The sequence below is a fragment of the Nocardia cerradoensis NBRC 101014 genome (assembly GCF_000308535.1).
In the GTDB taxonomy this organism is placed as follows: Bacteria; Actinomycetota; Actinomycetes; order Mycobacteriales; family Mycobacteriaceae; genus Nocardia; species Nocardia cerradoensis.
In genome coordinates this window covers 1-55,637 of sequence record NZ_BAFW01000130.1, presented here as the reverse complement: position 1 = coordinate 55,637, position 55,637 = coordinate 1, and the positions used below count along the sequence as shown (strand labels likewise).

Annotated in this window: 51 protein-coding genes; 38 read left to right on the top strand and 13 right to left on the bottom strand. The window is 63.1% G+C overall.

The annotated features are described in order from the left end of the window. The 6 genes from ON23_RS13790 to ON23_RS13755 form a co-directional block, all read left to right on the top strand. Positions 1-399: MFS transporter (locus ON23_RS13790; protein WP_039778574.1), on the top strand; the 399-nt coding region annotated here is incomplete at its 5' end. A gap of 408 nt (positions 400-807) precedes the next feature. Next, entirely contained in the window at positions 808-1,602 is a 795-nt protein-coding gene (locus ON23_RS13785; RefSeq protein WP_039778573.1) for an SDR family NAD(P)-dependent oxidoreductase, read from the top strand. Positions 1,603-1,986: 384 nt separating this feature from the next. Further along, positions 1,987-2,403 carry a VOC family protein gene (locus ON23_RS13775; RefSeq protein ID WP_039778572.1) on the top strand — a complete coding sequence of 139 codons (417 nt, stop codon included), beginning with the start codon at positions 1,987-1,989 and terminating at the stop codon, positions 2,401-2,403. Between the two features lie 84 nt (positions 2,404-2,487). Further along, positions 2,488-3,537: a hypothetical protein gene (locus ON23_RS13770; RefSeq protein WP_223273920.1), complete on the top strand. Its 1,050-nt coding sequence runs from the start codon at positions 2,488-2,490 to the stop codon at positions 3,535-3,537. A gap of 317 nt (positions 3,538-3,854) precedes the next feature. Then, positions 3,855-4,301, top strand: a complete 447-nt coding sequence (locus ON23_RS13765) for a MaoC family dehydratase (protein WP_245555944.1) — start codon at positions 3,855-3,857, stop codon at positions 4,299-4,301. Positions 4,302-4,551: 250 nt separating this feature from the next. Continuing rightward, positions 4,552-5,343 (top strand): SDR family oxidoreductase, encoded by a 792-nt coding sequence (locus ON23_RS13755; protein ID WP_039778595.1) that lies wholly within the window; start codon positions 4,552-4,554, stop codon positions 5,341-5,343. Positions 5,344-5,498: 155 nt separating this feature from the next. Here the strand turns inward: ON23_RS13755 and ON23_RS37905 are convergent, their stop codons facing one another. Continuing rightward, positions 5,499-6,035, bottom strand: a complete 537-nt coding sequence (locus ON23_RS37905; protein ID WP_051042669.1) for a thioesterase family protein — start codon at positions 6,033-6,035, stop codon at positions 5,499-5,501. 442 nt (positions 6,036-6,477) lie between these two features. Between ON23_RS37905 and ON23_RS13745 the strand changes: the two genes are divergently transcribed. Then, positions 6,478-7,950 (top strand): FAD-dependent oxidoreductase, encoded by a 1,473-nt coding sequence (locus ON23_RS13745; protein WP_039778569.1) that lies wholly within the window; start codon positions 6,478-6,480, stop codon positions 7,948-7,950. A gap of 64 nt (positions 7,951-8,014) precedes the next feature. Here the strand turns inward: ON23_RS13745 and ON23_RS13740 are convergent, their stop codons facing one another. Then, on the bottom strand, positions 8,015-8,629 hold the full coding sequence (locus ON23_RS13740; protein ID WP_039778568.1) for a TetR/AcrR family transcriptional regulator: 615 nt from the start codon (positions 8,627-8,629) through the stop codon (positions 8,015-8,017). Between the two features lie 205 nt (positions 8,630-8,834). Here ON23_RS13740 and ON23_RS13735 point away from each other — a divergent pair, with 205 nt between their 5' ends. The 23 genes from ON23_RS13735 (at position 8,835) to ON23_RS13625 (ending at position 35,041) form a co-directional block, all read left to right on the top strand. After that, the gene (locus ON23_RS13735; protein ID WP_223273921.1) at positions 8,835-9,635 is read left to right on the top strand and encodes an IclR family transcriptional regulator; all 801 of its coding nucleotides are present in this window, start codon (positions 8,835-8,837) and stop codon (positions 9,633-9,635) included. A 103-nt stretch (positions 9,636-9,738) separates the two neighbouring features. Continuing rightward, the gene (locus tag ON23_RS13730; RefSeq protein ID WP_083903937.1) at positions 9,739-10,953 is read left to right on the top strand and encodes a 3-ketosteroid-9-alpha-monooxygenase, oxygenase component; all 1,215 of its coding nucleotides are present in this window, start codon (positions 9,739-9,741) and stop codon (positions 10,951-10,953) included. 8 nt (positions 10,954-10,961) lie between these two features. Continuing rightward, positions 10,962-13,328: a CaiB/BaiF CoA-transferase family protein gene (locus ON23_RS13725; RefSeq protein ID WP_051042668.1), complete on the top strand. Its 2,367-nt coding sequence runs from the start codon at positions 10,962-10,964 to the stop codon at positions 13,326-13,328. Between the two features lie 47 nt (positions 13,329-13,375). After that, positions 13,376-14,542, top strand: a complete 1,167-nt coding sequence (locus ON23_RS13720; protein ID WP_039778566.1) for a thiolase family protein — start codon at positions 13,376-13,378, stop codon at positions 14,540-14,542. Continuing rightward, positions 14,539-14,976: a Zn-ribbon domain-containing OB-fold protein gene (locus ON23_RS13715; protein WP_039778565.1), complete on the top strand. Its 438-nt coding sequence runs from the start codon at positions 14,539-14,541 to the stop codon at positions 14,974-14,976. The genes ON23_RS13720 and ON23_RS13715 overlap by 4 nt, the downstream gene beginning before the upstream one ends. Further along, positions 14,966-16,435, top strand: a complete 1,470-nt coding sequence (locus ON23_RS13710; RefSeq protein ID WP_039778563.1) for a class I adenylate-forming enzyme family protein — start codon at positions 14,966-14,968, stop codon at positions 16,433-16,435. Before ON23_RS13715 ends, ON23_RS13710 begins: the two co-directional genes overlap by 11 nt. Positions 16,436-16,505: 70 nt before the next feature. Continuing rightward, complete coding sequence (locus ON23_RS13705) at positions 16,506-17,324, top strand: SDR family NAD(P)-dependent oxidoreductase (protein WP_157170222.1); 819 nt, start codon at positions 16,506-16,508, stop codon at positions 17,322-17,324. After that, positions 17,317-18,312, top strand: a complete 996-nt coding sequence (locus ON23_RS13700; RefSeq protein ID WP_039778562.1) for an amidohydrolase family protein — start codon at positions 17,317-17,319, stop codon at positions 18,310-18,312. Before ON23_RS13705 ends, ON23_RS13700 begins: the two co-directional genes overlap by 8 nt. Beyond that, complete coding sequence (locus ON23_RS13695) at positions 18,309-19,205, top strand: SDR family NAD(P)-dependent oxidoreductase (protein ID WP_039778561.1); 897 nt, start codon at positions 18,309-18,311, stop codon at positions 19,203-19,205. Before ON23_RS13700 ends, ON23_RS13695 begins: the two co-directional genes overlap by 4 nt. A gap of 28 nt (positions 19,206-19,233) precedes the next feature. Further along, a complete protein-coding gene (locus tag ON23_RS13690; RefSeq protein ID WP_086006902.1) occupies positions 19,234-20,394 on the top strand; it encodes an amidohydrolase family protein in 1,161 nt (386 codons plus the stop codon). A gap of 4 nt (positions 20,395-20,398) precedes the next feature. After that, entirely contained in the window at positions 20,399-20,644 is a 246-nt protein-coding gene (locus ON23_RS13685) for a hypothetical protein (RefSeq protein WP_039778558.1), read from the top strand. 250 nt (positions 20,645-20,894) lie between these two features. Continuing rightward, positions 20,895-23,240 (top strand): CaiB/BaiF CoA-transferase family protein, encoded by a 2,346-nt coding sequence (locus ON23_RS13680; protein WP_039778557.1) that lies wholly within the window; start codon positions 20,895-20,897, stop codon positions 23,238-23,240. A 28-nt stretch (positions 23,241-23,268) separates the two neighbouring features. Next, positions 23,269-24,174, top strand: coding sequence for an SMP-30/gluconolactonase/LRE family protein (locus ON23_RS13675; protein WP_039778589.1), 906 nt, complete (start codon positions 23,269-23,271; stop codon positions 24,172-24,174). Between the two features lie 69 nt (positions 24,175-24,243). Further along, positions 24,244-25,380, top strand: a complete 1,137-nt coding sequence (locus ON23_RS13670; protein ID WP_039778556.1) for a CaiB/BaiF CoA transferase family protein — start codon at positions 24,244-24,246, stop codon at positions 25,378-25,380. A gap of 34 nt (positions 25,381-25,414) precedes the next feature. Further along, the gene (locus ON23_RS13665; protein ID WP_039778555.1) at positions 25,415-26,314 is read left to right on the top strand and encodes an SDR family NAD(P)-dependent oxidoreductase; all 900 of its coding nucleotides are present in this window, start codon (positions 25,415-25,417) and stop codon (positions 26,312-26,314) included. Between the two features lie 175 nt (positions 26,315-26,489). After that, positions 26,490-27,617, top strand: coding sequence for a cytochrome P450 (locus ON23_RS13660; protein ID WP_223273922.1), 1,128 nt, complete (start codon positions 26,490-26,492; stop codon positions 27,615-27,617). Positions 27,618-27,671: 54 nt separating this feature from the next. Then, positions 27,672-28,799, top strand: a complete 1,128-nt coding sequence (locus ON23_RS13655) for an FAS1-like dehydratase domain-containing protein (RefSeq protein ID WP_039778553.1) — start codon at positions 27,672-27,674, stop codon at positions 28,797-28,799. 15 nt (positions 28,800-28,814) lie between these two features. Next, positions 28,815-29,114: a hypothetical protein gene (locus ON23_RS13650; protein WP_039778552.1), complete on the top strand. Its 300-nt coding sequence runs from the start codon at positions 28,815-28,817 to the stop codon at positions 29,112-29,114. A 36-nt stretch (positions 29,115-29,150) separates the two neighbouring features. Beyond that, the gene (locus tag ON23_RS13645; protein ID WP_245555943.1) at positions 29,151-30,275 is read left to right on the top strand and encodes an NAD(P)H-dependent flavin oxidoreductase; all 1,125 of its coding nucleotides are present in this window, start codon (positions 29,151-29,153) and stop codon (positions 30,273-30,275) included. Positions 30,276-30,291: 16 nt separating this feature from the next. After that, positions 30,292-31,041 (top strand): enoyl-CoA hydratase-related protein, encoded by a 750-nt coding sequence (locus tag ON23_RS13640; protein WP_039778550.1) that lies wholly within the window; start codon positions 30,292-30,294, stop codon positions 31,039-31,041. Between the two features lie 588 nt (positions 31,042-31,629). After that, complete coding sequence (locus ON23_RS13635) at positions 31,630-32,676, top strand: CoA transferase (RefSeq protein WP_245555942.1); 1,047 nt, start codon at positions 31,630-31,632, stop codon at positions 32,674-32,676. Next, positions 32,673-34,025, top strand: coding sequence for an amidohydrolase family protein (locus ON23_RS13630; RefSeq protein WP_223273923.1), 1,353 nt, complete (start codon positions 32,673-32,675; stop codon positions 34,023-34,025). Before ON23_RS13635 ends, ON23_RS13630 begins: the two co-directional genes overlap by 4 nt. Further along, the gene (locus ON23_RS13625) at positions 34,019-35,041 is read left to right on the top strand and encodes an enoyl-CoA hydratase/isomerase family protein (protein WP_223273924.1); all 1,023 of its coding nucleotides are present in this window, start codon (positions 34,019-34,021) and stop codon (positions 35,039-35,041) included. The genes ON23_RS13630 and ON23_RS13625 overlap by 7 nt, the downstream gene beginning before the upstream one ends. Positions 35,042-35,093: 52 nt before the next feature. On the opposite strand, the gene ON23_RS13620 is transcribed toward ON23_RS13625, so the two are convergent. After that, positions 35,094-35,798, bottom strand: a complete 705-nt coding sequence (locus tag ON23_RS13620; protein WP_306307121.1) for a nitroreductase — start codon at positions 35,796-35,798, stop codon at positions 35,094-35,096. A gap of 250 nt (positions 35,799-36,048) precedes the next feature. Here ON23_RS13620 and ON23_RS13615 point away from each other — a divergent pair, with 250 nt between their 5' ends. Beyond that, on the top strand, positions 36,049-36,357 hold the full coding sequence (locus ON23_RS13615; protein ID WP_039778548.1) for a hypothetical protein: 309 nt from the start codon (positions 36,049-36,051) through the stop codon (positions 36,355-36,357). A gap of 12 nt (positions 36,358-36,369) precedes the next feature. Then, positions 36,370-37,131: an enoyl-CoA hydratase/isomerase family protein gene (locus tag ON23_RS13610; protein ID WP_051042665.1), complete on the top strand. Its 762-nt coding sequence runs from the start codon at positions 36,370-36,372 to the stop codon at positions 37,129-37,131. Positions 37,132-37,185: 54 nt separating this feature from the next. Here the strand turns inward: ON23_RS13610 and ON23_RS35940 are convergent, their stop codons facing one another. Continuing rightward, positions 37,186-38,214 (bottom strand): MarR family winged helix-turn-helix transcriptional regulator, encoded by a 1,029-nt coding sequence (locus ON23_RS35940; RefSeq protein ID WP_167331856.1) that lies wholly within the window; start codon positions 38,212-38,214, stop codon positions 37,186-37,188. A 121-nt stretch (positions 38,215-38,335) separates the two neighbouring features. Between ON23_RS35940 and ON23_RS35935 the strand changes: the two genes are divergently transcribed. Together ON23_RS35935 and ON23_RS13595 are read left to right on the top strand one after the other, a co-directional pair. After that, on the top strand, positions 38,336-39,547 hold the full coding sequence (locus tag ON23_RS35935) for a CaiB/BaiF CoA transferase family protein (RefSeq protein WP_083903926.1): 1,212 nt from the start codon (positions 38,336-38,338) through the stop codon (positions 39,545-39,547). Then, positions 39,544-40,815 (top strand): CaiB/BaiF CoA transferase family protein, encoded by a 1,272-nt coding sequence (locus ON23_RS13595; protein ID WP_051042662.1) that lies wholly within the window; start codon positions 39,544-39,546, stop codon positions 40,813-40,815. Before ON23_RS35935 ends, ON23_RS13595 begins: the two co-directional genes overlap by 4 nt. A 143-nt stretch (positions 40,816-40,958) precedes the next feature. Here the strand turns inward: ON23_RS13595 and ON23_RS13590 are convergent, their stop codons facing one another. From ON23_RS13590 to ON23_RS13565, 6 genes are all read right to left on the bottom strand, one after another. Continuing rightward, the gene (locus ON23_RS13590) at positions 40,959-41,789 is read right to left on the bottom strand and encodes an IclR family transcriptional regulator (protein ID WP_083903924.1); all 831 of its coding nucleotides are present in this window, start codon (positions 41,787-41,789) and stop codon (positions 40,959-40,961) included. A gap of 69 nt (positions 41,790-41,858) precedes the next feature. Continuing rightward, positions 41,859-43,343 carry an MFS transporter gene (locus tag ON23_RS13585; RefSeq protein WP_083903923.1) on the bottom strand — a complete coding sequence of 495 codons (1,485 nt, stop codon included), beginning with the start codon at positions 43,341-43,343 and terminating at the stop codon, positions 41,859-41,861. Positions 43,344-43,833: 490 nt separating this feature from the next. Then, positions 43,834-44,586, bottom strand: coding sequence for a crotonase/enoyl-CoA hydratase family protein (locus ON23_RS13580; RefSeq protein ID WP_039778545.1), 753 nt, complete (start codon positions 44,584-44,586; stop codon positions 43,834-43,836). A gap of 313 nt (positions 44,587-44,899) precedes the next feature. Next, positions 44,900-45,691, bottom strand: coding sequence for a hypothetical protein (locus ON23_RS37900; RefSeq protein WP_143860457.1), 792 nt, complete (start codon positions 45,689-45,691; stop codon positions 44,900-44,902). 42 nt (positions 45,692-45,733) lie between these two features. Then, a complete protein-coding gene (locus ON23_RS37895; RefSeq protein ID WP_143860459.1) occupies positions 45,734-46,258 on the bottom strand; it encodes a hypothetical protein in 525 nt (174 codons plus the stop codon). Positions 46,259-46,553: 295 nt separating this feature from the next. Next, complete coding sequence (locus tag ON23_RS13565; protein ID WP_039778544.1) at positions 46,554-47,783, bottom strand: DegT/DnrJ/EryC1/StrS family aminotransferase; 1,230 nt, start codon at positions 47,781-47,783, stop codon at positions 46,554-46,556. Positions 47,784-48,072: 289 nt separating this feature from the next. Between ON23_RS13565 and ON23_RS13560 the strand changes: the two genes are divergently transcribed. Together ON23_RS13560 and ON23_RS13555 are read left to right on the top strand one after the other, a co-directional pair. Beyond that, the gene (locus ON23_RS13560; protein ID WP_039778543.1) at positions 48,073-49,686 is read left to right on the top strand and encodes an MFS transporter; all 1,614 of its coding nucleotides are present in this window, start codon (positions 48,073-48,075) and stop codon (positions 49,684-49,686) included. A 286-nt stretch (positions 49,687-49,972) separates the two neighbouring features. After that, positions 49,973-50,752: a hypothetical protein gene (locus ON23_RS13555; protein ID WP_039778542.1), complete on the top strand. Its 780-nt coding sequence runs from the start codon at positions 49,973-49,975 to the stop codon at positions 50,750-50,752. A gap of 93 nt (positions 50,753-50,845) precedes the next feature. On the opposite strand, the gene ON23_RS13550 is transcribed toward ON23_RS13555, so the two are convergent. Then, positions 50,846-52,471 (bottom strand): flavin-containing monooxygenase, encoded by a 1,626-nt coding sequence (locus tag ON23_RS13550; protein ID WP_039778541.1) that lies wholly within the window; start codon positions 52,469-52,471, stop codon positions 50,846-50,848. 483 nt (positions 52,472-52,954) lie between these two features. Between ON23_RS13550 and ON23_RS13545 the strand changes: the two genes are divergently transcribed. Beyond that, positions 52,955-53,326, top strand: coding sequence for a nuclear transport factor 2 family protein (locus tag ON23_RS13545; RefSeq protein ID WP_051042671.1), 372 nt, complete (start codon positions 52,955-52,957; stop codon positions 53,324-53,326). 147 nt (positions 53,327-53,473) lie between these two features. Next, positions 53,474-54,112 (top strand): nitroreductase family protein, encoded by a 639-nt coding sequence (locus ON23_RS13540; protein WP_039778540.1) that lies wholly within the window; start codon positions 53,474-53,476, stop codon positions 54,110-54,112. Positions 54,113-54,296: 184 nt separating this feature from the next. Here ON23_RS13540 and ON23_RS13535 read toward each other — a convergent pair whose 3' ends face one another. Continuing rightward, positions 54,297-55,202 carry a hypothetical protein gene (locus ON23_RS13535; protein WP_083903921.1) on the bottom strand — a complete coding sequence of 302 codons (906 nt, stop codon included), beginning with the start codon at positions 55,200-55,202 and terminating at the stop codon, positions 54,297-54,299. Between the two features lie 36 nt (positions 55,203-55,238). Continuing rightward, the coding region (locus tag ON23_RS13530) for an MmyB family transcriptional regulator (RefSeq protein ID WP_039778537.1) at positions 55,239-55,637 on the bottom strand (399 nt) is incomplete at its 5' end.

Sequence of the window (55,637 nt, the reverse complement as noted above, 5' to 3'; positions counted from 1 at the left end):
GTTTTCGCGGCTGCCGGATACGCGCTCATCGCGCACTATCACCATTCACCGAAACAACTGGCAGTGGTCGGGGTGGTCGCCGCGATCGGCACCGGCATCGCGGCGGCGCTGGGGCCGGTGATGATCATCGAGGCGGTGCGACCGCACGAACAGGCGCTGGCCAACGGCATGCAGGGCATGATGCAAGGCATCGTCACCACCGTGGTGACTCAGGTGTTGTTCGTGGTGATGGCCCGTGGTGGTGTGGTCATGCAGGGCACGCAGTTCTATCGCGAGTCCGGTTTCGTTCATGCCTATTACGTGGTCGTCGGGCTCGCCGTGGTATCACTGCTCGCGGTCGCGCTGATTCCACGGATCAGACATCTCGACGAGGCCGAGGTCGGGCAAGCGGCGCTGTGACGCCGGCGGCGGGTGCCCTGCGGTTCGGCCGCCGGGCACCCGCTCCTCCAATCGTCGGAGCTGGAAGCCCCATACTCTGCGGCGCTCCACCAACTACGTTGTCCAGCAGGAGGTTCGGGCAGAGCGCCGCAGTGGGCGGGGGTCCGTGCAGGCTACGAATGATTACCGCACCGCTGAGTGGGAAGTGGCCGAGCAGAAGTGGCTGCGGAACCTAATCTTGGGCTCCGGACCGACCGGGATGCGAACCGAACAGGGCCTGATACGAGTCGGAGCACCTCAGGGGCGTGTAGCAACCATGCGGCCCGGGCAGCGACTTCTCGTCGTCCGGCGCAGCACCCGCACAGTGATGCGACACGAGCGTGGCGGCAAACGCGAAGCCCGCCTCTTGTCGGCGACAAGGAGGAACAGGTGGACACCGAGAAATACGGGCCGTGGGCTGTCATCGCCGGTGGATCCGAAGGAGTCGGTGCGGAATTCGCCGCTCAACTCGCGGAGCAGGGCCTGAACCTGGTGCTCCTGGCGCGCAAGGAAGCTCCCCTGGAGGCGACCGCTGAGAAGTGCCGCGCCTATGGCGTCACGGTGCGCACGCTGTCGGTCGACCTGCTCTCCGCGGATGCGTTCGAACGCATCCGGCAGGTCACCGACGACCTGGTTGTCGGACTGTTCATCTACAACGCGGGCGCCAATACCTACGGCCACGAATTCGTCACCGGTGACCTCGATCGCTTCCAGGCCGTCATCGATCTGAATATCACCGCCCAGCTGAAACTGGTGCAGCACTTCGGTGCTCTCATGCGCGAGCGGCGCCGCGGTGGAATCCTGTTGGCGGGCTCGCTCAGCGGCTTCCTCGGATCGGCACAGATCAGCATCTATTCAGCGGTCAAGGCGTTCTGTCGGATCTTCGCCGAAGGCTTGTGGCTCGAGATGCAGGATTACAACGTCGATGTTCTCGAGTTGGTGTTGGGGCTCACCCGGACCCCGGCAATGGCGCGGGCGGGGCTCAGGATGGACGCCCCCGGCCTGCTGATCTCCGAACCTCGAGACGTGGCAGCGCAGGGCCTGGCGAATCTGGCCAACGGTCCCGTCATGGTGGTCAAGGAGTGGGAGGCGGCAGCGGAGAAGAACAGTGGCCCCAACCGCGCGGAGCTGCTGATGGAGTCCCGCGAGTCGGCGAAGAAGCTGCTTCCGCCCCCGGCCGAGTAATTGCGACGCGATCCTCCCCGAACCGGAAGGACACAGACGGGCTCGTCGCCCGATCGCCGGAATTCGAGTGCCCTCCCGCTGGGCGGGAAGGCGCACGGCAGCGTGGCCTGCAAGCTGGTTGTCTACGGCGTCGATGAAATCAGGAGAACAGCATGGCGACTTCGGGTAACCACCGAGACCGCTGACAACGCAGTGACCAGCGAACCGATCGATGTGATGACATTCGATGAACAGGCCCGCATCTCGAGTATGCGCGCCTGCTGGGCTCCCGAGGACGTGCGGTTCCGATAAGGGCCGATCACTCTTCCGCTGAGCGGGAACTTCGCTCAGCGCCTTCGCAATACGCCGGTAACGTCCGCTGGGGGAACAGATTCGGGAGGTCGCATGGTTGCAGAGGCAGCAGTTTTCCGTTTCAGCAAGATTCTCGTCGAGAACACCGAAGCGCAGTTCGGCTTCTATTCATCGGTACTCGGAATGATGGAGAAGTATCGCGTCCGCACCGGTGAGGGAGACGACTCTCTCGAAGAGATCATCATGACGTCGGCGCACGGTGGCGATCCCGCGCTGGTGCTTCTTCACTATCTGAATCGCCCTGCACCCAGTCCGGGAGAAGCGGTACTGGGCTTCAATGTGGACGATGTCGAGGCAGTGGTCCGCGCCGCGGAAAAGGCCGGAGGTACCGTGGCCGTCCCGCCGAAGGAAATGCCCGAATTCGGCATCGTGGTCGCGTTCGTCGAGGACCTCGAAGGACATCGCCTCGAACTGGTCCAGCGTCTGCCGGTCGCAGCAGAACCGGCCTGAGACCGCCCGTAGACCCTGCGAGCCTGCCGTTGGTTCGCATTCGCCGCGCCGGCCGATGGGCAGCGACACATGGAAGGAACTTCGATGGGCACGTCGACACAGCAGCATCCGATGACACCGGTCGCGCCGCCGAGCCTGATCAACGATCTGTACACTCCCGTCGAGGTCGATGCCTTGTTCGGCTTCATCCGTCGCGGTGCCCCCTGGCAGCTGGTACTTGCCCAGCATTTCTCCTCGACCGAGGAATACCTGGCGATTTCGGGGGCCAAGGACCGCAATCCTCATGCGCGCCTGGCCGACTTCACGGCGCCGGTCTTCCGCGGCTATCTGGCCAAGGAAGGCATTGTGATGGACGAATCGATCCATGACATCTACTTCAGCCGGAAGCTGCTCGATCCCGTCAAGCACATGCACGGTGCCCGTTATGGATTCGCGCATCACATGCTGTTCAACACGGGAGGACCGTCCCACAGTTTCGATGCCGGGCACTTCGACGGGCGCAGCTGGCGCGGTCGCGGGCTGATCAATACGCCGGTGTGGCTGATGGGTGTCATGGCGAAGTCGGGCCTGTTCGATTCGTGGGAAGTCAAAACCGGTCAGGTCATCACCTACTTCTACGACTCCGATATCGACGGTGGATTCACGTACTGGCCGGAAGGGCCGGATCGCGCACCGTCCCGATTCCGGGCACCGTTCCGGAACACCGCGATCCTCACCGATAATTCGCGCATGTATCACCGGCGTGAGGGGAACGGACCGCGCGATCGTCGCGACGTTCCAGGGCTCGAGATGCACTCCCTGCTGCATCGCGAGAACGACGAATGGGTGATCCGCAACGGTGACACGGAGATCGCTCGTTACGGAGATGAGCAGTCCCGCACGCTGTTCCACTACACAGCGTTGGTTTTCGACGATGCGGCCGAGGTGAACCGGTACCTCGACCACACCGACGATCTGTCCCTGGAGACCGTGTTCGACATGCTGCTTGCCGATCTGCGGGCCCGTGGGATCGCCCACAACGAGCCGACGGACCCGCTCACCGACCCGGCGTTCATCGCGCTGCTCACCGATACATACGCGATGGCACCGCAGGAGTATCCGGCCGAGGCGCCGCTCGACATCCCTGTCTCCTAGCCGTGAGCGCGGTACCCCCGGACGGCGCGGCAACTGCACCCGACACCGGGCTATCGCGTCCTGTCGCGATATCCGGCCTGCGCGGAACGAGCATCGAGCTGGCGGATCAGCGAGACTCGCGGAATGGAACTCGCTGTGCCCGAAGCTGATACGGATATCGCCGCTCGCAACACTGTGCTGTGGCGGCCGCTCGATCGGCGACTCCGCAGCTCGCCTGAGAGTCGAATGATGGACAAGAAGGAAGGTTGCCGATGAGTATCGTCCCGAAGACGTCCGCCCCGGCGGTGGCACCACAGAAGCCCGATTCAGGACCGCTGGTGGTCGACGGCCCGGAAGGCTTGCGCGGTGCGGTCGGCGCCGTACTCGGGCCTACGGATTGGATCCTGATCGATCAGCAGCGCATCGATGGCTTCGCCGATGTGACAGGCGATCACCAGTGGATTCACGTGGACGTCGAACGCGCGAAAGACTCACCGTTCGGGTCGACGATCGCGCACGGCTATCTCACGCTGGCGCTGTGCAATCTGTTTCTGCCGCAACTGATCAGCGTGCAGAACGTGTCCATGGGCGTGAACTACGGCGCCGACCGCGTACGGTTTCCGGCTCCGGTGCCGGCGGGGTCGCGCGTACGCGGTAGCGGCGAAATCCTGGCGTGCACTGATGTACCAGGAGGCGTCCAGTCCACTATTCGAGTGACTGTGGAGATCGAAGGATCAGCGAAGCCGGCGTGCGTGGTCGACAAACTGAGCAGGTGGATCGTATGACGATGCGTTGCGCGACCGGTGACCGCGCGGGTGTGGTTCCGATCGGCGAACCTCCTCGGACCATCGAATCGGCTGTTCGGTGTGGTCACCTCGGCGAATCGGCGAAGTCTCCGAATCCTGCGCTGTGCGCCGGCGGTTCCAAAACTTCCACCCAGTGGAATGTCTCGCGGCTCCGGCGGTCGCGCTGGGCCTAGGCTTCGCGCCGATTTCCGTATTCGACACGCTGCACGCAATACAGGAGGTGGCGGAAATGATCGTCGATCGTTTTCGGCTTGATGGACAGGTCGCCGTGGTGACCGGTGCGGGTCGCGGTCTGGGGGCCGCGACGGCGGTTGGCTTCGCCGAGGCGGGCGCCGATGTCGTGATCGCGTCCCGTACCGACAGCGAGCTGCAGGTCGTTGCCGATCGGGTCGCACGGGCAGGGCGGCGCGCGTATGCCGTGGCGGCCGATTTGTCCGACCCGGAGACGAACGCGGCATTGGCAGGCGCCGCGATCGAACAGTTCGGCCGCTTGGACATCGTGGTCAACAATGTCGGTGGAGCAATGCCGAAACCTTTGCTGGACACGGCGGTCGGCGACCTGGAAGAGGCCTTCCGGTTCAATGTGTCCAATGCACATGCCTTGGTGGCTGCGGCGGTGCCGAGGATCCTCGAGACCGCGGGTGGCGGTTCGATTATCAATGTGACGTCCACTATGGGGCGACTGCCCGGCCGCGCATTTGCCGCCTACGGCAGCGTCAAGGCGGCGCTGGCTCACTACACGCGCCTGGCGGCGATGGACCTGTGCCCGCGGATCAGGGTCAATGCCATTGCGCCAGGCTCGATCCTGACCTCGGCTCTGGATGCGGTGGCCGCCGACGAGCACGTACGCGAGAGCCTGGAACGGGCGACACCGCTGCGGCGGCTCGGTGACCCGGTCGATATCGCGGCTACTGCGCTTTTTCTCGCCTCATCCGCGGGTTCGTTTTTCACCGGCAAGGTGCTCGAGCCCGACGGTGGCTTGATTGCTCCCAACCTGGAAATCCCGGTTCCGGACCTGTGAGAAATCGCCCTTCGACCGGAACCGCATGCGCAACATAAGCCCATCACTGTGCCGGACCGTGTTCCGGTTCACGCCCCGTCGACGATCTGATTTCCCGCCAGATGAAGGGCGTGCTCCGACTGAGCGTAATCTGCCGTGACGGAATTCGTGCCGGGTCAGATGCGGCCGGGTGCCGCGTCCCGTGCGCTCGGGCCGCACACCCGGCGGCCGATGCCTGCGGGCAGCCCGCCGGAGATCTGGGTGTGGGAAAACCGGTTGAGGTACTCCCGTTGTTCGGGCGGCATCGGGCAGGTGCGCCGGGACGCGAGGTCGAAATGCAGGTCCAATTGCTCACTCACCGCAGCCCGGCGGCCGTCGGTGATGCTGAACACCTCATGCAGCACGTGGAGGCGTTTGTCGTCGACGCCGAGCAGCCACGAACGGACCTCGAGGTCGTCGCCGCGGCGCATCTCGTGCTCGAACCCGAGGGTCGACTGGACAACGACCTTCCCGAGCCCCGTTCGCTCGGTGTAGTCCGCGCCCATGCCGATGAGCGTGCTGAACCGCTCCTGCCCCTGGTAGACGACGATGCCGTAGTACATCGCATTCATATGGTCGTTGAAGTCGATCCAGGAGTCCTCGACCCGGCATCGGTAGGACGTGACAGGCCCCTGCGGCACCTGGCCGAGCGGTAGTGCGTCTGGCGAAATCATGACCCTCTTCCGGATTCGGTCCGACGCAGTGGTTCGGAGCCGCACTGTAATCCGCCGGGCAGGTGGGAACGGCCAGGCTTCCGTTGAATGGGACGTGGACCGAGCGGCCCCGTCGCATACGAACGCCACGGGATTTCTTCTCGCTGACCGGGATACTCGGCCTTCCTCGGATTCGTCGCAGACGATACTGGCCGCGATCGAGTTGCTGAAGACAGGAGCGGGTGACTCACTGCGCGTGTTCGTGCTAACCCGGCCGAAGTCCGATCGGCGTTCCGCGTGCTCGTACCGGACCGTCATCCCCTTGTGGCGCGGGCGCCCTGCGGCCATCGACAACTGCCCAGTTGACGGGCTGCACGAGATTCCTCGGCGTTGCCGATCAGCGGCGAGTTCGTCGTCGTGACACGCGGAATGCATCGCCGGCCTCAATGAAGAGGAGAGAACAATGTCGGACGTCGGGAGTGTTCGCCCCGAGCACGCTGCTGCGATTGCCGAATGGGATTACGAGGCCGACGTGGTCGTCGTCGGATACGGCGTTGCGGGTGCGAGTGCGGCGATCGAGGCAGCGCGCGCCGGTGCGGATGTCTTGGTGCTGGAGCGCACCGGTGGCTGGGGTGGTGCGGCGGCGCTCTCGGGTGGATTCATCTATCTCGGCGGAGGCACTGCGTTGCAGAAGGCTCTCGGCTTCGAGGACACTCCCGAGAATATGGAGAAGTACATGACGGCCGCGCTCGGGCCGGGTGTCGACGAGGCGAAGATCCATGATTACTGCCAAGGCAGCGTCGAGCACTTCGATTGGCTTGTCGCCCAAGGCGTCCCTTTCAAAGAGGAGTTCTGGGGCGAACCGGGCTGGGAGCCGCCTGCCGATCAGGGTCTGATGTACTCCGGCGGTGAGAACGCCGCACCGTACAACACCATCGCTACCCCGGCACCGCGTGGACACCTCCCACAGATGGCGGACAAGCACACCGGGGAAAAAGGCGGCGGCTACATGCTCATGAAGCCGCTCACCGACATGGCCGAGTCTTTGGGAGTGCGCGCCGAATACGATCTGCGGCTGCAGCGATTGATCGTCGACGAGGCTGGCGGGGTCGTCGGCGTGGTCGCCAAACGCTACGGGAAGCTGGTGCACGTCCGTGCGCGCAAGGGTGTCGTGCTGGCCACCGGTAGCTTCGCGTACAACCAGGACATGATCGAGGCATACACCCCGCTGCTGATCAACAGGCCCGCAGCTGCCATCGAAGAGCACGATGGCATCGGTATCCGCGTCGCTCAGGCGCTCGGCGCCCAGCTGGCCCACATGGACGCCATCGAGGTTGCCATTTTCGCCGATCCTCAGGTGATGGTTCGCGGAATCCTCGTCAATGGGCGTGGCCAGCGCTACATCCCCGAGGACTCGTACCCGAGCCATATCGGGCAGGCGACCCTGATCCGCCAGAGCAATGAGGCGTTCCTGATCATCGATGAGTCCGCTCTGGAGGAAGCCCAGAACACGGTCTCTTCAGCGGCCGCGATGCGGAGCCAGCCGCCCACCTGGGTAGCGGATTCCGTCGAGGAGCTGGAATCCGACATCGGATTTCCCGCGGGGGTGCTGCAGGCAACCGTGGAGGTCTACAACCGCCATGCCAAGGACGGCGCCGACCCGCTGCTCGGCAAGAAGCCCGAGTGGGTCAAGCCGATCGGAACGCCGCTGGCGGCTTACGACCTGCGCAACCGCACCGGTGGTTTCACCCTCGGCGGGCTGAAGACCGACCTCGACTCCCGCGTGCTTCATGTCTCCGGTGACCCCATCCCGGGTCTGTTCGCTGCCGGGCGGTGCACCTCCGGCATCTGCGCCGGCGGCTATGCCAGCGGTGCTTCACTCGGCGACGGGAGCTTCTTCGGACGCCGCGCAGGGCGCGCAGCTGCCAAGTCCTGACTGTGCAGCAACGGCGATATGTGACTACTTCGGTGGGCGAGGCGATTGCCCGCCCACCCGAGTCCTAGTGCAGAGATGTTGCAATGGGGCGCAGGCTGCCCAGCACCAACGCGAAACCTCGGCGATGATTGGCCTCTAGTTGGAGCAGGCTCCCGTCCTCGATCCAGTGCAGGTACGCCTGCCGGCTTGCGTGGGTGATCAACTGCGCGGGCAACATTCGTAGGAAGTGATCCTGTTCCAGTTCGTAACGGCTGGAAAGGAATTCAGTGATCGGTCCATAGAGCTGGTCACCGAGCTCAAGCCAGCGGAGACGGTACTGCTGGTTCTTCACGAGTAGTTCCACGAACTTGCGGTCGAATTCCAGCAGTTGTCTCCGGTGGATCTCTGTCGTGAAAGCTGAGACCAGTGTCTCCAGAGGGTCGGCAGTTGCCGGTGCAGATTCCAGTACCTCTGCCGTTACGGAGCCGTAGCGCCGCAAAAGAGGGAGGATGACGTCCTCCTTCACCGGAAAGTGCCGGTGAAAGGTTCGGGGCGCAATGCCGACGATCTCGCAGATACGTTCCACCGTTGCGGAAGTGTCGCCGTCGGTGATGAACAGGTCGCGAGCAGTCAAGGCGATCTTCAAACGGAGCTCTTCAGCGCGGCGTTCGGTCAAGGTGGGTCTGGCCGGTTTCGTCAAGGCATGGCTCCTCGTTATCTCCGTTCACCTTTCACGTTATCGCTACCAGCGGCGATGCCGTATACCGGTCGGCCCGTCCGATGGAACATCACGATACGTGCTGTGACCTGCTTTACATCTGCCGCGGCTTGTGCCTACACTCACAACTGTCAGTATCTGACGAGTAGTCAGTATATGACATTCGTCGGCGGTTGGAGGTATGCACGTGACGACGACTCTGGAGGCTCCCACCGCGATGATCGATCGAGTGGCGTCTGTCCTGGAAGCTTTTGTGGAAGAGCGCCCGCTCACGCTGGCAGAGGTCGCCCGCCGATCGGGTCTGCCACGGTCGTCGACCCATCGCATCTTGCAGCGTCTCGTCGAACTGGCCTGGGTAGAACGCGAGGGGTACGAATATGTGCTCGGCATCCGCATGTTCGAGTTCGGATCCCGCGTGAGACGGCAGCGCAGCGTGCACGAGGCCGCTCTGCCGGTCATGACCGACCTACATCGTCGCTCCGGCATGACCGTCTATCTGAGCACGATCGACGGAGCTGAAGTAATACACCTCGAGCGTGTGGGGTTGGGTCCGCGCGGCGGAGGACAGTGGGGAATAGGTGGTCGGCAGGCCGTCGAGACCGCCGCGCCAGGACATGCCCTCCTGGCGGTAATGCCGCGCCCGGCATGGCCGGAACTGCGATTCGCAGACGCGCCCACGTGCTACAGCGTCAAGTCCAGGTTGCAACTCGATCGAGAGCTGCAGCGGACCCGAGACCGCGGTGGTATTGCAGTCGACTCGCAGGGAAATACGCTCGGCGTGACGGTCGTCGCGGCACCGATCCGTTCCGCAGACCAGCACGCGCGCTTGGCGGTGTCCGTCTGCGGGCCGACGCACACGATGCGAACGACCTCGGCCGTGAATGCCGTGCGCAGCGCTGCGATGGAGATCTGGTACGCCGCGATGGGCGTGCCGCGCTCGCGTAATCGCTTGCAGCAGATGGACCGATTGCCTGTGGGTTTCCGCTGAGCGGAAGCTCGGCTTTCACGAGGGGGGATTACTTCCGAGGATGAACGATCAGTGGCCGGTGTGCGACCGCGATCGATGCTCGGTGAACACATTTGGAGGACTGATGGTGTTGAAGGACGCGGATGCGGTCCGGCTGATCGAAGCGGGCGCGCCGCCCACGCGGTACGCGCGTGGATGGCATTGCCTGGGCCTCGCCGACAACTTCCGGGACGGCGTGCCCCACGCGGTTCAGGCGTTCGGGACGAAACTCGTCGTTTTCGCCGACACGACTGGCGCGCTTCACGTTCTCAACGGCTACTGCCCGCACATGGGGGGTGATCTCACCATGGGGACCGTTGAGGGCGACGCCGTGGCATGTCCTTTCCATGATTGGCGCTGGGCCGGCTCGGGTCGGTGTGCGGGGATCCCGTACGCGCGTCGGGTGCCGCCCTTGGCGCGGACCAAAGCATGGCCCGTTCTCGAGGAGAACAGACAACTTTTCGTCTGGAATGACCCTGAGGGGAACCCGCCTCCTGACGAGGTGACGATTCCACGCATCGAGGCGGCGTTCTCCGACGAGTGGACCGATTGGACTTGGAACTCCGTGGTCATCGAGGGCTCCAATTGCCGGGAAATTGTCGACAACGTAGTGGACATGGCCCACTTCTTCTACGTTCACTACTCGTTTCCCACATTCTTCAAGAATGTTCTCGAAGGCCACACTGCGACTCAGTACATGCGGTCACGCGGACGCGACGACGTCGTGTTGGGCAGCAATTACACCAAGGCTTCCGCCGACGAGAGAGAGCACACCGGCCGCTCGGACGCGACCTACTTCGGCCCTTCCTACATGATCGACTGGCTGTACGGCAGCACCGACGGGGAGATCACGTCCGAAACTGTGTTGATCAACTGCCACTACCCGGTCTCTCCGACAAGTTTCGTGCTGCAGTGGGGCGTGATTGTCAAAAAGCAGCCCGGCCATTCCGACGAAGACGCTCAGAAGATCGCCGAAATCACGGCGAAAGGCGTCGAGGTCGGGTTCCTGCAGGATGTCGAAATTTGGAAGAACAAGGCGCGCATCGACAATCCGCTGCTGTGCGAGGAAGACGGGCCTGTGTACCAGCTACGTCGGTGGTACGAGCAGTTCTACGTGGATGTCGAGGACGTCACGCCGGAAATGACCAATCGGTTCGAGTTCGAACTGGATACCGAACGCGCGGTCGATTACTGGAAGCGAGAGGTCTCCGAGAACCTCGGCCGACAGGGCGGCGTGCCGGTAAACCCGGCACTGCATCGACCGGGTACGCCCGCCGCGTCCGCGGCGCCGTCGAAGTAGCGGAGACCGTGGTGCAATCAGATTCAACCTTGGTGCAAGACTTCCGCGTACTCGATCTGACCAGCGGAATCGCCGGGCCCTATGCCACGAAGCTGCTTGTCGACGCAGGCGCTGACGTCGTGAAGGTGGAACCTCCCGGCGGGGACGAGTATCGGCGTTGGACTGCATCGGATGCGGACCTCGGCGGAACTGATGGCGCCATGTTCCGCTATCTCAACGCGGGCAAACGGTCTGTGGTGGCGACTCCCGGCATCGCGGACCTGCGCGCGTTGCTCGCGGGCGCAGACTTGCTGATCGAATCGGATGCGGACGACGAGTTGCTCTCCGCGATCCGATCGGAATTCCCTGCGCTGGATGTCGTGTCGATCTCACCCTTCGGGCGAAGTGGCCCATGGCGAGGTCGATCGTGGACCGAGTTCACACTCCAGGCGCAGGCAGGTGGCCTCGGCGGCCGGGTGTATCCCGGCCGCGCCCCGGTCCATGCGGGCGGGCGTCTGGGGGAGTGGATCACCGGCAGCTTTGCCGGCGCGGCAGCACTGGTCTTGCGAACCGCAAGCCGGCGACGGAAACAGCGCGGCAACCACCTCGACTTGTCGATGCTCGAATGCATATGCCTCGCAATGTCGATGTACGGCTCGTTGAGCCGAAGCTTGGCAGGCGGACGTCCCGCGCCTCTGACAACGGAGATTCCCTCGATCGAGCGCAGTGCCGACGGATGGGTCGGTTTCTGCACGATCACGGGGCAGCAATTCCAGGATTTTCTCTTGATGATCGATCGCGCCGATCTCCTGGACGACCCGACGATCGTCGATATGAAGCAGCGGCAGACTCGGTACGAGGAATTTCAGAAGATCATCGAGGAATGGACCACGACAATGCCGACCTCGGTGATCGAGGAGATCGCCAGCGCAATGCGCATCCCGGTCGCGCCCGTAGGCCGCCCCGATACGGTTGCTGAGAACGACCATTTCGCCGCTCGCGGTGTATTCGTCGAAAACCCGGCCGGATTCAGGCAGCCTCGCAGGCCCTATCTCGTCGACGGGGTCGCGGCAGCCGCGCCGAAACCAGCGCCGGAATTGGGAGCCGACACCGGTCGGATCGAGTGGGAACCACGGATCCGTGAGGTTGCCACACCCGATGGGCTGCCGTTGGACGGCCTGCGCGTGATCGACCTCACCGGGTTCTGGGCGGGCCCGATGGCGACACAGATCTTGGCTGCTTTCGGCGCCGACGTAATCAAGATCGAGTCGACTCAGCGCCCCGACGGGATGCGTTTCACCTCCAGTAAGCCGCCGACCTTCGACGGATGGTGGGAATGGGGGGCCTACTTTCAGGGTGCCAACGCCGGAAAGCGCGGTATCACACTCGATCTGACTCGTCCGCAAGGGCGAGACGCCTTGCTGGCGTTGGTTGCTGAAGCTGACGTCCTGATCGAGAACTTTTCTCCCCGAGTTCTCGACAACTTCGGTCTCGACTGGGAAATGCTGAGCGCAGCCAACCCGCGACTCACCATGGTCCGTATGCCGGCGTTCGGTTTGGACGGGCCGTGGCGCGACCGGACAGGTTTCGCGCAGACAATGGAGCAGGCGACGGGCCTGTCATGGATGACGGGCTATCCCGACGCGGCGCCGATGGTGTTGAAGGGGCCGTGCGACCCCATCGCCGGTCTACATGCGCTGGTTGCCGCGCTCGCGGCGCTGGAACGCGCAGACAGCCGAGATCGTGGCGCGTTCGTCGAAGTGCCGATGGTCGAGAGCGCCTTGAATGTCGCGGCCGAAGTCGTGATCGAGTACGGCGCATACGGCGCGGAGTTGATGCGTGCAGGCAACCGCGGCCCCGTCGCTGCGCCCCAGAACGTCTACCGATGCGGTGATGGGGATCAGGAACAATGGCTCGCGATCGCTGTGCAAACCGACGAGCAGTGGTCGGCCATGCGCACAGTGCTCGGCAACCCCGATTGGGCACGGGCACCGGAATTGGCGGACGGTCGTGGTCGGCGCCGTGCGCACGACGAGATCGACGCGCATCTGGCGGCGTTCTGCGCGGGGCGAGACGCCGATGAGCTGGCGGAAACACTTGCGGCCCAAGGTGTTCCGGCCGCGCCTGTGGTATTGCCGGCAGATTCGATCGAGAACCCGCAATTCGCTGCTCGGAGCTTCGCGGAGTTGCTCGACCATCCGCTCGTCGGGACGCACCGCGTTCCCGGGATGCCTTTTCGGTTGGAAGCTCGGACGAGGCCTTGGCTGACCAGACCGGCACCCACGCTCGGGCAACACAACAACGAGGTGCTTCGCGAGATCGCGGGGCTCGACCCGGACCGAATCGCTGAACTTCGCGCATCGGGCGTGATCGGCGAACGTCCGGACAACCTGTGAGGACACCCAACCATGACGGACAATCAATCAGCGAAGACCGAGAAGCAGTGAGCGCTCATCCATTTCGGGACGTGGCGATCGTAGCCACCTACAACACACCTCAGGCCCGGGTGTTGGAAGGCCACACTGCGTTCTCGATTACCCTCGCCGCCGCCCGCGGAGTGCTTGCCGAATCGGGGGTTGCCGCTGCCGAGGTCGATGCGGTGTTCAGCAAGCACGCCCCGGAACTGATTTACGCGCTGGGCATCGGCCCGGCCTGGAATTCGAACTCGAAGGGCGGAATCGCCGGCGTGCTGCAGGCGGCGAGCCTGGTGGCAACGGGCCTGGCGAAGACCGTGCTGCTGGCCGACGGTGAGGCCGGGATCTACACCGAACGGGCCGCGACCGCTCCCTGGACGCGACCTTCGAACGAGTTCGTCGCTCCGTTCGGTCTGTATACGGCAGCCGAATTCGCTTTGATCGCTCGTCGGCACATGGATCGGTACGGTACGTCCGCCGAGCAGATGGCCGAGGTGGCGACCACGATTCGGAACAATGGACACGTCAACCCCGAGGCCGTCTATTACGGAAGGGGACCGTTCCAACCGTCCGATGTGCTCGCCTCACGGATGATTGCCGAGCCATTCCACCTCCTGGACTGTGCGATGACATCCGAGGGCGGGTGCGCACTTCTGATCACGACGGTGGAGCGCGCGGCTGATCTGGCCGGCAGCCCGGTCTACATTCTGGGCGGCGGCCTGGACACCCTCGGGCCGGCCTATCGGCATGCGCCGATCTGGGACCTGACCGGCAGCGGCTCCGACATTCCCAACGGGTACGTCGGGAGAAGAGCCGCGCGCCAGGCATTTGCGATGGCTGGGTTGTCTCCGTCGGATGTGGACGTCTGCGAGTTGTACGACCCCTTCTCCTTCGAAGTTATTCGACAGTTCGAGGCATTCGAATTCTGTGGAGACGGTGAAGGTGGGGATTTCGTCATGGATGGGCGGATCCGCCACGACGGCCAGTACCCGATCACCACCGACGGGGGCCTGATGTCCTACAGCCACGGAGGAGGCGTTGTTCAACTCAGCCAGCGCGTAGCCCGCGGCGTTCAGCAGCTACAGAAACAGTGTCCCACCCGCCAAATTCCCGGCGCTCAGGTAGCGCTGTGCAGTAACGGTGGCGCCGGCGCACTGTTCACCGACGTCGTGTTGTTGGGGAGTGAGCGACCGTGACGATACTTCAACCGCAGCGCGGGGGAATCCCACGGCCGGATCCGACGCCGGTCTCGCGCCCGTTCTGGGATGGCTGTGTCGTCGGAGAACTGCGCTACCAGCGCTGCCGAACCTGTGGGCATGCCGAGTTCGATCCGGCGTGGATTTGTCGCGTCTGCGGGGGTGACGACCTCGACTGGCAGCTCAGCTGCGGAACCGGCGAGGTGTACAGCTACACCGTGGTCCGGCGACCCCAGACACCCGAATTCGACTCCCCGTATGTCGTGGTGATCGTGTCCTTCGACGAGGGCTTTTCGATGCTGACCAATGTGATCGGCTGCGACCTCGGGGATGTGCATGTCGGCATGCGTGTTCGAGTCTGCTTCCACGACATCGGCGAGGGCGTCCATCTGCCGTACGTCGAACCGGTGGTGAAAGGAAATCATGGGAATTGAATTGATCCTGGACATGGCTGCCGGGGCGGCCGGAGACCGGGTGGCGCTCGGGCGTCGCGACACTGGTCTCACTTACGCCGATCTCGCCCGGGCGGCCGATGGGGGAGCGGCGTTGCTGCGGAAGTCCGGTGCCCGCAGCGTCGCCTATGTGGGATTGAACGGCCCAGTGCTACCGGCACTCATTTTCGCGGCCGCGCGAGCCGGTATTCCGCTGACACCACTGAACTACCGACTTTCCGGAGTCCAGCTCGGCGAACTGCTGGCGGAGCTGGACCATCCGTTCGTCGTAGCCGACCACGCGTATGCGGCGGTCGTGCCCGCGGACGCCTTGTCGGAGGACTGGCTGGACCGAGCCCTCCAGACCGAACCAACGGAGCAGATTCCGGTCGACGACGAAAATCCCGCGGTGGTGTTGTTCACCAGCGGGACGACATCGAAGCCGAAGGGAGTGGTTCTCCGGCACGCACACCTGCTCAGTTATGTGCTCGAGACCGTGGAATTCGGTGCTGCCGAAGGCTCCGACGCCGTCCTGGTCAGTGTGCCTCCGTACCACATCGCCGGCGTCGGTTCGGTGTTGAGCAATCTGTACGCCGGACGACGGATGACCTACCTCCCCGACTTCAATCCCGGCGCATGGTTGCATCTGGTCCGCGAGGATCAGGTGACTCACGCGATGGTCGTGCCGACGATGCTCGCCCGTATCGTGGCGGAACTCGATGGCGCACAAGCAGATACGCCGAGTCTGCGGTCGATGGCCTACGGTGGTGCGCGCATGCCGCAAACAGTGTTGAGGGCCGCGTTGAAAGCCTTCCCGAACACGGATTTCGTCAACGCCTACGGACTCACCGAGACAAGCTCGACCATTGCGGTGCTCGGCCCGGAGGATCATCGAGCCGCCCTGCAGGGAGACCCGATCGCACTGGAGCGCCTCGGCTCGGTGGGGCGCATGGTTCCAGGCGTCGAATGCCAGGTTCGAGATGAGGCGGGAGAGCCGCTGCCGCGCAACACGACTGGTGAGATTTGGGTGCGGGGAGGTCAGGTTTCCGGGGAATACCAGGGTGTCGGCTCCGTGCTCGACAGCGATGGCTGGTTTCCCACCCGCGACCGGGGGCGCCTGGACGAGGACAACTACTTGTTCGTCGAGGGGCGTGCGGACGACACCATCATCCGAGGTGGCGAGAATATCGCCCCGGCCGAAGTCGAGGATGTGCTACTCGAGCATCCGGCTGTCGACCAGGTCGCCGTCCTGGGTGCACCGGATGAAGAGTGGGGCGAACGGATTGTCGCGGTGGTCGTGCCGGTCGCGGGCAGTGATCCCGATCCTGAGGATCTGCGTGCCTTTGTGCGGGCCCGTGTGCGGTCTTCGCGGACCCCTGACGATGTCGTGTTCCGTACCGAACTGCCTTACACCGCCACGGGCAAACTGCTGCGGCGCGAACTTGCCCGCCACCTGAGCTGAACGAGAGTGCTCCGACATGACAACGAATCACGCTGAGGAACTGTTCGGACTCACGGGTGCGGTCGCGCTCGTGACCGGTGGGGCCGGCGGCATCCCGAAGGCTACCGCTCTCGCTTTGGCGAAGGCGGGTGCCGATGTCGCGGTCGTCGATATCGCCGACGAGTTCACCGCCCAGACTGTCGAGGAGATCCAGGCACTCGGCCGCCGAGCGATCGGGCTGCATGCCGACGTCCGCCGCCGGGACGATATCGAAGACATGATCGAGCAGACGCGTCAGCGGCTCGGACCGATCGCGGTGGCGGTAAACGGAGTCGGCAGCCTGGGTGCTGCGGTTCCGAAGTCGTTCCTGGACTTCACCGTCGAGGACTGGAACGGTCCGGTGGAACTCAACCTCACGTCGACCATGCTGTGTGTGCAGGCCGAGGCCCTGGCAATGATCAGGGACGGTATGGCAGGCAGCATCGTGACATTCGGCTCGACCAGCGGCTTGGTCGCAGCGCCGTCGGTAGCGCACTACGGCGCTGCGAACGCGGGGGTTATTCATCTGACGAAATCGGTCGCCCTCGAGTTGGCTCCCTATGATATTCGGATCAATTGCGTCGTCCCCGGAACACACAACATCAATCGGGCCGGACGTGAGACCCCCACCTCCAGTCGGCCGGAGCAGGCGGAGTTTCTGCGAAAGGCGGCAGCGGCGACGCCACAGAAGCACCTGGGACTGGCAGAGGAGACCGCCGGTGTGGCGCTGTTCTTGGCGTCGAAGCTGTCGGCGTACATGACTGGACATGCCGTGATCTCCGACGGTGGAATTACCCACACAACTGCCCGGCCTGCCGTCGGAACGCTGGAGCCCGCTGCATTGCGGGGGCTGGAGGTCAGCCGTGACTGACATCGAGATCATCGATTGTCACAATCACATCCTGCGCACCGCGCATCACAGCTGCGACTTGTACAGCAACTTGTTGCGGTTCAGCGCGGCAATGGGATTGCCTGACAGACCCGGATTTTTCGGCACTCCGGACGAGGCCGAAAAGGTGATGGCCGACACCGGCATAGCGCACATGAACATCCTCATGTTCACCTGGTCGGGCGTGTACTGGCGGCAGGGGCAGAATATTCTTCCGGATGATCCTTCCGAGCGCAGGCGCGAGGAGGAATTGTTACGCCACAGGATCGTTCGTCGAATCCAGGACAACAACACGTGGGCGCTCGGCCAAGTTGCGGCCAGCCAACGCTTGAGTTGTTTCGTCGGTATCGACCCGGTGCTGATGGATGAACAGACATTGCTTGCCGAAATCGAAAACGGGCGCCGCCGCGGCGCGTTGGGTGTCAAACACGTTCCGATGAACCATGGCACCGAAGGCGACGACCCGCGCATGTGGCCGGTTTTCGACTACTGCGCATCCGAGGGTATCCCGATTCTGACCCAAGCTTCGGGATTCATGGCCGGCCATCCCCGCAACTACACAAAGGCCCTGCAGGAGTTTCCGAATCTCCAGCTGATCTTCGCGCACCTCGGTCACAACCGGCAGTTCGGCCAAGGCGCGGATGCCGAGGTGCTGGAACTGGCTCGGGCGTTCCCCGGGGTCCACACCGACGTCAGTCTGAGGCTCATCGAGGTCGCCGACGGCCACATCGAACCCGAGGAACTGGTGGCTCATCTCCGCGCTATCGGTACAGACCGGGTGCTCTTCGGCAGCAATTGGGTGATCAGCGAATACCTGTGGTTCCGTGCGCGGCCCGGGATCGTGCCGCAATCGAGCCATGAACGCCTCGACCGCGAATTGGAGGTGCTCATGACACTTCCTCTGACAGATGACGAACGCGTGAACATTGCCGCCGGCAATTTCCGACGACTGACGGGATTGACTCGATGACAACAGAATCGCCGCATGTCGCGGTCGTCACCGGTGCGAGCCGGGGGATCGGCCGCGCGATCGCGCGAAGATTGGCCGCCGACGGAATCGCGGTCGCCGCGGTGTCACGCTCTCTGCGAGCCGGGGACGGTGCTCTGGCGGGCTCTCTGGAGGAAACGATCGCGCAGATCGAAGCCGACGGCGGCCGGGCGGTCGCGCTGCCGTTCGATTTGACGGCCCCGGGCACCGACCGGCGCGACATCATCGCACAGGCGACAGAGGCGTTCGGCCATCCGGTGGACATCGTTGTGAACAACGCAGCCGGGCCACGGCACTTCGATGTGTTGTTCCCCGATATGACATGGGAAGCGTTCCACGAAGCAGTGCAGACCAACGTCTGGGCCGCATGGGATCTGGCCGCAGCCGCTGTGCCGGGCATGCGCGAACGTGGTGCCGGCTGGATTCTGAACATCTCCTCGTCGCAGGCTGGGCCGCGGCTCGGACCGCCCTATGCGGAGAACCCGACGAACGGCGCGGTTCTCTACGGAGGCACGAAGGCGTTCATCGACAGGATCACGACCGGCGCGGCGATGGAACTCTACGAGGACAATATCGCAGTCAACACGCTGGCTCCTGAGTATCAGGTTGCCACCGATAACGCGCTCACCGTGGCAGGGGTTCGAAAGGACAACTCGGAGCCGGAGGAAACCATCGCAGAGGCGGCCTTGGCGCTCTGCACCGGAGACCCGAAAAAGCTGACCGGCCGAATCGCCTACAACCTGTCGCTCTTGGTGGAGCTCGAGCGCCCGGTCCGTACCTTGGACGGCCGCTCGACATTGCCCGGCTGGCAACCGAATGAGATCGACTCGGCCAGATTGCGCGTGCCTTACACCCAGACCTCGAGAATCCTCTGAAGGCCCCGGAAACGACGGAGGTGGCGGAATGCCATTGCAACCTTGGATGAAACTCATATCGGTTGATGATCATCTGATCGAGCACCCGAAAGTGTGGACCGATCGCCTACCGGGCAAGTATCTGGAACTCGGTCCCAGGATCGTCGATGAGCCCTCCTCCTCCGGTGGCCCGCCGATCCAGGTGTGGCATTATTCGAACAAGCGCTTTCCTGCGATCGGACTCAACGCCGTAGCTGGAAAGAACCCCGAGGAATACGGGGTCGAGCCCGTCCGGTACGCGGACATGATCCCGGGTTGCTACGACCCGAAGGCCCGGCTGGTCGATATGGACCTGGACGGTGTGTGGGCCGCGGCGAATTTTCCGTCCTTCCCACGATTTGCCGGGGCGCTGTTCACCGCCGAAAGTAGCGACTACGAGCTGGCGCTCGCCTGCGTGCGTGCTTACAACGACTTCGTCCTCGACGAATGGTGTGCCACTGCGCCGGACCGGTTCATACCTCTGATCATCCTGCCGCTGTGGGATGTCGATCAGTGCGTGGCGGAGATCCACCGCACGGCGGCGAAGGGTGCCAAGGGCATCACTTTCCCGGAGAACACCGTCCCACTCGGATTACCGTCCATCTATACCGATCACTGGGAACGTGTGTTCGATGCCGCCGAGGCAACAGACATGCCGCTGTGCATGCACTTCGGCTCCTCCGGTTCGCCGCCGGCTACCGCGCCGGAGGCACCGTACGCGGTAACCATCTCGTTGTACGGAACCAACTCCATGTCTGCGACCGCGCACCTGCTGTTTTCGCCCGTATTCCACCGGCACCCGAAGCTGAAGGTAGCGCTGTCGGAGGGCGGTGTGGGCTGGGTGCCCTACCTGCTCGAGCGGATCGACGGAACGTGGGACCGGCATCGGTGGTACCAGAATGTCGTCAAGGACGTGCGTCCGTCGGATTTGTTCCGAAAGCACATATACGGCTGTTTCATCGACGATGTGGCGGGTCTCAAGGCGCGCCATGATATCGGAATCGGAAACATTACTTGGGAATGTGACTATCCGCATTCGGATTCGTACTGGCCGCACAGCAGGAAATATGCGTCCGATGTGTTCGCGGAAATCCCCGATGGTGATGTTCATCAAATCGTAGAAACGAATGCGCGACGGCTCTTCAACTTCTTCGATGAGAAAGCGGCCTGACCCGATGCCCGGCGACGATACCCGGAATAACATGGAGGGGCAAGACATCCATTCTTCGGATTGGGCCGAGCAAGATCTGCTCACTCGGGAATTGGCTGTTCAGCGTCTCAATCAGGAGGAAGCGAGTACGAAGGCTGAACTCCACCGCGAGCGGTCTCAGCCGAACTCCGACCCCGATGCGATCAAGTTGTTGGAACAACGACTGAGAGCATTGGCGGCCAGCAGGAAAAACATCCTCGAACTACGCTGAGGGCTGCCGGTCTATCTCCTCCGACGCCGTCGGGCGGCCGCCGCCGGAGAAGATAGGAGGCGCTGCTGAAATGCGGGCTCATCCGATTTCCGTGTCATGCAAATGACTGTTGATGCGTCGGCAGGAGACCGGGAAGCTCGCACGTTCCATTCAGTGGAAGAGCGCCGCTGTCTGCGAGCGTCAGTGCATATTCTGAAGACGCCGCGGCCGACAGGCTCGACGTGGTTTCCGATATTCGAAGGGTAGGTTGATGGGCAATTCTGCCGGCGATACCCGTTTGCTTTCCGGCCTGCGCGTGGTGGAGTCCTCGCGAACGATCGCAGGTGCCTATGCGGGCAAGTTGTTCGCAGATCTTGGTGCCGAGGTGCTGCTCGCCGAGCCTGCTGATGGTCATCCGATGCGCAGCGCGAACGGATCGGACCAGCCGTCGCCGTTGTTCTCCTTTCTTTCAGCGGGCAAATGTTCATCGACACGTCACTGGCGGGAATTGGTGGAGGCCGCCGACGTACTCGTACTGGAGACGGAGGGCCTGCCCGACCTGGAGGAGTTGAGGCGGCTTGCCCGAGCACGGGTCGTCGTGGCGGTGACACCCTGGGGCCTCGCCGGCCCCTGGGCCGAGGCCGAACGGCCGTGGACGGAATTCACTCTCCAGGCCGAGGCGGGGTCACTCAGCAATCGCGGTAATCCGCATTCCTATCCTGTGGCACTGGGGGGCAGCGAAACATTGTGGGTGGCGGGGTCTTTGGCAGCTACCGCAGCAATGGGAGCAGTGGCCGGGCTCGATCGCAGTGGCGTGGGTGAGTTGGTCGACGTTTCCCTGCTCGAGGCCACGACGTACGCCGCGACGATGTTCGGTGACCTCCGGGCCACTATCGCGGGCGAGCGGCCGGAGCAGGTCTCACTGCGTCGGCCGTTGCTGCCGTCGGTGGAGCCTGCTGCAGACGGCTGGGTCGGCTTCAACCTCGCCTCCGCGCAGAATCTCGAAGACTTCCTCGTACTGATCGACCGCCCGGACTGGCTGGCCGACGAGGACATGAAGACTCCGGAAGGCCGCTATCGACGCGGCGCGGAGTTCTCAGCAGCCGTACGCGCGTGGACCCGGCAACATACGGTCGCGGAGATCATCGAGACTGCGAGTCTATTTCGGATTCCGTGCGCTCCCGTCCACAGCGCTGCGACCATACTCGGCGACGAGCACGTGCGTGCGCGGGACTTCTATATCGACGATGCCACCAGCCGCTTTCGGCAGCCCGCAGTTCCTATGCTTTTCAACGGAATTCGTCCAGGGGTCGGGAAACCCGTGAGCGCCCCCGCCGATGTCGGGTTCGAGGGTGAGCCAGACCGCGGCCGAGCATCGGCAACGACGGAAGACGATCTTCCGTTGCGCGGCTTGCGTGTGGTCGACTTCAGCAACTGGTGGGTCGGTCCCTTGGTCGGCACAGTGCTCGGCTCACTCGGCGCGGACGTCATCAAGGTCGAGTCGACGCGCCGGGTGGACGGTTCGAGAATGCTGGGTGGTTCTGCGACGAGTCGGCCGGACTGGTGGGAGTACAGCTGGGTCTATCTCGGCGCCAATCACAACAAACGTGGCATCACCCTCGACATCAGCCAGCCCGAAGGGCGGGAGCTGTTCGAGCGCCTGATTGCTGACGCCGATGTACTTCTGGAGAACTTTGCGCCACGGGTTCTCGAGAACGTAGGGCTCGACTGGGCTGCGGTGCATGAAATCAACCCGAGCCTGGTGATGCTGCGTATGCCGGCGTTCGGTCTCACCGGACCGCGGCGGGACATGGTGGGTTATGCGCAGACGGTGGAGCAGTACTCCGGAATGTGTTGGCGGACAGGCTATCCCGATGGGCCGCCGATGAACCCAAGCGGTCCGGCCGATCCGATGGGCGGCTCGAACGCGGCTTTTGCGTTGCTCGCCGCGCTGTACCGGCAAACCCGCGATGGCAGTGGGCTGTTGGTGGAGGCACCGCTGGTGGAAGCCGCGCTGACCATGACCGCCGAGCAAGTTGTGGAATTCACGGCCAACGGCAGGCTGCTCGAACGGGACGGAAACCGCAGTCGCGGCCACGGCCCTCAAGGTGTCTACGCCGGCGCGGGGACAGAACAATGGCTGGCGGTGTCGGTGATTACCGACGATCAGTGGCACGCGTTGGCCGGCTACACCGGCATTGCGGGGTGGGCGGATCCTGAGCTGTCCACCTCGGATGGCCGCTGGAGGCACCGAGACCGCCTGGACGCCGACCTGGCTGCCTGGACAGCAGGTCGCAATGTCGCTGCGACGGTCGCGGATCTTATCGCGCTCGGCGTTCCTGCTGCCCATGTCGTCGATCAGCGATTCGTACATGCGCATCCTCAGATTGCCGCGCGAAGCTACTTCGAAGACATTCATCATCCAGCCAGAGGCACGATGCCAATTCCCGTATTACCCTTCCGGTTCGGCCGGATCCCCCGATGGTCGCGTATCGCGCCCCCCACCGTCGGAGAGCACAACCAGGAAGTGCTCGAAAGGGACTTGGGTCTTTCCGTCGAGCGAATACGAGAACTGGCCGCCAAGAACGTCGTAGGAACCAGGCCTCTCGGTCTGTGACCACCCGCGATCAAAGGAGATGCGCTGCATGACTACGGAAATCACGCCGACCCGGCTGTCGTCCGGATTCAGCTGGACCGAGAGCCCGCGGTGGCACAACGGAAAATTCTATTTCACGGATTTGTACAGCGCCCGGGTCGTCACCGTCGGCCCGGACGGTGACGCCACCACGGTGGTCGATCTGTCGGATCGCCAAGCGCCCGAAGGGCAGCGAATTGTCGCATCGGGTATCGGCTTCCTGCCGGACGGGCGGCTGTTGATCAATTCGATGTTCGAGCGATTGATATTGGTGCACGACGGCAACACGACCAGCGTGTACGCGGACCTGCGGGAACTGGCCATAAGTCCGATCAACGACATGGTGGTCGACACGGCCGGACGTGTGTACGTGACCCAGCTCGGATTCGACCTGTTCGCCGGCGAGAGCCCCAAGGACTCCCCACTGCTCATCATCGAGCCCGACGGCAGCGCGCGGGTCGGTGATGAGGCTGGACTCTTCATGGGCGCCAACGGAATTGCGATCACCGCCGACGGGGGCACTCTGGTAACGGCGGAGACCTATATCAGCCGGATCACTGCATTGGATATCGCAGGGGATGGCACGTTGAGCGGGCGCCGCACATTCGCGGACGTGGGCCCCGACACCTACCCCGATGGACTCTGCTTGGACGAAGAGGGCGCTGTATGGGCCGGTCTCGCGGCGGCGGGGCGTGTGATCCGCGTCCTCGAAGGCGGTGTCATAACCCATGAGGTGCGCCCGCCGGCGGCTGAAGCGGGTGTCTCGACCGCATGTGGTCTGGGTGGGGTCGACCGCCGCACTCTCTATATCTGCTGCGGTTTCGAGGTCATGGATTTCGCGAAGTCGGTCGACGAAGGGCTGGGCTCGATTTGGACTGCGCCGGTGCCCATTTCGGCCGGTGCCGCACGGCCCTGAGGATGCGACGGGAACTGCAATGAAGATCCATGGTCATCCCGCATTCTCGAGGGTACGGGAGGTGCACGCGTGAACGGCCCGCTCGCCGGCATTCGGGTCTTGGAACTCGCAGGCCAGGGTCCTACTCCGCTGGCTGGGATGATGCTGGCCGATTTGGGTGCGAACATCATCCGAATCGACCGTCCCGCCGGGTTGGCATGGTCCGTCCCCGACCCTGCTGATGACATTCTGGGGCGCGGGCGGCGTTCGATCGGCCTCAACCTCAAGGACCAGCGAGGTGTCGAGCTGTTCCTGCGGATGGTGGAGAACGCGGATGTGCTGATCGAGGGCTACCGACCCGGTGTCGCCGAACGACTCGGCATCGGACCGACAGTGTGTTTGGAACGGCAACCTCGACTCGTCTATGGGCGGATGACCGGTTGGGGACAGCAGGGTCCGCTGGCCGCGGCGGCGGGGCACGACATCAATTACCTCGCCTTGTCGGGTGCGTTGCATGCGATCGGTTCCGCGGGCGGTCCGCCGGTGCCGCCGTTGAATCTGGTGGCGGACGGCAGCGGTGGAATGATGCTCGCCTTCGGTATCGCTTGTGCGCTGAATGCTGTGAGAGCCTCCGGTGTCGGACAGGTCATCGATGCCGCAATGGTCGACAGTGTCGCGGTTTTGATGGCCCCTTTCTATGCGCACGCGGTCAGCGGCCGCTGGGGAGAGCGAGGCACCAACCTCATCGACTCCGGTGCTCCCTTCTACGCGGTCTATCCCACCGCCGACGGTGAGTATGTCGCTGTGGGGGCGTTGGAGCCCGCCTTCTACCGGGGACTGTTGAAGGGTCTCGAACTCGAAGACATCGACCCTGATCAGCAAATGGACCGTGCCGGCTGGCCCGCGTTACGGGCGGCGATCGCAGCACGCTTCGCCTCTCGCACCCGAGCCGAGTGGACAGAGATATTCGCGGACATCGACACATGCGTCAGTCCGGTCTTGAGCCCGGCCGAGGCGGTTACCCACCCTCATTACGTTGCGCGCAACGGGTTCCTGGAGGTTGCGGGCCGTCCGCATCCAGCGCCCGCGCCGCGGTTCGGACACCATCCGCGCTCCGATCCGCGTCCCGCGCCCGCCATCGGGGCGGACACCGACGCGATTCTCGCTGAGCTCGGTCTATCACCCGACGAAGTTGCTGCTACGCGTCAGGACGGAATTGCGTCGTGAACGAGCCCATGAACGAGGATGTGGAGTAAGGCTCATGGCACAACTGGACTTTTCCGATTACGTCGTGATCGTGACCGGCGCGGGCCGCGGAATCGGCAGGGCGCACGCCGAACTGCTTGCCGATCGGGGAGCAGCGGTTGTCGTCAATGACACCGGTGGGGCGGTCGACGGGAGTCTGCAGGGCGCTGACCCGGCCGGCGAAGTGGTCGAGGCCATTACTGCTTCGGGCGGACGTGCAGTTGCGTCGACCGCGTCGGTCGCGACCGAACAGGGTGCACGCGCGATCGTGGAAACGGCGATCGCATCGTTCGGCAAGCTGGACGCGGTCGTGAACAACGCAGGCATCTATTCGGTCCGTTCGCTACACGACATCACCGAGGCGGAATGCCGGAGCTTTCAGGATGTGCATTACTTCGGCAGTTTGTTCGTATCCCAGGCTGCATGGCCACACTTGGCGGCCTCGAAGCGCGGTCGAATCGTGAACACCATCTCCGGCGCGATGCTCGGCGTTCCCGACATGGTGCACTACGGAGCGGCCAAGGGGGCCGTGTTCGGTCTGACACGGAATCTAGCCGTAGCTGGTCACGCCGACGGGATCAAGGTCAACGCCATCGCCCCCGGCGCAGGAACCCGCATGGTCGAGCTTGCTACCGACGCGCTGCCGCCGGGCATGGCCGCCCAGATGCGGGAGTCGATGCCGCCGCGGTTGGTGGCGCCGGTAGCGGCATACCTCGCGCATGAGAGGTGCACTCTCTCGGGCGAGGCGTTGAGCGTCGCGGGCGGAAGGGTGCGCCGGATCGCCTTCGGGTACACCCGTGGAATTACGGACGCCGAATTGACGCCGGAGATCGTGGCCGACCGCCTCGATGAAATTTTGCACGTCGGTGAGTTCACTCCCGAGCCGCTGATGCTCCCGAGAGAGGCTGTGTCGTGACCAGCGCATCGGTGGCCAGGTCCCGCTCACGGGTCGAGATCCCGCACGAGTTGATCGGTTCCGAATATCGAAGCTGGAGAGGCCGATGACAGAGACAACTGCACGCTATCCATTTCCACCGGTCCCATCCGACGACGCTGTTGCCGCCCTCCAGCGGGTCGCCGAAGAACGCCCGATGACGAAGGTGACCATGCCGATCGGGGGCGAGGCCTGGGTGATCCACCGCCACCACGCGGCAAAGCAGATGTTGGAGAACCGAAAGTTCGTGCGGGGGCCATTCGCGCGGGGCGAGCAGGAAACGCCGTACTTCGTCCACTTTCCAGATTTTCTGAAAACGACCCTGCAATTCGCAGACCCGCCGGAGCACAGTAGGCTGCGCAAATTGGTGGCCAAAGCCTTCACCCCTGGGCGAGTCCGCAGACTTCGAGAGAGTACAGAGATCCTCGCCGACCAACTTCTGGACGAGATGATCGCATGCGGTGCGCCGGCGAATCTTGTCGAGCACTTTTCGCTCCCCCTCCCGATTCGAGTCATCGGCGATCTTCTGGGAGTCCCGGCCTCCGACCGCGAGAGATTCATCGAGTGGAGCAAGGCCACGTTGGCCACTTCGGGAATGGGTGAGGCCGAAATCCTCGAAGCTGTGACGCAGTTGCATGGGTACTTGGCGGAGTTGATAGCTGCCCGCCGTGCCGAACCACGAGACGATCTACTCAGCGCGTTGGCGCAGGCACGGGACGTCGATGATTCTCTGACAGACGAGGAAATCCTCCCGATCGCGATGCTGCTCATCGTCGGCGGTTTCGATAACACTGCCAATTTTATAAACCTTGGCGTCCTTGCACTTCTTCGCCATCCTGACCAGCTGCGCGCGTTTCTTTCCGATATCGATGGCACGGTCGGTACTACGGTCGAAGAAGTGCTGCGGCACGGCCAATTTGCCATCGGAAGGGAGCGTGCGGGAGGTGGTGGATTTCCGCCGTTCGTTGCGGCGGATGACGTCGAAATCGACGGAATACTGATCAAGAAGGGCGAGGCCGTCATGATCGATCCCGCCGGCGCAAATCATGATCCGGCGGTTTTCGAAAACGCTGCCGCCTTCGACGTTACCCGATCAGTCAATCCGCAATTGACGTTGAGTCACGGCATGCACCACTGCCTCGGCGCGCCGCTGGCAAGGATGGAGATGCAAGTAGCTCTGAGCGCGCTCTTTCGGCGCCTTCCCGAAGTAACTCTGTGCGGAGATCCCGAATTTGCCACCGAGTACCTCACTGCTGGTATGGCCGTCCTACCGATTGCCTGGTGACGCCATGCACAAAGAAATGACCGACATGCGGCGCTACTGCCGAAAGGGACACTGATGGCGAAGATCACCACACTCGATGAATTCGAAGCCGCGTACAAAGCCGGTCTGGGCAAGCCCATCCCGCCGCAACGGCCGTGGCGGACCGTCAGCGAGGAATGGCTCGCCCGCTATGCCGAAGGTGCGGGAGACTACAATCCGCTGTTCAAGGACCCGGCGTACGCAGACGCCGGGCCTTTCCACAGCCTCGTCGCGCCGCCCGGCTTTCTTTTCTCCATAGACTTCGGAGCGAATGCCTCGATCTGGGGACACATTCCGGCGTCGGACGTCTCGATGCGAGATCTGACAATCCTGTACCTCGGTGCAACGGTGGAGTGGTATCGGCCGGTATGGCTGGGCGATCGAGTCCGCAGCATTCAGACACCGACCGATATCCGGCGGACGACGATGCGGCAGGCCGGAGAAGCGCTGATCTGCACCGGAACTACCGAGTACTGGAATTCGAGGGGCGAGCTGATCGCGAAGCTGACGAACAACATGTTGCGATTCGCCAACCCGGGTACCGGTGTGGAATCGGCACCGGTGGATGTCGTCAAGCCGAGGGTGGCACCCGATCCATTGGTGTGGCAGCGCACTCGCCGCGGTGGGGAACCTCGGTACTGGGACACTGTTTCGGCCGGGGACGCGATTCCTGATTTGCCGAAGGGCACCTACACCACGACCGAGCTGTACCTGTTTTCCCATGCGGCGCTGGCGGCGCACCGATCCCAGCAGGTCGACGAGGGCACGATCGACATGGGGGCGGGTGGACGCGCCGACCCTGAGTATGCCCGTGCGGCGCGGGCACAAGCCGCATCCTTCGACTATGGCCCACAACGGATCTGCTGGCTTACCCAGGCGGTCACCGATTGGATGGGCGATGACGGGACCCTCGTTCGTATGGAGGCGCGGTTACGTCGGCCGAATTTGGTCGGCGACACCAACACCGTGCGCGGCACGGTACTTCGCACGTACCGCAGCGGCACTGACTTCCTCGCCGATGTGGCCGTTGAGAACGTAAACCATGCCGACGTGGTCACAGCCAGCGGCGAAGCCACAGTGAAACTGCCCGAACGCGGTTCGGTTCCGGCCGACAGCCTGCTGTTCGCGCCTACCGCCGATACGCCCCCAGGCATCTACAGCTGATCGAAAGGACAAGACATGGAATTGCGACCGGGACTCAAATTGAACAGCGCGGTGTCCGGAGCCCAGATCATCGTCGTTCGCGCGCCGAGCGGGGCGGTCGATCTGCGGTGTGCCGGTGAGCCGATGGTGCCCGAGGGCACCCCGCTTTCGGCAACCTCGACCGCCGGCGGGGACGTGCTGCTGATCGGAAAGCGCTACAGCGACGACACCGGCAGCCTTGAACTGCTCTGCACCAAGCCAGGACTGGGCCCTCTCAGCGTGGGGGAACAAGTCCTGTCGATCAAGGCCGCCAAACCCCTGCCGGCCTCGGACTGACAGCCGATCCGGACGGAAGGAACCAAGATGAATAAATTGTGTCGCGAACTCGGAATCGAGTACCCGATTTTCGCTTTCAGTCATTGCCGCGACGTGGTCGCGGCGGTATCGCGGGCGGGCGGAATGGGCGTGCTCGGCATCCTCGCGATGTCGCCCGACGAAATCGATGTCGAATTGCGATGGCTCGAGGAACACAGCGGCGGGAAGCCCTACGGTGTCGATATCGTCGCGCCGGTGAGCACTGCGGACCGGGAGGCCGGTCTGAACGACGTCGGTCAGGTTCACTCGCAGCTGGAGGACATGATTCCGGCAGAGCATCGCCAATATGCCGAGGAGATTCTGCAGCGTTACAACGTACCGCAGTTGCCCGATACAGATGGGCAGCAGCACGGCTGGGCAACAGAGGGATTGACAGCCGCAGGCGGACACGACCAGATCGAGGTCGTCCTCAGTCATCGGAACAGCCTGATCGTCAGCGCGCTGGGCCCGCCGCCGGCCTGGCTCGTCGAACGCGCACACGAGAGCGGTACGAAAATCGGTGCGCTCGTCGGTAAGCCGCATCAGGCGGTGCGCAATGTCGACCTCGGGGTCGACGTGATCATCGCTCAATCGTACGAAGCTGCTGCGCATACCGGAGAGATCGGATCGATGGTGCTCACCCCGGATGTCGTCGATGCCGTCGGTGACGTCCCCGTGCTCGCGGCCGGAGGGATCGGATCGGGTCGGCAGATGGCGGCTGCGATGGCTCTCGGCGCACAGGGCGTATGGACCGGTTCGATCTGGCTCGCTTGCCGTGAAGCCCCTGCCGAACAATGGCAGTTGGACCGCCTGATCGAGATGAACTCCACCGACACGGTGCGGTCCAAATCGCAGACAGGAAAGTTCAATCGCCAGATTCGTACTCCGTGGACAGAAGCATGGGACGACCCCAAGGGACCAGGTGCCCTGCCGATGCCGTTGCAATACATGCTGTTCGCCGACGCGACCGCACGAGCCCGCCGCGCCGGTGTCCACGAATTGGTCGGTGGCCCGGTCGGCCAGGTCGTAAGCCGTATGACGAAGGTGCGTCCGGCTGCGGAAATCGTGCTCGAGATGGTGGAGGAGTACATGGACACACTGCAACGAATGAGTTCGCAGTTCGAGGAAATTACTGGGGACTGATGGCTTCGGGTGTCGTATGAGCGTGGACTGCGAACGCGATGGTCGGGTTTTTGTTGTTCGGATGAACCGGCCGAAGAAGCGAAATGCCATAGACCGAGAAATGACGGCTGGGCTCGACGCGGCTTTCGATGAGTTCGAGGACGATCCGGACCTGTGGGTGGCGGTGTTGACGGGCACCGACCAGGTGTTCTCGGCAGGCACCGATCTCACCGGCGGTTCTGGTGAACCTACTGCCCGCGGTGGCGAGTACGGGCTGATCAGACGCCGTCGTCGCAAGCCGCTCGTCGCCGCGGTGGAGGGTCATGCGCTGGGGGGCGGCATGGAGTTGGTTCTCGCCTGTGATCTGGTCGTCGCAGCCACGACCGCGGTATTCGGATTGCCGGAGTCGCGCCGCGGCGTCATCGCGTCGTGTGGGGGCCTTTTTCGCACTGCGCGAGCACTTCCGTTGAACATCGCCAAAGAGCTCCTCCTGACGGGCGACGCCCTGACAGCCGAGCGCGCTCATCAACTGGGTTTTGTCAACGTGCTGACCGAAACGGGTAGCGCTCTGACCGCGGCGGTCGAACTGGCACAACGTATTTCAGGCAACGCGCCGTTGTCCGTACGTGAGAGTCTGGCGGCGCTCGAAGAACTGAATTCAGCAGATGACGATCGTGCGTGGGAGATCACGGAAGCCGCGATGGCGGCCACGTTGTCATCGAGAGACACCTCGGAAGGCGTTGCGGCCTTCCTTGCGCGGCGTGCCCCCCACTGGAGGGGTATCTAGGTGTCGGAGTCGGCCCCGGTGACGCGAACCCGGCCGGTGAGACCGGGCGAGCGGCCTGGTGCCGACCTCCGGTTCTCGGGTGCCGGCGGGCCGGTTCGTTCCGTTCACGGGCCAACCGGCACTACCCAGCGAAAGAGACACCGTCCGATCCGGACGAGCGATGCACCAACGATGTTCCACTGATTGGTCGACATCCTCGCCAAGGTGCGCCAGGGCTGATGAAGTTGGGTATGGATTACGGCAGGCGCAGGCGGTGTCCGGCCGGGGAGACTCGATCGCGAGCGGGGTGAAGTGGTGATTCGTGGCCCGCTATCCGGCACCGAAATGATCGTCCCTGGCCAGGGGGCAACCTCCTGGCATGCGGCGCGGATGCTGTCATGGCTCGGAGCCGAGATCGAATGCCACGCGGACCGGACCGGGGCAGCGCAGGACTGGGCGGCCTCAGGTGCGATGGCATTGACCGGTCGACGCCTCGGAAGCCCGCTTCCCGCGCCTGGCGATACCGCCAGCGCAGTGGGAGGCGCACTGCTCGCGACCCGGCTGCTGGCGCCGCCTCGACCTTCAGGGCGAGAACTTCCCGATGCGCGAGTGCTTTCCGAGCGGGCGGCAGTGGCAGGCTTCCACCGCGACGCGCCGAGTTCTGTCGGTGGTTCCTTCCGAATGCTGCGAGCGGCGGATGGCTGGATCGGCCTCAATCTGGCACGGCCGTCGGACGTCGAGCTGGTCCCTGCTTGGCTCGAAGCAACCGGTTCCGATTGGGAGTCGGATATCCGGCAACGGAGTGCGAGTGTTCTCGCCGAGCGTGCGCGGATGCTCGGATTGCCGGCGTCGGCGTTGCCGAGAAATGCCGACGAACAACTGGTGGCGCGCGGCCAAGACCGTGAGGTGCGGCCCTTTGTGCTGACCGGCCATGCCGGGCCGGTCGCGAGAGTCGTTCGCGACTGCTTGGTGATCGACCTGTCTGCGCTGTGGGCCGGGCCGCTGTGTGCGCATCTGCTGACGACATTGGGTGCCCGAGTCATCAAGGTGGAAAGTCTGCTCCGGCCTGACGGAGCGCGAAACGGGCCGGAGCGCTTCTATGATCTGTTGCACTCGGATCAGGAAGCTGTCGCCCTCGACTTCGGCACCACAAAAGGGCGTGCTCAGTTGGCGGCTCTGATCGACGCTGCGGACATCGTGATCGAGTCGTCGAGGCCACGGGCGTTGCGACATTTGGGTATTCGCGCGGAAGAGGTCCTGGCCCGCGCCGGTGACAAATGCTGGATCAGTATTACGGCGTACGGTCGAACCGGGCCGTGGTCCAACGCTGTCGGGTTCGGAGACGACGTCGCTGTCGCGGCCGGCCTTTTGGCGTTCGATCTCGAGACCGGAATTCCGGCGCCGTGTGGCGATGCCATTGCCGATCCCATAACCGGGGTGAATGCTGCGCTGGTCGCGGTGGCATGTCGAATGGCAGGAGGTCGGTGGCTGGCCGATCTCGCGATGCGCGAACAGGTCGCGGCGGTACTCGACGGGCGGCCGGAGCCGTATCCCGACCTTGTTGTCGCCGCACCGCAGACCAGGCATCCACGAAGCAGGGCACCCGATGTCGGTGCCGATACGGCACGGATACTCAGGGAATTCGGAGTGGCATGAAGCGAGCACTGATGGATGGGTTGATTGTGCTCGCGGCCGAAGTTGACGGGCGTCGGCTGGACGTTCGCGTGCGCGATGGCGTAGTCAGCGAAATCGGAAGCTTGCGACCAGGGAGAGGGGAGCCGACGGTGATGGCCCGCGGTGGAGCGCTGTTGCCTGGGTTGCACGACCACCACCTGCACCTGCTCTCCATGGCCGCCGCGAACCAGTCGGTGCGATGCGGTCCGCCCGAGTCGGCAGGCCCTGATGACCTCGCCGCCGTTTTGCGCGGCGTTCCCGCCGACCGTCGGTGGATCCGGGGCATTGGCTACCACGAGAGCGTGGCGGGCATCTTGGACCGACACGCTATCGACCGGATGGTTGCCGATCGCCCGGTCCGGATTCAGCATCGAAGTGGAGCCTTATGGATGCTCAATACCTCTGCGCTCGCGGAACTCCGGCTCCTGGACGAATTCGATGACGGGCGATTGTGGCGCCGCGACGAGCTGTTGCGCGAACGTCTCGATGATCACGAACCGCCGGATCTGGCCGCGGTGGGGCGCAGGCTGGCCGCGTTGGGGATCACCGGTGTCACGGATGCGACCCCGAACTTGACGCCTGCCGCCATCGACCTCTTGGCGAGCGGTGCGTTGCCTCAACGGGTACAACTTCTGGGAGCCCCGAAGGATGCGGAGTTGCCGGAGGGTGTGACCATCGGCCCTCACAAAATACTGCGCCCCGACCACGAGCCACCGCTGTGGGACGAGTTGTACGACGAAGTTGTGACGGCGCACGAAGCCGGCCGGCCCGTCGCGATACATGCCGTCAGGCGTGAGTCCTTGATACTTGCCCTTGCGGTGCTCGACGAGATCGGAAGCCTTCCCGGAGATCGGATCGAACATGCGGCTCTGGTCGGTGACAACGCGATACCGCTGCTAGCCGAAGTAGGGGCAGTGGTTGTCACTCAACCCGGGTTCGTGGTGGATCGGCAGCGCGAATACGGCAGGGACATTCCGGAGTCGGAGCAGGGCGACCTCTACCGCTATGCGAGCCTTCTGCAGGCGGGGATCCCAGTGGTGGCAAGTAGTGACGCCCCGTTCGGTAGTGAAGATTTGTGGCATACCATCGCCGCTGCAGGGAAGCGAACCCTCGGCCGGTCCGAACGTGTTGCGCCACGCAAAGTTCTCGACGGGTTGCTCACACCGTTGGCGGACCCTGGCGGGAGGCCGCGGAGGATCGAGATCGGAGCGCCCGCCGATCTCTGCTTGTTACGTGTTCCGCTGGCGGAAGCCTTGGCCGCACCGGATTCCGACGCGGTCTATACCGCTGTCTGTCGTGGAGTCGTACAAAATTCGGAGGCGTTGTGCTGAAAGAGATTTCGAACGCGCCACGCGGTACGTTCGACCCGTACCAGCCAGCATTGCTCGACGAACGGGGCACAATCGCAGAGCCGGTCGTCATCGTCGAGCTGGACAGTCTGCCGGACCGCTTCTCTTTACCGAACGAGCGAGTTTCCATAGGTGTAGCGACCGGCCCGATGAGCCCAGCCGCCCGCATGGTGGCGCCATCGTTGGATATCACGATTGTTCCGTCCGGACTCGACGACCAGGTGTGGACTGTGGGAGCCGAGGATCCGGCGAAGACCGCGGAGGCGTTGGCAGTCGCTGTACGAGCCAATCCGACGGCGGCGGTCGTCCTCGCACAGGTTTTGCGGATGACAGGGCTCGGTGTCGCCGACGGGCTCAACGTCGAATCCTATGCATATTCCACATTGCTGGGTGGTGACGAATTCGCAGCTTGGCTCACGCGGCGTGGCCACAGGCCCGCGCCTCCGAGCGCAACCGTCGATCCGGTATTGGTGCAGCGGGAACGGAATGAACTTCGAGTCACACTGAATCGTCCGGAGCGTCGCAATGCCTTCGGCCGAGAAGTGCGCGACGCACTGGTGAATGCGTTACGGCTGGTTGCCGTCGACGAATCCATCGACCACGTCGTACTCGATGGAGCCGGTCCGTCCTTCTGCGCCGGCGGCGATCTGGATGAGTTCGGAACGACCCCGAGTCCGGTGCTCGCACATTTCGTTCGCACCGCAGCAGGCGCCGGACGGTTACTCCACAGTATTTCCGCCCGTTTGGAGGCGCGACTGCACGGACAGTGTGTCGGTGCGGGTATCGAGCTCCCTGCCTTCGCCGGCCGTGTCGTCGCAGCACCGGGGACTGGTTTCAGGCTGCCTGAGGTTGCCATGGGCCTCATCCCCGGCGCCGGCGGCACGGTAAGCATCCCACGTCGGATCGGTCGTTGGCGGACCCTGAAATTGGCTCTCTCCGGCGAGTCGATCGCCGCGGAGACGGCGTTGGCGTGGGGCTTGATCGACGCGATCGAGTAGCTCTGCCGTGTTGTCGACGCTGTTCAGCGGCAACCCGGTCTACGGTCGCCGCTCAATCGGTGACGAAGTGGAGACTTTCATCGAGCTCGGCGCGTTCGGTGCGGAAGCCGTTCGCAGGGTGCTCGCGGTCCGGGTAACCGAAAGAAAGGCCGCACACCACGTGGCGATCGGCCGGAATAGCAAAATGCTCGCGCACAACGTTGGAGTAGTTCGCGATGGCGGCTTGTGCGATGATGCCGAGTCCGAGACTCTCTGCAGCGAGCAGCAGCGTCGCGATATAGCCGCCGCAGTCGACGTACCCGTAGGGCCCCAGTTCAGCCGGTGATGTGATGATCGCGGCATGCGGGGCGCCGAAGAAGCGGTAATTCTCCATCGCTTGCGCAACTCGACGAAGTTTGTCGTCGCGCGCGATTCCGAGGCTGTTGTACAAGGCGAAACCGCAGGCGCGGCGACGATCTCGATAAACACCGCGGTATTCGGCCGGTGGTGGGATGTCATAGGAACCGGCGGCTTTCGATACTTCCGTGCTCAAGGCCTGTCGAAACCGTTCTGTCGCGTCACCCGCGGTCACGATCACCCGCCAGGGTTGCGCATTGCACCACGATGCCGCGCGGCCGGCCATGGCGAACATTCGCTCGATCGTGGCGGTCGGGACCTGATTCTCTCTGAAGGCGCGGCAGCTGTGCCGCCTGTGCAGCAGGGACTCGAGCACGAGCGATTCTTCCGACATCGGTTCGGTGTCAGCGGTATGGGTCACGATCTCGCTTCCTTGTAGGCCGGCGTTGCCGATCGGCCTGACGGCCGACCGACAGACGCTAACTCAACTAGTTGCCAATCATCAATAGATATTTCCACTGAGCGGAAGCATAGCTGCCTATGATCTGCGAATATCTACTTGTGTGTTGTCATGTAAATAGTTAGGCTCCGGAAGTGTTGGTTGACGCCGCGGGCCTCGCAGTGGCGTAGGTGGCAGGAGTCGACCTCTATGCATCGAATCGAGGAGTCCGATGAAACTCAGAATCGGCACACGGCTGCGCAGTCAGGTCTGTACAGCCGAGATCGTGGTCGTCGTCGCCCCGGATCTGGATGTGGATTTGCAGTGTGGTGGCTATCCCATGGTCGACATCGCCGCTCCGGCGGCCGCGGATGGGGCACCGACCACCGCGGGGCACCCGGGAGCGTTGCTCGGCAAGCGTTATATGTGCGACTCGGTCCCGGTCGAGGTTCTCGTCACGAAGGCCGGCGCCGGGGCGTTGTTCGTCGGTGCCGAGCCGATGCGGCCCAAGTCGACAACACCCCTCCCCAGCACTGATTGAAATGGAGAAGTCATGAGTTTTGTCGAAGTCGAACGTGCCGGTTCGGTCGCGATTGTCCGGCTGAACCGGCCGGAACGTATGAATGCGCTGGGCACCGAGATTCTCGCAGAGTTGCGGGATGCCTATGCCCGAATCGACTCCGACGACGACATTGCGGTCGGCGTCATGACGGGGACAGGCCGGGCGTTCTGCGCCGGTCGCGACATGAAGGAAGCCAACACAGGCGAGGTCGATCTATCCGAGCAGGCGACAACCAAGAATATCGACCTTTACATGGAGAATAATCGGGCCAAGCCGATGATTTCTGCCGTGAACGGGTATGCCGGCGGGGCCGGCTTCTATCTGGCCACCCGTGCGGTCGATTTGGTGCTGGCAGCTGAGTCGGCGAGCTTCCAGATCGCTGAGGTGCCACGCGGAATTTTGCACGGATGGCAGACCGGATATTGGTTCAACCTGTCTCACGCGGCCTCTATGGAACTGGCCTATGGATTCCGGATAAGTGGACGCCGCGCATACGAGTGTGGACTCGCCAACATGGTCACTGGCGACGGCGAGTTGATGGATGTCGCCATGCGCTGGGCGGAGCACGTCGCTGCGATGCCGAGGACAGTGCTGCAGGCCAATCGGCAACTGAGGTCGCGGCTGGAGAACGAGGTGCCTGCTTCCGTCGATGTGGACGGCAGCCGAATGTTCCGCGAGATACTGGATTCCGGCGTCGCGGCAGAAGGTGATCGTTCATTTCTCGAGAAGCGAACTGCCCAGTTCGCGAAGTGAACAGCGCCGGAGACGGCCGGAGCGCCGGCCCCGGCGGCGCTGGGGTATCGGTGCTCAGCCGGCGGGCGTCGATTCTGGCTGGGGCGTCGGACGGCCCGTTCGGTTCGGCGGCGTGGCAGTGAAATGCTCGAGCATTCTCTCGAAGTAGGACATGCAAGCATCGATGTCCCTTCGATCCCACTCGTTCAAGGCGGTGACTATCGGGCCGAACTGATGGGCGTCGATACGGCGGATCAGGCTGGACCCGCGCGAGGTCGCTTTGATCCTGATTCGTCGTCCGTCGAGCGAGTCGGTCGCGCGTTCGACGAGTTCGTACTTCGTCAGGTCGCCGACGATTCGGCTCGTGCGCGAGGTCGCCAAACCGGTCCGGTGTGCCACGTCGGTTACATCGAGCGGGCCGTACCGGAGGGCGATGCGGAGAACGGCTGCGGGTTGCGCTGCGATAGGCGATCCTGCTGCCGCCAGTGCCGCTCGAGTATTAGCCGGCCCGACCACGGAGGTCACCGCCCAATGCACGAACTTCACCAGGATAGGAACGGTGTAGTGGAGTGCCTCCCATCGCGAGTCGTCACCGGTCCATCGACTGAGGTCGATTGCTTGCCGGTCGAGTCGATGCAGCGCGGGCTCCGGCTTTTCGAAGGCAGCGTGCAGCCGTGTGAGTATGTCGCCGAATCGCGTGATATCGGCGGGCTCCCACCAGGCGATCGCTTCGACATAGTCGCGAACCCAAGTGCGGCGCCATGCCGTATGGATGCGTTCGCCCTCGGCAGTCGCGCGCATACGGCTGCTCCGCCCGTCGTCGTGGCAAGGAAGGCGCTCGGCGAGCCCCAGCGACTCGAGCTTCGACAATTGACGACTGGCGCGAGGAAGGTTGACGTCCAGGCGAAACGCGACCTCACTGATCGTCAGCGGTTCGACGTCGCAGATGAGACGAAGGGCCGCTTCGTCCTGGAGCGTGATGGGGTATCCGGTAATCGTCTTCAACTGCTGGGCTTGCAGGGGGCTTCGATGGCCGGCAGCAAGCAGATGCATGAAGCGAACCACCGGGTTGTAGCCATGTCTCGCTTGCCTTCCCTCATTCATCGTCTCAGTGTAACAATCGCTTTCCTCTTTACATCTAACTGCGCTCGTTGAGCGCTGTTTTCGCATGTCAACAAGTTGACTATGGATAACCATAAATACTGCTCACACAGGAGATCGGGCTATGGACAACTCTCGAGCGTCGAATCTGCCGGGGCCGCTTCGGGGGCTGAAGGTTCTCGACCTTACAACCGAAATTGCCGGTCCGTACTGCACGAAGTTACTGGCCGACTTCGGTGCCGAGGTCGTGAAGGTCGAAACCCCGGGCGCCGGTGATCCTGCGCGCCATAGTGCTCCCTTTCCGTCGAACCGAAAACCGGGTACAGCGGGCGGATTGTTTTTGCATCTGAACACCAATAAGTCGGGGATAACGCTGGATCTCGGACGGTCGCTGGGGCGCGATGTGCTTCGCCGGCTCGTCCGGCAGGCGGACATCGTGGTCGAGAATTTCCCGCCGGGAACGATGGCTGAGCTGGGGCTCGACTACTCCGACCTGCAGTCGCTGAACAGTAGTGTCGTTCTCACCTCCATTACCGGCTTCGGTCCGATCGGGCCGTACCGCGACTATCACGCGACCGACACGATTCTCTTTGCATTGGGCGGCTGGATGGCGACTCAGGGCGAACCGGACAGAGAACCGTTGCATGCGGGCGGGTCGTTCGTGTCATACCTCGCCGGTGAGCATGCAGCGTTCGGCAGCGTGCTCGCGGTGCTCGCAGCCGAAGCGTCGGGAGTCGGCCAACACGTGGAGGTTTCGATGCTTGAAGTTGCGGTGAATTCGCTTCTGTATGACACTGTCGGGCTGAGTTACACCGGTCGAGTGCGACAGCGCCAGGGGAACCGTTTCGGTGCGCCTTGGCTCGCCTTCCCGGTCCGTGACGGATACGTGGGAGTGACAAAAATTCGAGCTTGGGATGAATTCTGGACAATCCTTCTCGGCACCGACGATATACCGAGGAACCCATTGTCGACCGCGGATCCGGACGAACGGGAGCGGCTTACGAAACAACTTGTAGAATGTGTCGAGCACATAGACAAGCGCCACTTCTTCGAAACCGCGCAAATGTTGCGTGTGCTCGCATGTGAGATCATGGAGCTCGATGAAGTACTGAATTCTCCCCAATACGAGTCTCGCGGCTATTTCCGCACTATTCCGGATGCCGCTGCCGGCGATCTCGTCTATCCGGGCGCTCCCGCGCGGCTCCCCGCTTCGCCTTGGCGATTGGATCGGCCTGCGCCGGGACTGGGTGCCGACACTGCCCGCATCCTGTCGACGTGGCTCGGCGTGGGCAGTACCGAGTTGCGCGAACTCGAGCTGCAGGGAGCGATCGGATGACCGATGCGAAAGACGTTGCCGTGCAACCAATTCTCAGCAGTGTGCGAGTCGTCGACTTCTCGATGGGCTGGGCGGGGCCGGTGTTGACACAGATGCTGGCAGATCACGGCGCCGAAGTGGTCAAGATCGAGTCCTGCACGCACACCGATTGGTGGCGCACTTCCCGGGCACTCTTTACGGAGGGCCCCGAAGACCTGGATCATCCGTGGGAGCAGTCGCCGTTGTTCAATGCGGTCAATGAGAACAAACTGGGCGTGACCTTGGACCTGAACCAGGCCAAGGGGGTGGCGGTGGCATCAGCGCTCATCGCGCGGGCCGACATCGTCGTCGAAAACTTCACCCCTCGCGTCATGTCGAATCTCGGCCTGGACTACGGGACGCTGAGCGCCGATCATCCAGAATTGATCATGGTGTCGATGCCGGCTTTCGGCGCTACGGGGCCTTGGGCCGATTTCAAGGCGACAGCTTTCATTACGGAGTCACTCGCCGGCGTTTCTTCGCGATGCGGGTATGAAGATGCAGACCCGATGCTGGTCTCGACTTCTTTCGCCGATCCGAATGCTGGAATTGTCGGCGCGTTGTCGGTTTTGATGGCGCTGCGGCACCGTCGGCTCACAGGTGAAGGCCAGCACGTCGAAGTCGCACAGACCGAGGCGCTGACACCTCATCTCGGAGGGGAGCTCTTGGACGTCGTGATGAACGGGGCGGTCCCCGCTCGCTACGGGAACCGACGCCCGGAGAGCGCGTTGTGCGGTGTGTACCCGGTACGCGGTGACGACCGCTGGATTGCGATCGACGTTCGGGACGACGTGCAATGGAATGCACTGGCCGACGAGCTGGGAGTCATCGATTTCCAGCGATGGCGTACGCCTGAGGCGCGGTTCGCCGATCGGTTCTCGATAGACGAGGTGATCCGTAACTGGACGGTGGACTGGGACGGGTATGAGCTTGAGCGTCGTTTGCAGTCGATCGGTGTTCCGGCGGGGCGCGTTCAGAACGCAGCAGATTTGCTGGTAGACCGGCATTTGGGGGCCGTGGACTTCTATCACGTCATGGAGCGCAAATACGTTGGTGCGATGCCGTATCCCGGGCCGGCGGTGAGATTGAGTCGAACGCCTGCCATCCGCAAGATGCCCGCACCACTGCTGGGCGAACACAACCACTTTGTGCTCGGGAACCTTCTCGGAATGTCCGACGGCGCGATCGCGGAGCTCGAACAGGAGGGCGTGATCGGTACGGAGCCGAGATTCGCTCGACCCGGGGAATGACCGTGTCGGCCATCCTATGTCAGGGTGGCCGACTCCAACCGGCTCCTCGACGTGACCGCGGCTTGTCCGCCGTGCCGATCACTTCGTGGCGGGAGGGGCGGCACTCGGATCATGACCACCGTCGCCGAGTGAAGGCAACCTATTCACGACGCGACGGGAGACGGTACGAGCTGATCCGGCTCGTTCGGTCCCTGATACTTGCAGAGGTCGTCGGACACCGCGCGTACCGCTTTGACCAGAAGTGGGACCACGCGCTCGAAGGAGCCGTAGGCAGCCGCGGTGAGCGAAACCGCACCCACCGGGCCGTCGGGTCCGTGCACTACCATTCCTACACACCCGAACCCAGCAAAGCACTCTCCACGTTCGGTCGCGAGCCCTGTGCCACAACGGATCTGACTGAGCTGGCGATGCAGAACGAAGATGCTCTCGATGCTGCGGGCGGTCCTTCTTTCGAGTCCTCCCCGATATTCGACATCCACTTGTTCGGGTGTCATGCAAGCGAGCATGGCCTTTCCGACAGCAGTACAGTGCGCAGGAGCTCGGCCTGCGACACTCGTCGGCACGTCGAACGCGGCCCGCCCGCCGACCTTGTCGAGGTAGTACACCTCTGTGCCGTCGAGGACGGCAAGGTGAACGACGAGATCCGTTCGGAGTGCCAGTTCGAGTAGTTTCGGAGCCGCGGCGGCCCGGAGGGCGCCGCGGCCGATCTCGCGCCCACCCAGTCCTAGGGAACGCAGACCCAGTTTATAACCGGTCTCGGTTCGGTCCAGCCAACGCAACCGGACCAGTTGTTCGAGGATCCGGTACGCCGTCGACCGCGGCAAGCCAGTCTTTTGTGCGACGTGCTCCAGCGCTCGGCGGGTGTGAGGGCGGTCGAAGCAGTCCATGATCAAGGTAACGCGCTCGATCATCGATGGTGGTAGCCGGTGCTGCTCCATGACGGATCCGACGCTGGTACTCGATATCGAGGTCATCACACCACCTGAGAAAGGAGATCGAACCTGATTTCACGCCGACGTGGCGCCGGCTCGCCGTTGCGGCCCTCATGCGACGTGGATGAGGGCCTGGCCATCTTCCGGAAGCGCGCCGCCGGTGGCGGGCGTCCGGCCGTGTCGCATGATGAGAGCGAGCGCGAAGGCGATCACGGAGGTGCCCATCAGTAGGAGGAACGAGTAACGAAAACCCTGCTCCGTGATGATCAGCGCCGCAGATCCATCGCCAGCGGGAACCGACTGGCTTGCCGTAATTCGACCGATCAACGCGGTGCCGACGGCGTTCATCACGCCGAAAGCGGTGTAAAGCATCGAGGTTGCGATTCCTTGGCTTTCCGCGGGCACTGCCTCGATGACAAGGTTGTTTGCGGAAGCGTAGAGAAATCCCAGACCGACTCCTTGGAAGACGGCGATGGTGATGATCAGGCCGGCGCTGGCAATGGGAATCAGGCCGATTGTCAGGGCGATGAATGTGCCGGTGATGGATACGAACAACGCAGTGCGCGGTGCAAACCGGCGGCATACCCACCCGGCCAACAAGCCTGCGAGTGCCCCTACGAGGCCGAAGGTCAATCCGTCGTAAAGCCCGAATTGCAGTGCCGTCCAGCCCAGCCCGCGGTCGAGTACGCCGGGAATCTGCGGGATGCGGGTGTACTCGGAGAGCAGAACGGGGCCGGCGGTCACCGCGCAGATCGCCATCGCAGACGTCAGCAGCGTCAGCCAAACCTTGGTTTCTCGGAGGAGCCGCATGTCGATCAGGGGCTCTTCGCGCCGCCGCTCGACGAAACCGAAGAGAACCAACAAGATCGCGGACGCCGGGATCGCTACAGTCAACCAGCGGGGAGTAACGACACCGAAAACCAAGATCGCTACACCTCCGCCCAGTAACAGGCCGCCGAGTACGTCGATGCGGCGTCGCACGCGAACGCCGCTCTCGGGCACCACCAGTAGTACCAACACGCCCGACACCACGGCGTATCCCAGTTCGAACCAGAAGGCGCTTCGGAATCCGAAATTGTCGATCAAGTATCCGCCGAGAAGCGGCCCGACAATCACGGCCACACCCGTGCCCAAGCCAACGAATCCGACTCCCACCGGAACCATGCGGGCCGGGAGGATGTCGCGGACGAGCCCGTATCCCGCGACATATGCCACGATGAAGGCGGATTGAAAGACCCTGCCGGCCAAGAAGATCCAGTACGTTTGCGCGACCGCGCACAGGATGCATCCGATGGCGAACAACACGCTGACCGCCAACAGCACGTTCTTTTTACCGTAAATATCGGCGAGTTTGCCCGATATCGGCAGAAATACCAGCGACGCCACGAAGACGACCGTGAAAACCAGCGCCACGTCCTTGGTTCGGAATTCCTCCGCGATGTTCGTGAATGCGCCGTTGATCAATGTGAATTCGAAGTTCGCATTGCCGACCACCAACGCGATGGCGATGACGACCATCGTGTAGTAGGCCGTTGACCGTCGCCTTCTCGGACCGGGGAAGCTGTGTTCTTCGGACGCGGACGTCTTCGTCCCCATCGGGTACCTCCGTTCGGAGGGAGTGGTCCTCGAACCGCTCCCTATCAAGCACTTGCTAGGTCGCTACGGTCAGTGTGAGTTAATGCTTGCCAATCGTCAACTAGTTACCGGATTTCTGTCAGATTTTGCCGATCGGCCCCGTGTCGGTCGAGTTGCGGGCATACTGTGCGCGACGCGCAACGAATCTGGTAATCCCAAGGTAGAACTGTGCCCACATCGATGGCAGAGGCGCTGGTAGGCGACGGGAAGACCTGTGGTCGAAACGTCCGCGACGATTGAAACAGGTTTCACAAACGCAGCTATTTACGCTGTAACTGAATGTAACGTTTAGGTTTTGTTACCACTCGACATCGTCGCGGTTGTCCGGAGGTTTTGCCACGGCGCCACGCGAAAGCGCGGCATGCCGCGTAGCGCCCGTGGATTGTCGGGCTGCGTGGCGGGACCGCAGGGTCTCCGTCGCCCTGCTCATGCCGTGGTCACATGCTCCAGTTCAACGCTCACTCCACTGCGGTGTACGTTTCTCCACGAACGCGCGAGCACCCTCTCGTGCGTCGTCCGAATCGAATATCGCTGCGGCTACGGGCGCCTGAGCCGCCCAGGCAGACGCGTCTGTCCAACCCGCCGAGTCCCTGATGACGGCTTTCGTCGCCCGGATCGCGAGCGGGGCATTCATACTGATTGTTTCCGCGAGCCGCCGCGCCTCTTCGAGTGCTGACCCGGGCGGCGTCAACCGGTTCACCAAGCCGTATCGGCAAGCCAATTCGGCGGTGAAGTGTGCGCCGGTGAGGGCGATCTCCATTGCGATGCGATAGGGAACCGTCTTCGGTAAACGAAGTAGCCCGCCGCCCGAGGCGATGAGACCGCGCGTGACCTCTGGTAATCCAAAGGTGGCGTTCTCTGCCGCGACCACCAGATCACACGCCAGAGCCAGCTCGCACCCCCCTGCCAACGCCCAGCCCTCGACCGCTGCGATGAGTGGCTTGGTGGGTGGGTCGGCAGTGAGGTTTCGCCCGCCACTTCCGAAATTGCCGGCGGAGTAGGCCTTCAAATCCATGCCCGAGCAGAAGGTTCCGCCCGCTCCGGTCAGCACACCCACTGCGAGATCGGATCGTTCGTCCAGTTCGTTTGCCGCGTCGCCCAGTCCGTGAAAAACCCTGGAGTCGATGGCATTCCGCACCTCGGGCCGGTTGATGGTGATGACCATGACGTTGCCGAACGTCTGGGTGATAACGGGCTTGTCCATGTGTAGCCTTCCGAGGTCGCGGCGAACGTTCCGCGGGCGGTCATGAGGTCCTAGCGGCGATGTTTCGCCGTTTCCTCACGCCCGACATGGGAATACCAGCCCGCCGAGCCAGGGGTCGAGCTCGGCGGGCTGGGCGTGCGTCGGCCGCTCGGGCAGCCGGCGCAAGCGCTTCATGCGTGTGAAGTTACGGTTCTAGCAGTCTCAGCTGCGTTGCAGCAGACGCGATTTCACTCAGCGGAAACCTGAGTTACCGCTCCGATCGTCGGTTGTGAGACTGTCGGGCGCGGTCAGCGCGTTCCGTAGCTGACAAATTTCACTGGCTGGTGGAAGGAACCGTTACGCCGGTGTTGCCGGTGGTCTCCGCGGCGTGCTGGGCCTGAAGTTGGTTGTACTTCTGGACACCGGCAGCGATGCCGACGGGAATGGCAAGACCTACGCCACCGATCGCTGCACCGAGCCCTCCGACCGCCACCGCGCCGCCGATGCAGCCGGCGGCGATGGCCGGCACAGTCATCGTGCCCAGCGATGCCAGCGCCATCAGAGTGCCTCCCGTGGCAATACCGAACGGACAGCCCACCGCGGCACCGACGACGGAGCCGACGACAGAGCCGAACGCCAAGGCTGCGCCCATATGCGGGTTCGCAGCCTCGACAGCCTGACCCAGATCGGACATCAAGTCGTGGGCGCTGGTCGGGCGCGCCGGCGCCGGGTCTGCTGCCGCAAACTCGGCCGGCCGGTGGGTGGGCGACGAGGGTTCGTCACTGGGTGAAGTGTCGGGATTCGAGCTGACAGTCGAGTTGGGCGAAGAGGACGACGGCGTGTCGTCTATCCGTGTACCTGCGACGGTATGGCCCGTCGCATCGCGTATATCGAAGCGACCGGGCGCGATAGTTGCAGTACCGAAGGGAGTTTCGAGCGTCGTCGCGCCTGTCACCAGGTCGTCGCGATAATGGAAGCCGGGTGCTACTTCCGCTGTCATCGACCGGGACTGTTGCTCTCCGGCCGACGAGGGAGTTCCCGCATCTGCGTGTGCGCCGCCGACGCTGATCGCAAATGCTGTCGCGGTAAATGTTGTGAGCGCGATGGTCCGGTTCTTGAATTTCATCGAAGTCTCATCTCTGGTATCGGAGATAGTCGAGTGGGTTGGTTATTCGCTACCGGTGCCGCTGTCCGGAAGAGGGGCTGCGATCAACCCTTTCGAATGCAGTGAGCTGTACTGTTGACCGAGTGCGTTGACGAGAGCCGGCGACCCGCTGATGATGCTTCCGACGGTGCCGCCCACAAAGCCGAGCGCGCCGGCGCCGAGGATGCACCCGCCGACGATGCCGACGGGTGTCAGAACTGGTGCCGCGATCGTGAGCGAGCCACCTGTCACCGCGCCGAGTGGGCATCCGATGGCCACGCCTGCCGCTGTGCCGACGACCCTTCCGACGGTTGAATCGGAAGCGAACGCCCCGGTGACCGCTGTAAAGGCGTTCAAGTATTCGGTCCCGGGATCGATGGGGGTCGCCGATGGCGCAGTGCCTGTTTCGGCTGTTTCCATCGGCTGGGTCTGTTCCGATGTCGCGAGCGATCGGCCGGGTGCCGTCGTGCCCGCATCGGCGCCGGCTACGCCCGCTGCAGCGGCGAGCATGGACAGAAACAATGCGGTTGTAGTCGTTATCTTTTTCATTTCATGCTTTCTGCCGATTCGGAAGTGATTTCAGGTCGACGTATCCCGTCGCGGTAATTGTGAGCGTCCGGTCGAGGAGCCTCGACTCCTGAATGGACATCTACTGAATACCGGCCGCGACGTGTTTTGGGTATTTCGGTTTTTATTCAGTGAGACGGCTCACTGTCGATGTCGAACGAGAAAACACGAAGCCGCCCCGAGCGGGAGAACCCTGATGGTCTCCGTTCGGGGCGGCAATGAACCGTTGGTCTTCGTGTAGTCCGCGATACCTGTCCATGGTCGGCGGGGCGTACAACTACAGTGCGGGAGCCTCTGCAGCGTAGCGTCGGGCGAAGTCGTGAATGCTGTTCACAACATGGGTCAGTTCTTCGTCGGTCGTCCCGTGGCTCATTCCCAGAGACATTCCCCGTTCGAATACCTCGTCGGCGTTCGGAAGGCCACTCGAGGGGATGCGGTACTCGACATTGCGCATCATCGGGTGGCGAGTCACGTTCCCGCTCCACACCGTTCGAGTGTCGATCCCTGCCGATTCCAGATGCTCCTGCAGGTCCGAGCGAGTGAACCCAGCGTCCTGGCGGATCGTGACCGGATAGCACAACCACGCGGTGTGGAAGCCGGGAAGCTGCTTCGGGAGCCGGAAGAGAGACGGATAGCTGCCGAATGCTCCGGTAAATGCGTCGAAGATCTCCGCCCGGCGCTTGTAGTTGATGTCGAGTTTCGACAGCTGCACCAGGCCGAATGCGGCGCCGAGTTCCGATGGCTCGAAATTCCATGGGAGCACGTCGAAGATGAAGTCGTTGTCGTAGGCGACGCCGTCGAGGTCTTCTCGGAACACCCGGCCGGTCTTGGCTGCCTCGGAGCCGAACAGATGTGGTTCCGAGCGGCGACCCCACCGGCGCAGCATCAGGCCTTTGTCCCGCAGCTTTTCATCGTCGACGCATACCATGCCACCGTTTCCGGCGCAGGTGATGATGTGCGACATGGCGAAGCTCGTGACCGTGATGTCGGAACGAGCGCCGGTCTTCTCGCCGCGGAGAGTGGTGCCGATGCAGTCACAGGAGTCCTCGATGACCTTGAGGCCGTGACGGTCCGCGATTTCCCGAATCGCGTCCCAGTCCGGTGCATTGCCCGCGAGGTTGGGCAGCAGAATGGCCTTGGTCTTCTCGGTGATCAGTTCCTCGATCTTCGACGCATCGACGTTGTACGTGTCAGGCTCCACGTCGACGAAGACGGGGATCCACCCTCCGCGGACGATAGGAGAGACGTCTGTGGAGAAGGTCAGGGGCGAAGTGATGACCTCCGACCCCTTCGGCAGGTCCAGCAGTTCCAGTGCGAGGTACAGGGCTGACGAACCCGAGTTGCACATCAGGCCCAAGCGCTTCCCGTAGAGATCGGCGACCCGCTGCTCCATCTCGGCGACGTTCTTACCGATCTTCAGAGCGAACGGTCCTCCGCGCAGCACCTCCAGGCATGCGTTGATCTCGGCTTCGTCGTGCACGCTCCGCGCGTAGATGACCCGGGTCACAATGTCTCCTCCTTCTGGTATGGGCTGGCGCCCATTGGGTTTCGCCTACGTCGGGTGACGACGCTGCTTGCAGGCGAGGACCGCCCCTCGGGGTCGGTGGATCGCTCATCGAGTGGCTCGCGGCCGATTGTTCCTCGCGAGACTGCATCGCGGAGGCGCGGTTTCCACTCACTGAAATCACCGTGGCCGGAACTCCGATTTCGCTCAGTGAAAACGGTTGATGGCGTTGGCCGATCGCTGTGACATGGTTCACGCCGTTCGTGTTAGCCGCAGCCCGAAAGGGGTTGTTATGACCACCACTTCCACGGAGGCCGGGTCCGAGGTACCCGATGAGACCGGCCGGCTCGACGGGGCATCGCGTCTGCGGATCTTCTCTGTGCTCGCGATCATCGTGTTGTTCACCGAGGTCGCCCCTATTCAGTACACGATGATCGCGGCGGCGCTGCAGAAGATCGCGCCGTCGTTTCCCGGCGTGGGTGCGAACATCACCTGGGCGATGATCGTGTTCGGGTTGATCGGTGCGGCCGCGTCGCCCCTGATCGGCAAGATGAGCGATGTGTGGGGCAAGAAGCGGATGTTCGTCATCTGCGGACTGCTGTTCATCGTCGGTTGTCTGCTGTCGGCCATCGCGACGAATTGGACTGTGTTTCTCGTCGGCCGCTGTCTGCAGTCGTCGGCCATCGCGACCGCGGTCGTCGCTTACGGCCTGATCCGGGATTTGATGCCGCGCAAGTATGTAACTGTCGGATTGGGTATCACGTCCACCGGATTCGGTTTTTCGGCGGCGCTGGCGCCGATCCTGGCGGGCTGGTTGGTGGACAACTACAGCTGGCGTGCGATGTTCTGGTTCCTGTTCGGGTTCGCCGTCGTGATGTTGCCGCTGGTGCTCCTGTTCGTACCCGAGTCGAAACTGAGGGTGCGAGAGTCCATCGATTTCGTCGGTGCGGGACTTATCTCCATCGGTGGCGCGCTTGTTCTGATCTACATAGATAAAGGTCAGGACTGGGGGTGGGCCAAGCCGACTACTCTTGCGTGGCTGATCGTCGGTCTGCTGTCGCTCGCGTTGTTCGTGGCGGTGGAGTTCCGTGTCGCCACGCCGATCATGGATATGAGGTTGTTGTTCCATCCTCGGGTCAGCTTGGTCCTCCTGGCTGCAGTCCTGGCATCGTGCATGATCGGCGTGCAAGGCTATGCCGTTGCGTACATGGTGCAGACGCCGGATCAGAGCGTGATCAAAAGCGGGGTGGTCGACGCGACCCTCGCGCAGGTGACGAAATTGACAGGGCATGAGCTCCCGCCGGAAATGGTGAGCGTCGGCTTCGATCCCGGTTACAGCTATGGAAGCGGATTCACCCTGCTCGAGTTCGCACTGAAGATTTCGCTGTCCTTCGGCGTCCTGGCGATGGTCTTCGGTCTGGTTGGGGGCGTCCTCGCGCGCAAGTTCGGTGCGCGGCTACCGCTGTTGGTTGCGGCAACGATCTTCACAACCGGAGCGGTAGTGCAGGCCGTAGCACCACATACGTGGCAGTTGTTCGCTGTTGTCTCTGCCGTTCTCGGTATTGCCCAAGGGTGCTACTACGCAGCCGCACCGAATCTCATCACCGAAGCTGTCCCGCAAGAACAGCAGGGCATCAGCGTCGGCATGCTGGGGATCATGCAGAGCATGGGGGTAGCAGTGGGCGTCGCGGTGGTGACCGCATTCGTCAACGCACATCCTGTCCGGGCCGTCGTCAGTGTCGCCGGACAGCCGCCACAAACCAGCGTCATCCCCGGGGTCTACGCTGATCGAGGCTACGAGCTGGGCTTCTGGTTCGCAGCGATCGCCGTCGGTGCGGCCCTGGTCATTGCTTTGGTCATGAGACACGGCCGCACGCCTGCCACTGGCGGCGCTGCCGTTCACTGAGATTCGACCCGCGGGACTGGCTACGCCTCCTGGACAAAGAAATCCGGACCTGTGAGCACGGTCCGTGACTGTTCATCGCAGTTGGCCGGACGGTCACGGACAGTGCCACAAACGACGCCACGCCACCGAGTTACATGTGGGCCTGGCACGCTGCGCTGGGCTGTCATCGTGCCGTGCGCGTCTCCCGGTGATTGGAAGGACCAGTCCCGACGATGTCTCATCTCTCGTACCGTTTCCTCGAGCGCGCGCGGATCTCCGTGCGGGCCTCCAGCGCAGGAGGTGAAAGTTGTTCTCGGAGCGAGCATTCTTCTCGTTCATCGAAATGACCGCCCCGGATCGGCATCGCGAATACAACCAGTGGCATCAGCTGGATCACCGGCCGGAGAATTTGCTGCTTCCCGGTGTGGCGTGGGGTGATCGATGGCAACGTCGGCGCCATGACGGTGCCGCGGATTGTGCCTCCGGCGAACTTGCGAACACGGACTACGTCGCCATGTACTGGTTCCGGCCTCCTTATGAGCAGAGCATCGCGGAGTGGGACGAGCTGGGCGAGGACTCGTTTCAGTGGGGGAGGGGACCGATGCTACCCGGCATTCGTCGTTCGTTGCTGGCGTTCTTCACTCCTGTGAAAGGCTATGTCGCTCCGCGTGTTCTGGTGTCGGCCGATGCGCTGCCCTTTCGACCCAACCGCGGACTGCATGTGCGGGTGGACCATATAGCGGACCCACACGGGCCCGGGGCTCATGAGCAGTTCCGTTGGCAGGATCAGGTACGAATTCCGGACTTGTTGAGCTGCTCGGGGGTGGCCGGTGCGTGGACGTTTGCTCTGCAAGCCGTGCAGCAACATCGAACGTTGCCGCTCGGTGAAGGGCGCCGGGAGTACCCGAGTGGTTCGCTGCATATTCGATTGTTGTACCTGGATGACGACCCGGTGACGGTGACCCAAGATATTGCAGAGCGCGAGAAGCAGTGGGACACAGCAGGACGCGGCGCGCCGTGTCGCGAGGCCGAGGAGACGATCTTCAGCGCCGCCGTACACACGATCGTGCCGTGGCAGGACTGGTGATGGTCGGTGAGATCGTCTGAAACGCAATAGCGGCCTGATCCTCCGAATCGATTACGTTCAGGTCGGCCCACAAGACGGGGCCGGATATCGGACTTAGGGAGTCCTGAGCAGCGCGAACCCTCGATAGCCCTCGGCGACGGACTCCGCTACCCGCTTGCGGTAGGTGGCGAACCCGCCCAAATAGGGCATGAACACCCGAGGCTTGCCCGGTACGTTCGCGCCCATGTACCAGGAGTTCGCGCGGGGAAAGAGTGTGTTCTCCGCGAGCTCGGCACAGTGCCGAACCCATTTGTCCTGGGCAGATGATGTGGCCTCGATGCCCCACAGATTTCGGGAATCCAGGTGGGTGATGGTGTCGCCGATCCAGTCGACTTGGTGCTCGGCGGACAACACCATATTCGTAAAGGTGCTCGCGCTACCGGGGCCGTTGACGATGAACATATTCGGGAACCCGGCTACCTCGATGCCGAGATAGGTTCTCGGGCCGGCCGCCCACTCGTCCCGTAACGAGTGGCCGGCCCGCCCGCGGATGTCGATCGCGGCGAGCGCGCCGGTCAGGGCGTCGAAGCCGGTGGCGAAGATGAGGTCGTCGATCGGGTGGTCGATGTCTCCTCTGCGGACGCCGGTAGGCGTCACCTCATCGATCGGCGCCTCGCGTAGGTCTGCGAGAGCGACGTTCGGGCGATTGAAGGTCGGGTAGTAGCCCGAGTCCGTGCAGATTCGCTTTGTCCCGATGGCATGGTCGGTTGGGATGAGTTTCGCGGCCAACGCGGGGTCTTCGATCATCGTGCGGACCTTCGCAGCGAAGAATTCCCTTGCGGGGGCGTTGGCTTCGTCGGTGTTCATCTGGTCCGGGAACGCCTTACTGAACAGCACGCCGCCCAGTTGCCACTGGCGTTCGTAGATCTCGAGGCGCTCTTGCTCTGACACCTCGAACGTTCCCTTGTCGTGGGGGCGATGCGGCGAGCCACCGCCACTGTCCCATGACAGACGTCGACGCTCGGCATAACTCGCGCGATACGCTGCTCGCGTCTCGGCGGTGTGCGGGCCGTTAGGGGAGGGGATCGAGAAGTTCGCGCTGCGCTGGAAGACTGTGAGGTGGTCCGCTCGCTCTGCGAGGATCGGAATGATCTGAATACCCGAGGAGCCGGTGCCGATCACCCCGACCCGCCGACCAGTGAAGTCGACGTCCTCGTGAGGCCACCGCGCTGTGTGGAACGTTCGCCCGGTGAAGGTCTCCAAACCCGGCAGATTCGGCGCGTGCACGGCTGAGAGAGTTCCGGTCGCAAAGACCACGAATCGTGCGGTGAGCGTCGACCCATCGGCAAGTTCGACGAGCCAATGGCCGATCTCTTCTTCGAATCGCGCGGCGATGACGCGAGTGCCGAAAGTGATCGAACGGCGTAGGTCGTAGCGATCAGCCACGTGCTCGAGGTAGCGAAGGATCTCCGGCTGGGCGGCATAGCGCTCGGTCCAGTCCCATTCCTGCTCGAGAGAGGGATCGAAAGAGTAGGAATAGTCGATACTCTCGACATCGCAGCGGGCACCCGGATAGCGGTTCCAGAACCAGGTTCCTCCGACGCCTTCGGCCGCCTCCACGCACCGTACTGACAGTCCCTGGCCCCGCAGTCGGTAGATCGCGTAGAGCCCGGCAAACCCGGCGCCCACGATGACCACGTCCACCGACCGCCGCCGGTCGATGCTGATGCCCTCGGTCATGGTTCTCCTCGTTCTCGAGGTCCGGCGGGGCTTGGCAGGGCCCGCCCTGTCCTGTTTCTCGCGACACCCATCAGCGAGGCCGTCAAGCGCTTGATTGGAACGTCGAAATTGGTGCGTCTCGCGCGCGGCAGCTGCGATCCGTGTGTGCGCGGCTATAGGTACCTCGTGTCGAAATCCGTTGTAACACCGAAGGTCCTATGAGGAACCCGCCACAGTTCACTGAATGGGATGGGTCCGATCGAAGGTGTTTCGCTGATCGGGAAACGAGACACCAGGCATTGATCGGGCGGCTCCTGCCGGCGGCCGCACACAGTATCCGTCGAAGCAGAGCTACCAGTCGCTCGCTGGTCGCGGCAGGTGGGTTCGATATCGGCGTCAGGCCAGGGTCGTAATCCACATGTGTCCCACTGGCTGGGAAGGCGGGGCGGCCTGGACCGAAGCAGCTGGTTTCGTACTGTGGTCCAGCTCGTCCAGGAGAAACAGATGGTAGATGCCGCAAAGATTCGGTTGGCGGTGGAGCGGTACGTCGCGACGGTCGGTTCCGGAACGTCCGCTGAGATCGCGGCGCTGTTCAGTGAACACGCGACGCTCGAGGATCCGGTGGGATCAGAACCTCTGGTCGGCCGGGTGGCCATCGAAAAGTTCTACGCCGCACTGGATTCGGTGAAGACCTCTACCGAACTCCGTACCGTCCGGGTGGCCGGCGACAGCGCGGCCTTCGTCTTTCGGGTCGTCACGGTGACCGCGGACAAGGTGATCGCTATCGAACCTATCGACGTTATGACATTCGACGCCGACGCGCGGATCACGAGCATGCGTGCATTCTGGTCCGTCGTCGATGTGCAGGCCGCTTGACTACGTCTTGTGATTCCACGTTCTGACCACCGGTCTGAGCCCGGCAGCGAGAGGCTAATTCGTCATCGCAGTCGAAGAGGATCTGTGAACCTGACCCCTGCTTGCAGCTCTCGTTGCAGAGCAGCCCACAACGAAAGAGCGACGTCGATGGAACTCGAAACAGCACTTACGACCACTCGTACCGTGCGCAAGCGTCTCGACTTGTCTCGCCCCGTGCCGCGCAAAGTCGTTGACCAGTGCCTGCGACTAGCATTACAGGCCCCGAATGGCTCGAACCGTCAACTGTGGCACTGGGTGATGGTCGATGATCCGGCAGTGCGCGCCCAGGTCTCAGATCTGTACCGTGATGGTCTGGCCGAGGCGATGGCTCGTTCGGATATGCGCAACCCGGACCCTGCTCAGTCTGGCCGGACGAGACCTTCGGTCGAGTATCTCGGCGAGCACTTGCACGAGGTCCCGATGTTGGCCATTCCCGTCCTGAAGTGCGATATGCGCGGCATGGACGTGTTTATGCAGGCAAGCCGCTGGGGATCCGTCATTCCAGCTGTGTGGAGTTTCATGCTTGCCCTGCGCGAGCGGGGTTTAGGTTCCGCATGGACAACTGTCCACTTGCTGCGGGAGCGACAGACCGCCGAGTTGCTCGGCATCCCAGACGGCTACACCCAAGTTGGACTCTTCCCGATTGCCTATACGCTCGGCACCGACTTCAAGCCCGCTTCGCGCAGACCCGTTGAAGAGGTAAGCAGCTGGAACCTTTTCGAGGAGGTCCCCTCTAGATCTGGCTAGGCTGCGGTCCACCCTGTGCGACGCCCTCGGGGCATCTGTGCGGCGTCAGGCAAGGCCAATCGGTCAGCAGCCAAAGGGAGGTCCTTCTTCGATCCTGAACTGCGAGGTGATGCCGCACCATTCACCACAGGTAGAGACCCGCATTATGGCGAGGTCACACGACGTGGATGGTCAGGGCGGGTCGTCAGCGGATCAGGAGGGGAGCCAGTCCCCACGTGCCGAAGGCGTGGCTGACCGTGAGGACGATCTGGTCGGGCGCGGCGCCGTCTTCGAGATAGCTTTGTAAGTTGATGAGGTTGTCGGCGGAATGGACATGAGCGAAGTCGGCGACGTTATCGAGGTAGGTGAGGTTATGGTCGAGTCCAGCTGACAGGGTTATGAACCGCAGCGCTTCTGTGTTGATGTTGTTGGTGATCACCTGATGGATCTGGGCGCGGTCGATGTTCGCGCGAGACAGTGCGTTATCGACGAGACCGATCAGGGTGCGGCGAGTGAGGGCGGCTATTGCGTCGGGGTTGGTGGCGGCGCGGATGAGATGGTTGGTGCCGGTGCTGGTGGTGAGGATTTCGATGCGGGCATGTTGTGTGGTGATGAGGCAGGATGCGGCGCCGTCGCTGACGACGGAGTTGACTAGGCGGAGCAGGCGTTGTTCGGGTGTGGTGCAGGCATCGGCGGTCACCAGCAGCACATTGCGGGCTTCGCCGGTGGTGACGAGTGTGCGGGCCAGATGCAAGGCGGTGCCGAAGTTGGCGCATTCGGCGGCCGAGACCCCGATCGGTGTGGCGTGGGTGAGGCCGAAGCGCTCGCTCAGTCGCAGGAGTTCGGTGTTTTCGATCTGGCCGAACCCGATGGTGGAGGAGGCGAGCATGAGGATGTCGATCCCGGACGCCGGCATCCGCGATTGGTCGAGCGTTTCCGCAATACAGACGGCGGCCATGTCGATGGGCGAGTCGCGAGCGTGCCGATAGTTGGAAAGTCCGACCTGGTGCAGGGTATCGACTAGTCCTGGCTCGGCGGCGATAGATTCTATTCCTGTGATCGGCCGCCGTTCCCCTGTGGTGTGAGCGACTCCGGTCATGAAAGCGCGCATGATGTTCTGCCTTGGAAGGTGCTGTCGCACAGACGGCTATTTGCAGCCCGCGCTGGCGTTGCTGATGGCGTACGCGACGAGGATGGAGTGTGGGCTGTGGAATTCGCTGATCTGCAGTGAGATAGCGGCCGGGCCGCGAGAACCGGTGTACTGCAATACGACCGGTTTCCCGGACGGGCGGCCGTAGCGGACGGCGGTGGGGTGTGTGGTCCAGAGTTTGGCGAACTGTGGGTTGACGGCCAGGGCGCGCAGCAGGGCACGAGCGTGGTGGCTGCTGCGATAGGGGCCGATGGCAGCGCGAAGCGCGGCGACCACGTGAGGTGCTTCGTCGTCCCAGTCGACGACCAGCTCACGCGCGGTCGGCTGGAAGAACCACAGCGCGACATTGTTGCCGGCCTGACGGAGGCCCGGCAGCGCGTCATACAGCCGGTCGCT

Bases quoted from the DNA above. Each gene is read 5' to 3' on its own strand.
- ON23_RS13695 (WP_039778561.1), top strand. From the start codon at position 18,309: ATGACAACAGAATCGCCGCATGTCGCGGTCGTCACCGGTGCGAGCCGG.
- ON23_RS13595 (WP_051042662.1), top strand. From the start codon at position 39,544: ATGACCGATGCGAAAGACGTTGCCGTGCAACCAATTCTCAGCAGTGTG.
- ON23_RS13550 (WP_039778541.1), bottom strand. From the start codon at position 52,471: ATGACCGAGGGCATCAGCATCGACCGGCGGCGGTCGGTGGACGTGGTC.
- ON23_RS13610 (WP_051042665.1), top strand. From the start codon at position 36,370: ATGAGTTTTGTCGAAGTCGAACGTGCCGGTTCGGTCGCGATTGTCCGG.
- ON23_RS13680 (WP_039778557.1), top strand. From the start codon at position 20,895: ATGGGCAATTCTGCCGGCGATACCCGTTTGCTTTCCGGCCTGCGCGTG.
- ON23_RS13665 (WP_039778555.1), top strand. From the start codon at position 25,415: ATGGCACAACTGGACTTTTCCGATTACGTCGTGATCGTGACCGGCGCG.
- ON23_RS13655 (WP_039778553.1), top strand. From the start codon at position 27,672: ATGGCGAAGATCACCACACTCGATGAATTCGAAGCCGCGTACAAAGCC.
- ON23_RS13560 (WP_039778543.1), top strand. From the start codon at position 48,073: ATGACCACCACTTCCACGGAGGCCGGGTCCGAGGTACCCGATGAGACC.
- ON23_RS13615 (WP_039778548.1), top strand. From the start codon at position 36,049: ATGAAACTCAGAATCGGCACACGGCTGCGCAGTCAGGTCTGTACAGCC.
- ON23_RS35935 (WP_083903926.1), top strand. From the start codon at position 38,336: ATGGACAACTCTCGAGCGTCGAATCTGCCGGGGCCGCTTCGGGGGCTG.
- ON23_RS13775 (WP_039778572.1), top strand. From the start codon at position 1,987: ATGGTTGCAGAGGCAGCAGTTTTCCGTTTCAGCAAGATTCTCGTCGAG.
- ON23_RS13730 (WP_083903937.1), top strand. From the start codon at position 9,739: ATGGTGTTGAAGGACGCGGATGCGGTCCGGCTGATCGAAGCGGGCGCG.
- ON23_RS13675 (WP_039778589.1), top strand. From the start codon at position 23,269: ATGACTACGGAAATCACGCCGACCCGGCTGTCGTCCGGATTCAGCTGG.
- ON23_RS13745 (WP_039778569.1), top strand. From the start codon at position 6,478: ATGTCGGACGTCGGGAGTGTTCGCCCCGAGCACGCTGCTGCGATTGCC.
- ON23_RS13755 (WP_039778595.1), top strand. From the start codon at position 4,552: ATGATCGTCGATCGTTTTCGGCTTGATGGACAGGTCGCCGTGGTGACC.
- ON23_RS13685 (WP_039778558.1), top strand. From the start codon at position 20,399: ATGCCCGGCGACGATACCCGGAATAACATGGAGGGGCAAGACATCCAT.
- ON23_RS13590 (WP_083903924.1), bottom strand. From the start codon at position 41,789: ATGACCTCGATATCGAGTACCAGCGTCGGATCCGTCATGGAGCAGCAC.
- ON23_RS35940 (WP_167331856.1), bottom strand. From the start codon at position 38,214: ATGAATGAGGGAAGGCAAGCGAGACATGGCTACAACCCGGTGGTTCGC.
- ON23_RS37900 (WP_143860457.1), bottom strand. From the start codon at position 45,691: ATGAAATTCAAGAACCGGACCATCGCGCTCACAACATTTACCGCGACA.
- ON23_RS13710 (WP_039778563.1), top strand. From the start codon at position 14,966: ATGGGAATTGAATTGATCCTGGACATGGCTGCCGGGGCGGCCGGAGAC.
- ON23_RS13690 (WP_086006902.1), top strand. From the start codon at position 19,234: ATGCCATTGCAACCTTGGATGAAACTCATATCGGTTGATGATCATCTG.
- ON23_RS13580 (WP_039778545.1), bottom strand. From the start codon at position 44,586: ATGGACAAGCCCGTTATCACCCAGACGTTCGGCAACGTCATGGTCATC.
- ON23_RS13585 (WP_083903923.1), bottom strand. From the start codon at position 43,343: ATGGGGACGAAGACGTCCGCGTCCGAAGAACACAGCTTCCCCGGTCCG.
- ON23_RS13650 (WP_039778552.1), top strand. From the start codon at position 28,815: ATGGAATTGCGACCGGGACTCAAATTGAACAGCGCGGTGTCCGGAGCC.
- ON23_RS13640 (WP_039778550.1), top strand. From the start codon at position 30,292: ATGAGCGTGGACTGCGAACGCGATGGTCGGGTTTTTGTTGTTCGGATG.
- ON23_RS13540 (WP_039778540.1), top strand. From the start codon at position 53,474: ATGGAACTCGAAACAGCACTTACGACCACTCGTACCGTGCGCAAGCGT.
- ON23_RS37895 (WP_143860459.1), bottom strand. From the start codon at position 46,258: ATGAAAAAGATAACGACTACAACCGCATTGTTTCTGTCCATGCTCGCC.
- ON23_RS13545 (WP_051042671.1), top strand. From the start codon at position 52,955: ATGGTAGATGCCGCAAAGATTCGGTTGGCGGTGGAGCGGTACGTCGCG.
- ON23_RS13770 (WP_223273920.1), top strand. From the start codon at position 2,488: ATGGGCACGTCGACACAGCAGCATCCGATGACACCGGTCGCGCCGCCG.
- ON23_RS13535 (WP_083903921.1), bottom strand. From the start codon at position 55,202: ATGCGCGCTTTCATGACCGGAGTCGCTCACACCACAGGGGAACGGCGG.
- ON23_RS13630 (WP_223273923.1), top strand. From the start codon at position 32,673: ATGAAGCGAGCACTGATGGATGGGTTGATTGTGCTCGCGGCCGAAGTT.
- ON23_RS13660 (WP_223273922.1), top strand. From the start codon at position 26,490: ATGACGAAGGTGACCATGCCGATCGGGGGCGAGGCCTGGGTGATCCAC.
- ON23_RS37905 (WP_051042669.1), bottom strand. From the start codon at position 6,035: ATGATTTCGCCAGACGCACTACCGCTCGGCCAGGTGCCGCAGGGGCCT.